The organism is Latilactobacillus fuchuensis, from assembly GCF_900258455.1.
GTDB lineage: Bacteria > Bacillota > Bacilli > Lactobacillales > Lactobacillaceae > Latilactobacillus > Latilactobacillus fuchuensis.
This window is the reverse complement of record NZ_LT984417.1, coordinates 1049087-1106757: the sequence shown is the minus strand read 5'-3', so window position 1 is coordinate 1106757 and position 57671 is coordinate 1049087. Positions and strand designations below refer to the sequence as shown.

The following is a 57671-nucleotide window of genomic DNA, read 5'->3' as shown; positions in this document are numbered from 1 at the left end:
TTGTCGACGATGAACAACGCGCAGCGATGGATAAAATGGAATGATTGAAATCGATTACTTGACATGAGTGCTGATTCAGGTATACTGAAAACGTTCTTAAAATTAAATATTAACCATCACAAAGGGGAGCCATTGGCTGAGAGTGATAATGATCAGACCCTTCGAACCTGTTTGTTAAGACAAGCGTAGGAATTGTGATGGAGTTGAATATAACAACTCCTTTTTTGTGTTGGTTGAACAGAAAAGGGGTTTTTCTATGCGTCATCAGCGTTTATTGATTCAAATTGAAGGAGCAATTCTAGCGGCCTTTGCGGTTGCTTTGGAATATATTCCGCACACAGTCGGGCCATCTGCGATTGAAGTTTCCTTCGGGATTATTCCCATCGTCATTTATAGTCTTCGGCGTGGCGCCGTACCAGGCATGATTGCTGCATTCATTTGGGGCACGTTAGATTTAATTTTGCGTGGTCTCAGTAGTGGTAGTGTTTTAAATGTCTGGCAAGGGCTTTTTGAATTTACGGTCGCCTTTATCGTGGTTGGCTTAGCTGGCTTATGCCAGCACCAAGTTCAAACCAGTATTCGACAACATCGAAAGGTTAAAACGTTAACTTTATTGTGGTCGGCGGCTTTAATTGCCAATTTTGCTAAATACTTCTGTCATTTTATTGCCGGTGTGGTTTACTGGGGCTCTTATGCACCCAAAGGAATGAATCCGTGGTATTATTCGCTCGTGATTAATGGTGGTAGTTTTATCGTGACCTTCATTCTGACCGGGATTGTCGCGTGCGTGTTATTCGCCATGTTACCGACGATTTATTTACCAAAAGATATGGCATTTGATCAACAAGCTGCTAAATCATAACATCAAAAAAACCGTCATCTAAAATCAGGTGACGGTTTTTATTTGCCTATTATTTGAGTAATGGCCGGTCTTTACGAGCCTTCAGTGAATATAAAATTGAAACTGTATCGACGACTTCTTGGAACATCGCCCCGATTAAGGCGGGCACAACCCCAGTACTGGCGATCAACATCAAGATCACACAGATGGCAATCCCAATTAAGACCGATTGCCGGGCAATACTCATTGTATCCCGAGCAATCTGAACGGCGCGACTAACTCGGTTTAAATCATCTTTTAATATGACGACATCGGCTGATTCACTCGCAGCGGTTGCACCGTGTGCGCCCATTGCAATCCCGACATCAGCAGTTGCCAATGATGGCGCATCGTTAACCCCGTCGCCAACCATCACAATCGGACGGTTATCTGGTGCAGTCTGCTCAAGCAAATGAATTTTATCAATTGGTAGACAACCAGCGTGAACATCCGTAATGCCAACTTGTTGGGCAATTTGATCCGCAGTTGCTTGTTGATCCCCCGTTAGCATGGTCAATTGCTGGAAGCCCAAGGTTTGTAATTCTTGAATCGTCTTGGGTGCTTCTGCCCGCAAGTGATCGATAAACGTGATATAACCCGCATATTGGTCGTTAACGGCTACGTGAACAGCGGTTTGCTTTAGTGTTGCTGTTGGTTGCTCTGGTGCGACAAAATTAAGTTTACCCACTTTAACCGTTTGTTGAGTCGCTGCAAAGGTTGCAATCACCCCTGCCCCGGTCACCTCTTGTAAATCAGTTAACGGCAATCTAGTAGCTGCGTCACTAGCGGCTACTAATGACCGCGCTAGAATGTGGCTGGATTCTTGTTCAGCACTAGCCGCTAATTGCAATAACGAAGCTTCAGTAAAGCCATTTTGGGGCACGACTTGATCGAGTGTTAATTGGCCGTTTGTAATGGTCCCCGTTTTATCGAAGGCAATTGCTTTAGCGCCGGCTAATTTTTCAATCGTGGTACCGTTTTTAATGATAATCCCGTTCCGGCTCGCCCGACTCATGCCTGAAATCAAAGCAATCGGTGCCGCTAAAATTAAGGGACACGGTGACGCTACAACGAGTACTTCAGCAAAACGCACCGGGTCTTTAGAAACCCACCAAGCAATCCCCGCAATAATGTAAGCGACTAATGTAAATGGCACGGCGTAGCGATCGGCCATCCGCACGAATTTCGCGGGTTGATTGGCCGAAGCTTCAACCAATTTAACAATCGCCTGGTATTGACTGTCCGCCGCTAACTGATCAACTTGCATCGTAATTGAGGTGTCGCCGTTGACTGAACCGGACATCAATTCATCTTGCGGTGCCTTTTCAACCGGCTGAGATTCACCCGTTAATGAGGATTCATCGAATAGCGACTGGCCATCCAGAATATGCCCATCAACTGGGACCAATTCGCCTGGTTTAATCAGGACTTGGTCATGAATCTGCAATTGATCGACAGAGACGTCTCTCAGACCAGCCGCTTCGATTAAATGGGCCGTCTGAGGCGAATTATCCAATAACGCTTTTAATTCCCGGCCGGCCTTATGTGCAGCGTAATCTTCAAGCGAATCTCCGCCCGTTAGCATGACCAACACCATCAGTGCCGCCCAGTATTCACCGACAGCTAAGGTTGCGATGATGGCGGTAATCGCTAATAAATCAATCCCGTATTTTCCGGATTTCAAGGTTTTAACCATTTCAATCATCATGCTTAACGCCACCAGGCTGCCGGCCATCGTAACGATGATTTGCGCCCATAATGGTTGTTTGAACAGAAATGCAGTAATCAGAGCCATGAACCCAATCAGTAGTGTGAGTGAGAATTTCAATGTATGTTTCATCAGTAATCAGACCTTTCATATCACTTGTTTGATTAACATCAGTATAGCATGTTTTCAACTAGATTAGAATGATTATTAATTAATAATATACGTAAAAAAATAAAACCTCCGCAGAGATTTTATTTAGCGTCAATTACGCCTTAAAAGCTTCAGTTAATTGTGGGACAACTTGTTTCTTACGTGAAACCACACCGTCTAATTGTGCGCGATGATTGTTTAAAGTAACGTTAAACGCCTTTTCAAAAGCGGCTACGGGTTCGCCGATGACCAATGCTTCTGAGTTACTATTTAAGATGTCAGTGATTAATAAAACGAATAAGTCGTAACCATTGGCTTGGTTATCAGCTTCGATTGCCGCTTCAAAGGCAGCTTGACGTGCAAAGACTGCGTCAATATCAACCGTATTCACTTGGTCAATCCGCACTTTTTTGCCAGCCATTTCAAATGTTTTAGCATCTGCTTCAATTAATTCAGCTTCGCTCTTATCAGCTAAGTTAGTCCCAGCTTTAAGCATTTCTAAGCCGTATGATTCAAAGTCAACGTCGGCGATTTCAGCAAGTGTCTTGATGGCAATCTTATCGTCATCAGTTGTGGTTGGTGATTTCATTAATAATGTATCAGAAATGATGGCACTCAACATGAGACCCGCTAATTGAGCTGGAATTTCAATTTTATATTCGTTGAATAATTTCAACATGATGGTGCTGGTACAACCGACTGGTTCAGAACGGTAGAATAACGGGCTAATCGTTTCGAAGTTCGCAATCCGATGATGATCAACGACGTGTGTGACGGTTAAATCTTTAATATCCGCTACACTTTGTTGAGCTTCATTATGATCAACTAACATCACGCTATCAACTTCATTTGCCGCCGTCTTGATAATCCGTGGTGTGCTAGCAGCAAAATGGCGTAATGCAAAGCTGGTTTCTTCGTTAGGTTCGCCTAACGCAACGGCTTCAACATCGTGCCCTAATTGTTGTTGTAGGTATGCAAAAGCCATTGCAGCAACGATTGCATCCGTATCGGGATTTTGGTGTCCAAAAACTAATTCTTTACTCATTAATATACAGACCCTTCTTTATCAAAATTACATCATCTATTATACCAGAAAAGATTAGATAATCTGGCGGTTTTGTTCTTTAATCCGAGTTAAATAATCTTTTTCAGCAAGATATTGATCGAATTCACGGAAGAAGTTATCAATTCTTGGAATCGCTTCTTTTTCTTTACGGAAAACAAAGGCCAATTCGAATTGAATAGCGGGATCAAACTGAACAGCGTGCGCCGTCACCCCAAGATTATGGGCTTCAAAGAAACTAGTTGGCAAAGCCGTACTTAAATCAGTCGCTTCGGCAAAACGTAATAATTCAAACGGTGACGTAAATTGGGCTGCACTAACCGGACGGTCAACCATTTGGTTTTTATAAGCTTCGTTGATGAACTGGTGTAAATAATATTCATCTGGATAAGTCACCCATTTTTGGTCTAACGTATCTTTAAAATGAATCTTCTTACGTTTCTTAAGACTTGGATTATGGCTTAAAAAGACTAAACTTTCTTCGGCAATCTTCTTAGATTTATACGGTTTCCAATTTTTAATACTGTCATCTGGTAAATACATAATCGCGAGATCGATTTTATTATTTTCAAGACGATCCCAGATTTCTTTCCGAGTTAACAGGTGTAAACTAACTTCAATATCCGTAAATTGTTGGTAATATTGAATTAAAAATTGTTCAATCACGCTAACTTCCATCGAGGCCAAAACGCCGATGTGGATTTTACCTTGTGTCGCACTGGTCGCACTTTGAATTTCATCAGTTGCGGTGTTTAATAAATCGTAAATTTGATGGGTGGCTTCTAACATCGTTCGGCCAGCATCTGAAATATGGAGTTTTTTACCCACAGAATAAAAGAGTGGTGCACCAACCGTCCGTTCTAATTTCTTAATTTGTTGGGTTAATGCGGGTTGCGTAATTCCCAGTAATTGTGCAGCTTGCGTGTAGTTCATCGTTTCTGCTAATTGCAAAAAATACGTTAAAGTCTTGGAGGAAAAAATATTTTCTTGCTTTGTTTTCATGTTCAATCCTCATTCCTAAGTTATTTTTAGAATCACTTATCATTATAATAATAAAAAAATAAAGAAAGAGCAACCTTTTTGCGCTCTTTCTTATTATTCGTTTAAATTTAGCTTATGTCGCCGCTTTATTTGTGGTAGTCAGCGGTGTGCAATAATTGTTCAGCATTGACGACGCGATCGTGCGTTGGGGGTTCGATGCCTTTAAGCGGATAATTAATTCCCATCTTTTCATACTTAACAATCCCCATCGTATGGTATGGCAAAACTTCAACCCGATCCACATAATGCAACGTTTGAATATAGTCGCCCAATTTCTTCAAATAGACATCGTAATCGGTCCGTTCTGGAATTAAGACGTGGCGAATCCACATATGGTGACCATGATTAGACATGTATTCAATCATTTCTAAAATGCGTTCGTTTGAAAAACCCGTTAATTTTTTGTGTTCAACGGGATCGATGTGTTTAATATCGACCATCGAAAGGTCAGTGTATTTCATGAGTTCTTTGAATTTACTGAAGAACGGTTCTTTATACGTGAACGGTTGGCCACAGGTATCCAAACAAGTATTAATCCCCTGTTCTTTACATTTCTTGAATAAATCAATTAAAAAATCGATTTGAATGAGTGATTCACCACCACTACAAGTGATGCCGCCCTCTTTACCCCAGAAGGCTCTATAGTCTAAAGCCTTGGCAATTAATTCATCGGCCGTGTATGGATCGCCAGTGCCGATATTCCAAGTATCGGGGTTATGACAGAATTCGCAACGCATCCGACAGCCTTGTAAGAACGCGACAAATCGAATCCCAGGCCCATCGACTGAACCGAATGTTTCGATTGAATGCACGTAGCCTACTGGGTCCTTAACTGGGACGACTTCCGTTGGTGTTGCTGTTTCAGTTGATAAGTTAGTTGTAAATTTAATATTCATCTCTTCCACCTCTTAAATAAAGCACACTTCCTAGTAAAACGGTCAATCGTAATTGGCCGCTTTACAAGAAAGGGGGATAAGCATGGCGCTTATCCCCCTGCCCGTATTAATCTTTACATTTCATCAAAGAAAGTTCTTGAAATGACATCGTCTTGTTGTTCCTTCGTTAAATCAGCGAAGTAGACACAGTAGCCAGAAACCCGAACCGTTAATGTTGGGTATTCTTCTGGATGTTTTTGAGCGTCCATCAATGTTTGTTTATTGAAGACGTTGATGTTCAAATGCATCCCTTGGTTCGTCATATAACCATCAACCATGTTGACCAAAGCATCTTTACGCGCGTTGTCATCATGACCTAATGTGTTAGGTGTCACACCGAATGTATTTGAAATCCCATCAGTTGCGTAACGATAAGGAATCTTGGCAGTTGATAATAATGATGCCAAAGCCCCGTTCTTTTCAGCACCGTATGCAGGGTTAGCACCAGGTGAGAATGGTTCGCCAGCTTGACGGCCATTAGGTGTTGTCCCGGTATTCTTACCATAGACAACGTTTGACGTAATTGTCAAGACAGAAGTTGATAATTTAGAACCACGATATAAATGATGTGTGTTCATCTTGTTGTAGAATGTCTTCACTAACCATTTAGCGATATCATCAGCACGATCATCATTGTTACCATAACGTGGGTAGTCAGGGTTTTGTGCTTCGAAATCAATCGCCATGCCATCTTCGTCACGAATGACTTTAACTTGACCATATTTAATTGCTGAGATTGAATCAACGGCGTGTGATAAGCCAGAAATCCCAGTCGCAAATGTGCGATCTAAACGACTATTCTTCAAAGCAAGTTGTGCTGATTCATAATAGTATTTGTCATGCATGTAGTGAATTGTATTTAAAGTATTGACATAGATATCAGCTAACCAATCTAACATCTTATCGTATTTACCCATGAATTCTTTGTAATCAATAATGTCACTTGAAATTGGTTCGTAAGCTGGGCCAACTTGTTTCTTAGCTAATTCATCAACCCCACCATTGATGGCGTATAGAATTGTTTTAGCCAAGTTAGCACGAGCGCCGAAGTATTGAACACCGGTTGCAATTGGTTGTGCAGAAACACAACAAGCAATCCCGTAATAATCAGTACCCCATTGGTTACGCATTAAGTCGTCATTTTCATATTGAATCGTTGAGCTCTTGATTGAGACTTCAGTGGCATAACGTTTGAAACCTTCTGGTAAGCGATCTGACCAAAGTAACGTGATGTTTGGTTCTGGTGCAGCGCCCATGTTTTCAAGGGTCTTCAAAACACGGAAAGCAGTCTTAGTGACGTGGTGACGACCATCCATCCCAATCCCACACATTGATAAGGTTGCCCAAATTGGATCACCTGAGAATAATGAATTGTAATCTTCAGTTCTGATAAAGCGAACCATCCGTAATTTCATAACGAAATGATCAACCATTTCTTGCGCTTGTTCTTCAGTAATCAAACCGCGATCTAAATCACGTTGGATGAAGATATCCATCGTCGTATCAATCCGGCCAACTGACATAGCAGCACCATTTTGAGTCTTGATAGCTGCTAAGTAACCAAAGTAAATCCATTGGATGGCTTCTTGTGCATTTTGCGCTGGTTTAGAAATATCAAAACCGTAGCTAGCAGCCATCTTCTTCATATCTTGTAACGCACGATATTGTTCATTGATTTCTTCACGTAATTGAATCACATCATCGGTCATTTCGCCGTCGCCAATATTATCAAAATCGCTGAATTTTTCAGCAGCTAAGCGATCAATCCCGTAAACAGCAATCCGTGGTAAATCAGGAATAATCCGGCCACGAGCATAAGCATCAGGAAGACCAGTGATAATTTTAAAATGACGTGCTTTACGCATATCAGGTGTGTAAGCATCGAAAACCCCTTGGTTATGAGTTTTACGGTATTCAGTAAAAATCTTGTGTTGTGTTGGATCAACTTTGTAGCCGTATGCTTCGAGCGCATCTTCGGCCATCCGAATCCCACCAAATGGCATGAACGCACGTTTAAGTGGTGCATCAGTTTGTAAACCAACAATCTTTTCAAGATCTTTGTTTAAATAACCAGGGCCATGTGAAATAACCGTTGCAGGAATGTCGTTGTCAGCATCTAAAACGCCACCAGCTTCACGTTCTTTTTTCTTCAAGTCCATTAATTGGTCATTCAATGTTGTTGTTGCATCAGTTGGACCCGCTAAGAAACTTTCGTCCCCTTCATATTGGGTATAGTTATGTTGGATAAAGTCGCGAATGTCGATTTCTTCTTGCCAGTCGCCTTTGTTAAATCCATCCCAAAATTCTTTTAAATTGATTTCTTCAGTTTTTGCCATTAGGATTGCCTCCGTTAATTGAATTCGTTTATAACAGTTTTTACAAATATAGTATAACACGTCACAAAGTTTTTGCAAGCCCTTTCTTTTATAAAATTTTATAGGCATCGTCTTCGGACTATAACACTAATGTATCAACCTTTTAGTGAAAGGACAATCGCGCTTGTCCTGAAATTAGATTGTGCAAAATATAGTTATCTGTTATGATACAGTTTCGATTTATACGGTATTTTTATATAACAGAAAAAAGCCACCCGACAAGGATGGCTTTTTTCAATCGTGCTTAATCTTGATCATTCGTTTCCGGCATAACCGTCAAAATAAATTCAGGTGTTCCGACTTCATCAATATCAAAAATAAAGCTCCCGTTAGAATAACGATCACCTGTGACATGCGTCTGCGGATTAATCGTGATTAACTGTTGATCAGTTTGAATTAACAATTCAGCTCCCGGTGTAACCAGACTCATCGCTACCACTCGGTGTGGATCGCGTTTCAATTCACGCAATATCAGCACGCCACGACGCGCGCGACTAGTTAAGGTAACTTCACTCAGCATCATCCGTTTGAAGGCACCACGTTGCGTTAAAATCGCAACTGAGGCTTGTTTACGGTCTGGATTGAATAACGTAAAGTTAGCAACGAAATCATCTGGTTTAAGATCCATCAGTTTAACACCGCTAGCTTTAGCTCCCGATACGGAGACTTCAGCCAATTCAAAGCTCAAGCCATAACCATGGTAGCTCGCACTAAAGACGGCCGTCTGAGACTCATCGTTGGCAGCCACCCAATAAACGTTCGTGACTTTAGCGTCCGCGTGTAACTTGATACAATCTTGGGCTTTAGAACGATACGTCCGACTCGGTAACAAATCAGCAAATTCGGTTTGTTTAATGTACCCATCGGTCGAGCCAATGACGAAATGACCCGCATGTTCGTTTTGGTCAAAAGCAAAGGCGGCAATAATCGCTTCATCAGCCGCTAAACCGATTGATTGCGAAATATGTTCACCCATGTCTTTCCATTTCAAGTCCGCAATTTCGTGAACGGGCCGTTGGATTAAATGACCATAGTTGGTAAAGAGCATCAATTGATCTAGGGTTTGGAGTGGCTTTTGTAAAATAGCAAAGTCGCCGTCTTTCAAACCACTATTCCCATCCGAAGCTTGATACGAGCGTAAACTACTCCGTTTAAGATAGCCATCATGACTGATTGAGACCATGACGGTTTCATCAATAACGGTGACGCTCGTATCAATTTCAAGCGTTTCAATTTCAGCTTCAATGGCTGTTAGTCGATCGTTACGATAGGCCTTAACCACTGAGCGCAATTCAGTCTTAACAACTCGAGCTAACGCCTTTGGATCACTTAAAATCGCGTGATAGGATTCAATGGCTGCAGTTAAATCAGCCGATTCGGCCTCAAGTGCCGTGACGTCGGTATTGGTTAATCGATACAGTTGTAAGGAAACAATCGCTTCGGCTTGGGCTTCAGAAAAATCAAACTGGGCCACCAAATGATCTTTGGCGTCTTTTTTATTTTTACTGCTCCGAATCGCCGCAATCACTTGATCCAAAATCGACAAAGCTTTGATTAAACCAGCAACGATGTGTTGCCGATCCAAGGCTTTTTGCAAACTATACTTCGTTCGGCGGGTAACGACGTCTTCTTGATGATCCAAATAGGCGTGTAGAATCTCCAATAACCCGACTTGCTTAGGTTGCATCTGTGAAATAGCGACCATGTTAAAGTTATATGTGATTTGTAAATCAGTATTCTTGAAGAGATAATTCAAAATCCCTTGGCTATCCGCTTGTTTCTTAAGTTCAATGACGACGGAAAGCCCCATTCGATCACTTTCATCCCGGACTTCAGAAATACCGTCGACTTTTTTAAGTACACGGAGTTCGTCAATCTTCTTAACCATTTGCGCTTTATTAACTTCATACGGAATTTCGCTAATGACGATTTGTTCCCGGTTACCGCGTAATTGTTGAATCGCGGTTTTAGAACGAACCGCAATCCGACCACGGCCGGTTTCGTAAGCCTTGCGAATCCCATCAACCCCTTGAATAATCCCGCCAGTGGGAAAATCAGGGCCCTTAACGAAGGTCATCATCTTGGTTAAGTCAGCGTTTGGATGATCGATTAAGTAAAGGAGTGCATCCGTGACTTCACCCAAGTTATGTGGTGGAATTTCCGTCGCATAACCGGCTGAAATCCCGGTCGCACCGTTAACCAATAAGTTCGGGAAACGGGCTGGTAAAACGGTTGGTTCTTCAGCGGTGTCATCAAAGTTTAAAACAAAATCGACAGTTTTTTTGTCGATATCCTTCAACATCTCACTCGCAATCTTGCTTAACCGCGCTTCGGTATACCGCATCGCTGCTGGTGGATCGCCATCCATTGAACCATTATTACCATGCATTTCAATCAATGGTTCGCGTAACTTCCAGTTTTGACTTAAGCGGACCATCGCTTCATAAATCGAGCTATCACCATGCGGATGAAAATTACCCATGACGTTCCCGACCGATTTAGCGGATTTTCTAAAGCCTTTGTCATACGTATTGCCGTCAATCGACATCGCGTATAAAATCCGGCGTTGAACGGGTTTTAAACCATCGCGAATATCGGGTAAAGCCCGTTCTTGAATGATGTATTTTGAATAACGGCCAAAACGGTCGCCCATTACTTCTTCAAGCGTTAATTCTTGAATTTTTTGTGTGTCATTAGCCAAATTATTCACTCACTTTTCTATTCGTCTAATTGTTCAAACAAATCAATATTAGTTGGTTCAGTTGGTGTCGCTGCTGGGGTGTTAGTATTCTCTAAAATACTACCATCTTCGGTTAATGTAAATTTGACGTTTTCTTCAATCCATTTCCGCCGTGGTTCAACCTTATCCCCCATCAACGTGGTCACTCGTCGTTCAGCTAAGGACGCATCATCAATCCGCACTCGAATTAACGTCCGAGTCGCCGGATCCATCGTTGTGTCCCATAACTGGTCGGCGTTCATTTCACCTAACCCTTTGAAACGTTGTAAACTATAACCTTTACCCATACCCTTGGTTAATTTATCAAGTTCTTCATCGGTCCAAGCATATTCAATCTTGGTTTTAGCACCGGCCCCTTTTTGTAACTTGTACAGAGGGGGGAGGGCAATGTAAACTTTACCGGCTTCAATTAAAGGCCGCATATAGCGATAGAAGAAGGTCAACAATAGAATTTGAATATGCGCACCATCGGTATCGGCATCGGTCATAATAATAATTTTATCGTAATTACTATCTTCAACTTTGAATTCAGCGCCAACACCGGCCCCAATCGTATAAATCATCGTATTGATTTCGGCGTTCTTGAGAATTTCTGGTAACTTCGCTTTTTGGGTATTTAAAACTTTCCCCCGTAACGGTAGGATTGCTTGAAACTTCCGATCCCGGCCTTGTTTGGCAGAACCACCGGCAGAATCCCCTTCGACTAAATAGAGTTCATTTTTAGCCGCGTTTTTAGATTGTGCTGGGGTTAACTTACCCGATAATAACCCATCGGAAGCTTTCTTCTTCTTACCGTTCCGACTTTGTTCACGCGCTTTACGAGCCGCTTCACGCGCTTCGCGGGCTTTTAACGATTTACGGACCAAGGCTTGCGCAAATTCGCCGTTTTCTAACAAGAAAAAGCTCATTTGTTCATAAATCAAGCTATCAACGGCCGTTCGTGCTTGTGGTGAGCCCAGTTTTCCTTTAGTTTGGCCTTCGAATTGTAATAATTCTTCCGGAATCCGGACGGACAGGATGGCACTCAACCCTTCACGAACGTCGGAACCTTCCATGTTCTTATCCCGTTCTTTCAGCAGATTAACTTTGCGCGCATAATCATTAAACGCTTTCGTTAAACCAGCCTTCATCCCGGCTTCATGGGTCCCACCATCACTAGTGCGGACGTTATTGACAAAGGACATGATGTTTTCAGAATAGCCGTCGTTATATTGACCGGCAAATTCAACTTCGATGTCTTCTTTAGTGCCTTCAAAGTATAGCTTATTGCCAATCGTATCTTTGTCTTCATTCAGATAATCGACGAATGATTGAATGCCTTCCGGATAATGGAAAATCTCTTCTTTGGCCGGATCAACCCGTAAATCAGTTAACGTGATTTTAACGTCTTTTAATAAAAAGGCTGATTCCCGTAATCGTTCCGCTAACGTATTATAATTATAGGTGATTGATTGGAAAATGGTAGCATCGGGTTTAAAACTAATTAACGTGCCATCGGTTTCTTTGGTTTTCCCGACCTTTTGCAAGGTACCCACTGGATGGCCACCCTGTTCAAAGCGTTCTTCATAAGCTTGACCATCGCGCACAACGCGGACGGTTAACCATTCAGATAAGGCGTTGACGACACTCGCACCAACCCCATGAAGCCCCCCAGAAGTTTTGTAACTATTCTGGGTGAATTTACCACCGGCATGCAATACAGTTAAGATGACTTCAATCGTGGGAATCCCAGATTGATGCATCCCTGTTGGCATCCCACGACCATGATCGCGGACACTGATACTGTTGTCAGCGCCAATTGTGACGTTGATTTCAGCACCGAACCCCGCTAAGGCTTCATCGACCGCGTTATCGACGATTTCGTAGACCAAATGGTGCAAGCCACGACCATCAGTTGACCCAATATACATACCAGGTCGTTTGCGAACTGCTTCGAGTCCTTCTAAGACTTGAATCGAACTATCGTTATAATCTTGTTTTTTTGGCATTCAAGAATGACTCCTTCGTTTAAAAATAAACAGATAAGTTATATTATCAACAACTTTTAGTGATTTGACAATCCCTAATTTCAAATTGATTAAACATCCAAATGTATGTTCGTAGCAATCTATTCTAACATACAATATTCACTTTCCTTTGTCAAAATGATAGAATGAATAAAACAAATCGGTTTATTAGGAGTTTTTTATATGAAATTAGGTCTTATCTTTATCTTAGCTTATTTAATCGGTGCCTTTCCATCCGGGGTGATTATTGGCCGGGTTTTCTGTCATAAAGATCCGCGCGATGCTGGCAGTCATAATATTGGGACCACCAATTCCTACCGGGTTTTAGGCCCAATCGCCGGGACAGTCGTCTTATGTTTAGATATTTTAAAGGGGACGTTGGCCGCTAGCTTGCCAATCATCTTTAATTTACACAGTCATTCGTTAATTCTGATTGTCGGGATGGCGGCGGTCTTCGGTCACGCCTACTCTATTTTTATTAAATTCAAGGGGGGCAAGGCGGTCGCAACAAGTGCCGGGATTCTACTCGCGTATAACCCACCCTTCTTCCTAATTGCGAGTGCCATTTTTGTGAGTTTGATTTTAATCACGAGTATGGTCAGTATCGCGAGTATGCTAGGCATTACCTTAGTGACCATCATTGCCTTTACGTATTATCAAGATCCGCTATTAGAAGTGATTACCGTGATTGTTTTACTCTTCTTCTTCTACCGACACCGTGAAAATATTCAACGGATTAGAAAAGGAACTGAAAATTTAGTCCCCTTTGGTCTCTATTATTGGTTCAAAAATAAAAGCAAAAAAGATTAGGCGTTGGCCTAATCTTTTTTATTTGTCGTCATATCAATCAATTGTTGTTGCTGATTGTAGAATGAATGGTAGGCTAAGTAACAAGCAATCACGGAACCTAAACTCGTCGCCGATAACAACATAAACGTCACTAAAATTTGGTACATAATTGCTTTGACTGGATCAATCCCCGCAAAAATCAAACCGGACATCATCCCCGGTAGACTGACCAATCCGACGGTTTTAGCCGAATCAATCGTCGGGGCCATCCCCGTTTTAATACTATTGCGGACAATCGCAATCGAAGCTTGCTTCAAAGTAGCCCCCAACGCTAACCGTTCTAAAACGGCTTGGCGTTGATCCTTGAAACTGGTCAACATACTCCGATAGCTGAGCCCAATCGCGACCATCGAATTCGAAGCAATCATCCCCGTAATTGGAATGATTTGCGCCGGCATAAACTTAATCGCCCCAGATAACACAAGTAGCCCCAACGTCACCCCAGTACTCGTCATAATGGCCATTAGCGAAATATAACCCGCATTGCGTAACCCAGCCGCTCTTTTACGCGCATTCAACGCGGCGTTGCCGATAATAATCAACATCATGATTAACGTCAGCCAAACATGATCGATGTGAAAAATAAATTTTAATAAGTAACCAACCACGAATAATTGAATCACGGCCCGAATGACACTGAAAACAAGGTCTTTTTCTAAACCAATCTTTTCATGAAAACTGATGATTAACGCGACAAAAACTAAGGAGATCGCAAAAGTTAACGATAACGGATTAACGGCTAGATTCATGAGTAGTTGCCCATTGGCCAGCAACCATGGTTAACTGGCGGCCCTTTCGTTGTAATTCTTGTTGATCATGGGTGACACTGATGACGGTCACCCCTTCAATTTCGTTATAATCAGTGATTAATTGATCAACAATCGCTTTATTAGCGGCGTCTAACCCAGTGGTGACTTCATCGAGTAACAAAACTTCCGGTTTGAATAATAAATTGCGAATTAAAGCCACGCGCTGTTTTTCACCGCCAGAAAGGGCGGTCACCTGCTTGGTTAAATAAAGGGCGGTCAAACCAACTTGCTGTAACCGTTCTAAAATTAAATCATGGTCAACTGGTAATTGGCGAATCTCGAACGGAAAATTCAGATTATCAGCCACCGTTTCCCCGAATAAAGTCGGCTGTTGAAAACAATAAGAAACCCGCTTGCGGTATTCGCTAGGTGCGATGGTCTCAATTTGAGAATCATCTAATTGAATCGTGCCACTCGTCGGTGTTAATAAACTGGCGATTAACTTTAATAAAGTGCTTTTACCACTACCGGACGGCCCCGTCAGCGTGACGTATTCGCCCGATGCTACCATTAAATCAAGCGACTTTAAAATCGGTTGCTGATTGACGGTATAACTGACGTCGTTAATGCATAGTTGTCCCATAACTTCCTCCAGATAATAATTATTATAATCTATATCGTTAGTATACCCGAAACTAGCATAATTAGGTTAAATAATGTTTGTGATTTAGCAATAAACGCTTATACTTTAAAGTATGTTCCTTAAGTCGTTAAAAAGAGAGAGGTCGCGCTAATGCTAAATGATTTTCCCCAAGTAATGACCATCGCTGGTTCCGATTCCGACGGGAGTGCCGGTGCTCAAGCCGATTTAAACACTTTTTTAGCTCGTCACGTTTATGGGATGAGTGTTTTAACCGCCTGTGTGGCTGGTAATTCATACGGGATTCACGCCAGTCATTCTTTACCGAATGCGTTTATCGATACTGAATTCCAAGCGATTGCGGATGATTTTAAAGTTCGGGCTTGTAAGACTGGGATGTTAGATGATGCCGCGATTATTGAGACGGTCGTCGCTAACTTAAAACAGTATGATTTCGGACCGTTAGTGCTAGATCCGGTGATTGTCACGAAACACGGTGCCCTATTACTCGAAGATGCTGCGTTTGAGACTTTAAAAGCCCAATTAATCCCGTTAGCGACCGTCATTACACCCAACTTCTATGAAGCTCAAAAATTAACCAATCTCACGATTGAAACCCCTTCCGACTACCAATTAGCCGCTGATCAATTGATGGCGATGGGCGCTAAAAACGTCATGATTAAAGGCCAACACACTGAAAACCAAACGATAATTAGTGATTACGTCCAATTAGCGGACGGTCAACAGTTCTGGTTAACCGAAGATTATATTCAAACGACCCATATTAACGGAACCGGTGATTCCCTTTCAGCTTGCATTTGTGCCGGAATCGCTAAAGGGGCTTCGGTGGAAGCCGCCATCCGAACCGCAAAAAAATTCGTTTATACGGCGATTGCTAATCCAATTGCCGTTGGTCACCGTTTCGGACCGATTAACCATCACGCCAATTTTTAAGCAGTCACACCAAAAAAGCTGATTATCCTGACAATTCGGGATAATCAGCTTTTTTTTAACTTGATAGGCAATTATAACGTGCTTAGTGACGTTCCATAAACAAGTCCATAAACCGGACTTATTCACGAAACTAGGCTAATGCTCAGAATCAAACCGTGGGTGTGGACACTTCTATTTTTAACGTGCTTTTGAGTTGCAACAACCTCCGCTTAACCTAAAATCACCAATTATCTTAAGTTCAAGATAACTGGTGATTTTTGTTAATGCTCAGTTGCTACCCGCAACTCAACACACTTACTCAATTTAGAATGTGCCACCGCCAGAACCGCCACCGAAGCCACCTGATGATCCGCCGGAGAACCCGCCGGACCCACCTGAGGCACTAGTAGCGTTAGCAACACTGAAAGCCGTACTAAAACTATGATCGAGGGCTTGATTGAACGACTGACCCATATTGACGCCATAGAAGCCACCATAATAATAACCAAGTGGCATGGTCGCAATGACTTCAGTACTGAATTGGACTTTTAACGCTTTAATCACACGATCAGCCACACCAAAAGCAGTCGCATAACTGAGATAACGATCCCACAAAATGACGTCCGTCACCGCCGCCATATCAAGACTCGTAATATCCTTGAGCATTTGCTTGAACCCTAACCATTCATAGCGCTTTTGATCGCCAATTGTCGACCAGAGCTTCAGATGTTTGAGTTGCCAAGCACAATAACCAACTAGTATAACGCTACTAAGGATAGTCCAAGGTAACAGCAAACCAATTAACGAACCACCAATGCTCGCCACTAATAAAACAACACTAACGACTAACCAGCCCGTGACATACGTCACTGTTGATTGCGCTTTGGCCAGTAGCCAACCTGTTTGGACCGCTTCTTCTTGGACAGCCGTTTGCCAAGCTTTGTACGCTTTCAAAAAGCGTTCTTGGTTATGTTTCTTAGGATAGGCCTCAACTTGTTCCAACGTGACTTGGCCTTGATCACCAATGATGTCAAATAACCAATGCACGAGTGACTGTTCTGATTGCGTTAGTTGTGTTTGATCAATCAACTGTATTTGATAGGTCACTTTATTTTTATGAAACAGACCCGTCGTTGCGGGAACTTCTTTAATCGCCAAGTGACGCCGCGCGACTAAATCTAAAATTGTCGCTGATAAACTATCGGTTTTGGTGTCTTTAGGTCCTGGATAATTCAATAAATATTGAACGACAGCGGGGCCGTTTTCATCCGGCAATTCATAAACATGCTCGGGATGATTGGTACTGTATGATTGTTTCGGTAACGACTTTTTGACGTGCCGCGCAATCAACCAGATGCCAATTGGGGCAATCACAACCAGTATCACCGAAAGAATCACAACCATTTTGCGTTGCATTTTGCGTTGTCGATTCGCTTTTTCGGCTAAGGCCTTTTCAGCTTTCAAAATCGCCGCCCGTTTATTTTGATCAATCCGATTCGGATTAGTCGCCGTAACACGCGTTGGGAAAATCAGATGACTTTCCAACATTTGATTGGCCGGGTTGCTATCTAGCATAATTTTAACCTGACCTTTAGCTGCATCAACAACTTGCTGGCCGGCTAAATCACCATGCGTCCATGATTTCAATTGATCTTTAGCCAACTTTTTAGGCAGTTGAATGGTGATTGCGACGTTGTCTAAATCGCTATCCCAACCAGTCCCAATCACCCGCCAATTCAGTTCGGCCGTATCGCGATAATTAATGATTAAATTGGTTAAACGGTATTTTAGAACCACGTTTAACGTATCGCCATCGGTCGCCGGTTGATAGAGTTTAAAACGATAAACCTGTTGATCATTGGTTAATTCGTATTGTCCCGCTTGATTGCCACCGGCCGTAAACGCTTGTTGATTGACGCTAATTTGCGGTTGTTCGAGCTGTTTTGTTTTGCCAGTTTTAGTGCTTAAATCCTGATTGATGTAAATCCCGTTAATATCGTCTTCAATCTTGAATCGAATCCGCTGTTCCACCTGCGCACTCCCATCCGATTGGACATTAACCTGGGTCTGGTATTGGTTAATCTTATAGGTATCAGCGGCTTGGACTGGTTTTATGCCGTTCGCGAGGAAGATAAATCCCAGTAAACTGAGCCAAGTAATCAATCGGCCGGTTTTCATAGCTGACCTTCATTAGCTTCGATTGTTGTCAATAAATCTGGATCGAATTGACCCGCTTTAAGCATCGCAATTTCATAAGCATAGGGTGCAAAATTATGTTTCTTATCCGCACCAACGTAGGGTGTTTCAAGAATCTTAGGCACGTTGGTTAATTGGGGATGGTGACAAATTGCATTTAAAGCGTCAAAGCCAATTTCACCAAAACCAATGTTAGCGTGCCGGTCTTTATGGGCACGCATTGGATTTTTAGAATCGTTTAGATGGACGACTTGTAAGCGGTCGAGACCGATAATCTGGTCAAATTGATTGAGCACCGTATCAAAATTATTTTTAACATCGTAGCCCGCATCATTGGTGTGACAAGTATCAAACGTCACCGATAGTTTTTCGTTATACGTGACACCGTCAATCATTTTGGCAATTTCGTCAAACGACCGCCCGACTTCGGTCCCCTTACCCGCCATCGTTTCTAACGCAATGTGCGCCGTCTGCTCTGGTCGGAGTACTTCGTTTAACCCTTTGATAATTTGTTGAATACCCGCGTCAGCACCTGCACCAACGTGAGCGCCCGGATGTAAGACGATTTGAGTTGCCCCAACGGCTTCAGCTCGCAAAACTTCTTGTTGCAAGAATTCAACGGCGAACTTAAAGTTCTCAGGTTTAATCGTGTTGCCTAAATTAATGATATAGGGCGCATGCACCACGATTGGGCCCAATTGGTGTTCAGTCATATACGCTTTCGCAGCGTCAATATTCAGTTCTTCAATCGGTTTCCGCCGGGTATTCTGAGGAGCGCCCGTATATATCATAAACGCATTAGCCCCAAATTGAGCGGCATCTTCGGCTGAACCGAGTAACATCGGTTTGCCTTTCATACTAACGTGACTTCCTAATAACATAATACAACCTCCATGAATTGCTTGATACTTTGATTGTCACAGATAGCGGTTTAAAATGCAAGATTTGACCTATAAAAAAGGGACTGATTTTAAAATAAAATCGGCCCCTTTTTGGATACTTTCCTATTAAATTACAAACCAATCAAGAGTTGTTGTTTCTTCTGCAGCACTTCATCTTGGGTAATCCCAATATAATGCAACGTAATTTCCTGTGAAGCGTGCCCAAAATCAATCATTAACGATCGCACGTCACCATATTTTTTGTAGAACCAATAACCATACGTTTTCCGCATTGTATGGGTCCCGATATCATGCCGACCTAATTGGTCCGCTGCGACGTTTAAAAAACGATAAACACCGTTACGCGTAATGTGATCATCACCGACGCGACTTGGAAATAACCAATCCGAATCAGCTAGTTCCGCTTGCTCCAGATAACTCATGATATAGGGCCGTAACGCCACCAAACTAATTTGCCGCCACTTACCCGTTTTCTTTTCACGAATTAACGGATTATCCTGTTTAACCGTTTCGACTTTAAGTTCAACAATGTCGGAACACCGTAAACCGGTATTGATGCCCACCAGAAATAATAACTGATTACGTGGGCCCATCGTCATGTGTCGTAAAATAACTTTCATATCTTCAATATCGTCATTTGTCCGTAAAGGTTGGACATTGATCGTATTGTGTTTTCGTCTTTTTTTAGCCATAATTCTCCTTGGTTTTAACGCACGCTTTTACTCATTATTATTATAAACCGTGCGGTGACTTTTTGCACGCCTTATAATCGTTGATTTAGCAGCTTTTTGAGCGCACGCTTTTATCCAAAAGCGTGCGCTCAGATTACTTAAATTCATTTCTGACAGAAGGTTGATGCACCGGCGTTGTTCAACACTGAATGCTGAGAGACGGATTTTAAGCCCGTTTCAGATTTAAATTTGATACCTTGTCAATTAACCCATCCATTCGTTAAATTAGTTAGCCCCACAAAACAGTGTCATTAAAAAAAGCCAACGCATCCGTTAAGATGAATTGACTGTTTAAATCGTTTATTTAATTTTAGCTTCGTAGAAATGACCCATAATTTTGACCGCCTCGGTAATACTGACGAAGGCGTGATCATCGGCCTTTTTCATGACGGCTTCTAAATCATGCATTTCAAACCGTGAGATGACCGTAAAGAGCATTGTTTTTTCTTCACGATTATACGCCCCTTCAACATCATGGACAATCGTAATCCCGCGACGCATTTCGTCTTGAATCATTTGAATCACGACTTTGGGATTATCGGTAATAATCATAACCTGCATCTTTTGTTGACGCGTATAAACCATGTCGATTACTTTACCATTAACAAAGATACTCAAGATACTGTAGAGGGCATGTTCCCACCCGAAGATGAAGCCAGCGGCGAAGACTAAAATCACATTAAAGATAATGTTTATCGTCCCCACCGAACGTCCGGTCTTCTTTCGCAGGACAATCCCAATAATATCGAGTCCACCGGTCGAAATATCATTTTTCAACGCCGTCCCAGTCCCGAAGCCGTTAATGACGCCCCCGAAAATCGCACAGATGATCGGATTAGTCGTTAATTGGGTCAATGGCATAATCTGAACCATAATACTGGAGAAGACGACGGCAATAAAAGTATAAATTGTAAAATGGTGCCCAATTTTAAACCACGCAATAATAAATAGTGGCACGTTTAGCAAGAAAATCATCAAAGACGTTGATAATGTAAACGGCATAAAACGCCCCGTTACCGTATGAATAAATTGCGCGAACCCGGTAATCCCCGAGGCGTAAACGCCACCTTCTTCCCAGAAAAAATTCAATGCAATTGAGACACAAATCCCGTATAAAATGGCCGCCGAAATCTTGGCCATATTTTGATGTTTCCGTGCTAGATCGTCCACTTAATAATCACCTATCATTCACTTTTGATGTCTACCATTCTAGCACATCATCAGTTAATACTAAAGGTTTTATTAGAATTAATCGGACCAATTCTCATGAATAAATTTTTTGCGTTGAATTTCACCTAATTCGGCTCTGAATGGGTTTTTCTGATAGAAATCTTGGTGATAGTCTTCCGCTGGATAAAACGGTTTGGCGGTTTCAATTTGAGTCACAATTGGCGCTTGAAAACGACCACTTTCGACTAAGGCTTTTCTAGACGCCGTCGCAATCGTTCGTTGGGCTTCTGAATTGACAAAGATGACCGGTCGATAGCTATCACCGCGATCTTGGAACTGACCCATCGCATCGGTAGGATCAGTCTGTCGCCAATAAATTTCGACTAAATCCGCATAAGTGATAACGGCCGAATCAAAAGTAATCTCAACGGCTTCAGTATGGCCCGTTTGGTGGGTACAGACTTGTTCATAGGTTGGATTGGGGACGTGGCCGCCAGTATAACCGGAAACGACTTTTAAAATCCCGGGTTGTTGGTCAAACGGCTGCACCATACACCAAAAACAACCTCCTGCGAAGATTGCGGTCTCGACTGCCATCATGCACGACCTCCTTCAAATAGCGATTGGTATTGGCCGAGACCAGCTTGTTCTAGCTCAGCCAACGGAACAAATTTTAAAGCGGCCGAATTAATGCAATAGCGTAACCCACCTTGTTCTTGGGGTCCATCGGTAAAAACATGGCCTAAATGGGACTTCGCTTGACGACTACGAACTTCAACGCGTTCCATGCCGAAGGATTGATCGCGTTTTTCAGCCAGCTTTTCAATCGGTTTCGTGAAAGACGGCCAACCACAGCCGGCATCGTATTTATCGAGTGAACTAAATAGCGGTTCATGGCTGACAACATCGACGTAGATGCCGGGTCGATCGAATTGATCATATTGCCCAGTAAACGGCGCTTCAGTCGCACCTTCTTGAGTGACTGCATATTGTTCTGGTGTTAATTGGTTTCTTAAGTCTTCTGGCATCACACAACACCCCTTTGTGTTCCTAATTATAACCATTCAGCGGTGAATTACGATTAATCTGCTCAAAAAAGGGCCAAGCTGTAACAGAAATTTCAGTAGCCTGATCTAAACGAACATTTCTCGTTAACACGCGTCTGAACTCATCAATTTCCGTTCAAATCAAAAAATCCGCTTATCCCTAAATTCAGGATAAGCGGATTTTTCAACTTGATAGGCAAGGATAACGTGTTTTTGAGTTGCAACAACCTCCGCTTAACCTAAAATTATCCAGTTATCTTAAAATCAAGATAACTAGATAATTTTCTGTTAATGCTCGATTGCTACCCGCAACTCAACACACTTACTTGTCTAATTCTGCTTTAACTTCAGGTTCGACTTCCAAACCTAATTCATCTAGTTGCGCATCAGCTACGCGACTAGGCGCACTCGTCATTGGTTCTGAGGCGTGTGAATTTTTAGGGAAAGCAATTACGTCGCGGATGTTATCACGATCAGATAATAACATGGCGAAGCGATCTAAACCAATCGCAAAGCCACCATGTGGTGGGAAACCATAATCCATGGCACTTAATAAATGACCAAATTGTTCTTCAGCCGTTTCAGGGGTAATATCTAACGCTTTAAACATCTTTTCTTGGACATCACGTTGATAGATACGGAGTGAACCGCCACCTAATTCGTAACCATTTAAAATAATATCGTATGATTGCGCGTGGGCTTTATGCGGATCAGTCTCTAATAAATCAATATCGGTATCGTTCGGACGCGTGAAGGGATGGTGAGCTGCAATCCAGCGACCAAAACCTTCGTCGTATTCGAATAATGGCCAGTCAACGACCCATAGATAAGCGAATTGTGATTCATCGACTAAGCCCATTTCATGGGCAAAGTGTTTCCGTAAATAACCTAAACTATCACAAACGACTTGGAATTTATCGGCAACGAACATGATTAAATCGCCATCTTTGGCCGATAACGTCGTTAATAATTCACTCGTTTGTTCCTTTAAGAACTTAGCGGTTGGACCGGTTAATTCACCATCGGCCACTTTAACCCAAGCGAGGCCTTTAGCACCGTAACGCTTGATGTAATCCGTTTGTTCATCCATTTTTTTACGAGAATACTTTTCAGCCCCACCAGGCACAACGATGGCGCGAACCAAGTTACCATTATTGACAGTCTCGCTAAAGACCTTGAATGAGCTGGTTTTCATCATGTTGGTTAAATCTTGAATTTCTAAATCAAAACGAATATCGGGCTTGTCTGAACCATAACGGTCCATCGCATCTTGCCAGTTCATGCGTTTGAATGGTGTTGGCACATCAATTCCCATAACATCTTGCATGACTTGTTTGATGATCCCTTCTGCTTGCGTTTGAATTTCTTCAGCGCTCATAAATGACGTTTCCACATCGATTTGTGTAAATTCAGGTTGACGGTCACCACGTAAATCTTCATCACGGAAACAACGGGCCATTTGATAATAACGATCAAAGCCAGCATCCATTAATAATTGTTTGAAAACTTGGGGAGATTGAGGTAGCGCATAAAAGCTGCCTGGATAAACCCGTGAAGGCACCAAATAATCCCGAGCGCCTTCTGGTGTTGAACGCGTTAAATTAGGCGTTTCAATGTTTAAAAAGCCGTTGTTATCCAAGTATTTATGGGCCGCTTGGGTAATCTTTGAACGACGGATGATGGCTTGTTGCATTTCGGGCCGCCGTAAGTCTAAATAACGGTATTTTAATTTTGTTTCTTCAGCCGTTGTAATGCCATCTTTAATTTCAAACGGTAAATTCTTGGCTTCATTTAAAATCGTTAATTCACTGACGATCACTTCGACTTTACCAGTCTTCATATCCGGATTAATCGCAGCTGCATCACGGGCTTGAACTAAACCAGTGACTTCAATCACGTATTCATTCCGCAACGTATTGGCCAAGGCTAATACTTCAGGTTGATCCTGATTGAAAACCAATTGAACGATGCCTTCGCGATCACGAAGATCAACGAAGATTAAATTGCCTAAACTCCGGCGTTTTTGAACCCAACCGTGTAAGGTCACTGTTTGACCGATAAAGCTGTCATTGACTAAACCATTGTAAGTTGTCCCTGTTTTCATTATGCATTCTCTCCTTGGGCAGCAATTTGTGCTTGGACTGCCTTAAAATCAGTTAGTAAGTCAGCCATGGCTACCGTAATTTCAACACCACTGACCATATTTTTAACGTGTGCGCTTTGTTCTTCTAATTCTGATTCACCAATCGTAATCACTAATTGAGCGTTAAGCTTATTAGCGGTTTTGAATTGGGCTTTAGGTTTGCGATCTAAATAATCACGATCCGCCGTAAAGCCAGCTTGGCGAATACTTTCAACAATTTGTAAAGTCGTTGGACTGGTTTCAATTCCAATCCCAACCACGTAAGCATCTAATGGCGCTTCAACCACTAGTTGGTCATTTTGGGCGTTCATTAGGAGTAATAAGCGTTCAACGCCTAAACCAAATCCACAACCGGCCATTGCAGGACCGCCAAGTTGTTCGACTAGCCCGTTGTAACGACCACCCGCTAGAATCGTCGTATAACCACGACCGAGCACCTTATTGTTGGTCATGATTTCAAAAATGGTATGGTTATAGTAATCTAGACCACGCACCATTTCAGTATCAATTTCATACGGAATCTTTAGCGTATCCAATAGTTGTTTAACCGTCGCGAAATGCGCCTTAGCGTCATCCGTCAAGTAATCCAAAATCACCGGTGCGTCTTTCACAATTTCTTGATCCTTGGCATCTTTACTATCTAAAACCCGTAATGGATTTTTGTACAATCGGACTTTAGAATCAGCACTTAATTCGTCAAAATGGGGTTCTAAATAGCTGACGAGCGCTTCATGATAAGCCGCGCGACTATCCGCATCACCCAACGTATTAATCGCGAGTTTCAAATCGGTAATTTGGTATTCGCGCAACAAGGTCATCGCCATGCTGATGACTTCGACATCTACTGCGGGACTATCAGCACCAAAGGCTTCGACCCCAATTTGATGAAATTGGCGTTGACGGCCTGATTGTGGCCGTTCATAACGAAACATCGGTCCCATGTAATAGACCTTGTAAGGTTTTTGATGTTCAGGACCGTAGAGTTTGTTTTCAACAAAGGCCCGGACAACGCCGGCAGTTCCTTCAGGACGGAGTGCGATGTGACGATCACCTTTATCCATAAAGTCATACATTTCTTTACTGACAATGTCCGATGTATCACCCGAACTCCGTGAGAAAACATCATAGCTTTCAAAAAGCGGTGTCCGAATTTCCTTAAATTGATAACGATTAAAAATATCACGTGCGGTTTTTTCGACAAGTTGCCATTGGCTCGATTCGCCAGGTAAGATGTCAGCAGTGCCTTTTGGCTTTTGATAGCCCATCTTTCATTCCTCCAAAATAGATACCAAACAAAAAAGCACCCCTGTTGTTGAACAAGGGTGCTTAATCTGCACGGTACCACCTTAATTTTTGCTTGATCATAACGTTGTTGCCAACGGTGTTTATTGCTAAACACGAACCTCAAAAGCTGTCAGGTGCCACGTGATTTCTTTCAGCATTGAAATCTCTCTGTTTGGGTGGTTTATTATTGCTCCATCAACGGTCATAAGTTATTCTGTTGCTATAAGATTAACGTTATTTACGCCAAAAGTCAATATTTCTTGAATTTTTTGTAATTTTTTTAGCTTATCCCTTTAGAATACGCGGATTTTTGCTATAATTAATAATATGAATTACCTACTAAAATAAAATTAACAAAGGTGTTGAAGAAATGCAAAAACCTTTGAATTGGCTGAAACGCTATCCAGCCGTCATATTGTTGTTAATCATCGTTGGTGTGGGCCTTTTTGCCACACATGTTCTAGCGACTTATCAACAAATTACAATCAAAGCAAACGTCGTCAATGTTCGTCAGGGTCCCGGATTATCGTATGATGTGATGGAACAAGCGAGTAAAGGCGAATCAATGAACGTCATTTCCCAGAAAAATAATTGGTATCAGGTCCGTTTAAGTGGTGATAAAATCGGTTGGGTCGCGAGTTGGTTAGTCGACAATACCGAAGTCAGTGCAACCTCTAACCGGGTGGCCAAGGTCACCTATACGTTTGCCAATGTCCGCAAGAGTAGCAATTCGACTAGTCAGTTATTGGGGAAGCTAAATAAAGGCGATCAAATTACCGTCTTGTATCAACAGAATGGTTGGAGTCAGATTAAATATAATAACGCCGTTGGTTGGGTCCAAAGTAGTTTAATCAGTGTCACCGATGATGCTCCAACGACGGTTCAAAAAACAACCACCACCGCTGATTCTAGTTCAACCACGCAAACATCGACCGATATTCAATCAGTCACGACGCAGTTGAATGATACGAAGTTACGCAGCGGTCCCGCCACGACTTACGACTATTCCAAAACCTATGCCGCCAATACCAAGCTAACCTATGTTAGTAAGAGTGGTTTATGGTATCAGGTTAAGGATGCTGACGGGAACACCGGTTATGTTGCCAGTTGGGTCGTGACCCCATCCGCTACCGATGAAGTCGTCAAAACAAGTGCCACTTCCCTTTCTGAAGCCACAATCGTCTTAGATGCCGGTCATGGTGGTAGCGATGTTGGTGCCCTTTCAACGGGTGATAAGTATGAAAAAACTTACACGCTTGAAACGGTTAACGCAATTGCGAAGAAATTACGGGCGGCTGGCGCAAACGTCGTCTTAACGCGATCATCTGATAAGTTTATCGATCTCGCCCCCCGACCGGTTGTCGCCAATAAAATTAAAGCGGATGCGTTCATTAGTATTCATTTTGATTCGAGTACTAATGCCAATGAAGCCAGTGGGACCACGACCTATTACTATTCAAGCAGCAAGGATAACACGCTGGCTAAAGCGATTAATGCGCAGACGAAAACCTTGCCGTTAACTAATCGTGGGATTGAATACGGCAATTACCAAGTGCTCCGTGATAATAAACGCCCTTCTGTCTTACTTGAATTAGGTTACATCAACAACGATACTGATTTTAATTACATTAGTAGCAGTAGTTACCAAGAACAAGTCGCAACAGCCGTTTATAACGGTTTAACGGATTACTTTAAATAATCAAAAACAGCGAACCGTCCAATCAATCTTGGATGGTTCGCTGTTTTTTGATTTATAAAATCGGTGCTAATAATCTAGCGAGGTCTTGTCTCATCCGTTGACCCGTCGTCTGTTGTGCCAAGCGCTGTTTAGTCAATGGCAAGCACAACTTGAGATCAATTTGAAAATCTTGTTCTAATTGGGTCGTTAAGGATGGATCGTATAAGAAACAGGTCGTTTCAAAATTCAACTTAAAACTGCGGATATCTAGGTTAGCCGTGCCGATTGCTGCTAGTTGACCATCAATCATCATTGCGCGCACGCGGAAGCCACTAGACTGGTATAAATAGACCTGTCCGCCGGCTCTCACAATTTGGCGTGCATAGTAGAGATTGGCCTGATGGACTAGTCGGTGTTTCGGATTTTCAGGAATCATAATCTTAACCGTGACCCCCGAATTAATCGCTAACACTAAGGCTGCCAATACCGAATCATCCGGAATAAAATACGGTGTTTGAATCCACAATCGTTTTTTAGCGGCCGCAATTGTTTTTAAGAAACCTAATTTAATTTCAGGCAGTTCTCGATCGGGTCCCCCAGAAACGAGTTGCATATTAGTCGTCCCGTGTTCAGCCGACGTTGGAAAATAGGCTGGGCTATAATAAACTTTGGATTGACGCGTTGCAGCATTCCAGTCCATAAAAAAACGGGCTTGAAAGGATAATACGCCATCACCGGTGATCTTTAAACGGGTATCCCGGGCTAATGAGCCACGGTAATAATTAAACTGGTTAAAATCGCCTAAAAACGCGGTATTACCGTCAATAATCGCAAATTGCCGGTGATTTCGAAAGTTAAACCGAAAATTAATGAACCGAAATTTAGAGCTAAAAAACGGTGTCACTTGTCCGCCCGCTTTCAGTAAGGGTTTAAAAAAATGCCGCGAAATTTTCTGAGAACCAAACGCATCGTAAATTACGCGGACCTTGACCCCCTGTTGGGCCTTATAAGCCAGTAAGTTGACCAGTTGCTTCCCATGAGCGGATTCAAAGAAGGCGTAGTATTCGAGATGAACATGGTCACGTGCACTGTTAATATCAATTAATAAGCGTTGATACGCCTCAGGTAGTTCCGTTAAGACCGACACCTGATTTTCGCGCGTTAAAACCGCCGTATTCGACACCAAGAAAAGGTTAATTAGACTTTGGATTTCAGGGGATAGCGTTGGTTCAGCTTGCGTTTTCAATTGGCGCATCCGCTCTTTTTGTTCAGTCACTCGTTGGTCAATTCCGAGCCGAGCTTGCGTTTTTAAATCATAAATTTTTTCTTCGGATATTTTTTGACCAAAAAAGAGGTACAAAATAAAACCAACAATTGGCAATAAAATTAAAACTAATAACCACGCCCAAGTCGCCGCAATATCCCGTTGTTGCCGGAATACCGTGATAATGGCCCCAAACGTATTCACCACAACAATGATGACGATGCCCCAAACAACGATGGCTGTCATGCTCACTTCACCCTACTTTTTAAACCATTTTGCTTGAATCTTTGCTAGTTGTCCGTTGGCTTTCAAGGTCGCGTAGCGCTGATTAATAAATTGGCGTAATTTTTTATCTTGAGGTCGCATGCCAACCGCAAATTGTTCGGCTGCAAACGGCGATTCAATCGCTTGAAAATCGGCCCCATTTTGACGCGCTTTAATTTCAAATTCAGCATAGACTTCATCGATTAACAACCCATCGATGCGCTTCGCTTGTAAATCAATAAACGCGTTATTATAAGTATCATATAAGATTGCTGTCTTTTGTGCAATCTTCTGCTTCAGAATTGTTGGTCGACTATCCAATTGTTCCATACCAGAAGAACCGGTTTGAACGCCTAATTTTTGGCCCGTTAAATCGGCAATCTGATTAATTGGTTGGCTTTTAAGTGAGACAATCATTTGGTGGTTGGTTAAATAGGATGTACTGAAGGCCACTCGTTTAGCCCGCTGCGCCGTTTTAGAATAGCCACTCCAAATCAAATCGATCGTTTGATTGTTGAGTTCAGTTTCCTTCATGTCCCAATCAATCGTTTGAAAATCAATTTTAATCCCACTGCCTTTAAAAATGGCGCGCGCTAACTCAATATCAAAACCGGTTAGTTGACCATTTTTAGCCCGATAAGTCATCGGGACAAAACTATCGTCGATCCCAATCACAATTTTTTGTTTCTTTTGAATACTGGCCCACTGATCTTGTTGGTGGTTTGGCCCACATCCGGCCAGCAACAAGACGCTGCCGAATAAGACGGTCAATAACGTTACTATTTTCTTCATATTGTTAAACCTCGTTTGGCTGTAATTCGAAGATTTGATCCGCAATCTTATGCGCAAATTGAATATCATGAGTGACGACAATTTGAGTCATTTCACGTTTTTTTAAATCCAGAATTAATTGCGCCACACTTTCAACTAGCGATGGATCTAGTGCACTGGTTGGCTCATCATAACAGAGAATCTCAGGTTGCATCGCAAGTGCTCGCGCAATCGCAACCCGTTGGCGTTGGCCACCTGATAATTGAAATGGATAAGCACTGCTCTGGTTCGCTAAGCCTAGTTGGGTCAATAGTTGTTGACCAGCTGTTTGTGCCGTTGCTTTCGCCATTTTTTTAACCATTTTAGGGGCTAATGTGACGTTTTCTAAAACTGACAAATGTGGAAATAATCGGAAATCTTGAAAAACAACGCCGATTCGGCCTTCTTTTTCAGCCGCACTCGGTTCGTAGGCTTCGCCATCAATGATGAATTGACCGCTGTCTGGTTGGTCTAACCCACTCATCAACCGTAATAACGTTGATTTACCCGCACCACTGGGCCCCACAATTGCCAAGATTTGGCCACTTTCGACCGTTAAATTTAAATCGGTTAAAATTCGCCGACCTTTAAAAGATTGATTAATATTGACTAATTGAAACATCTGAAACCCTCCTTAACGGTAATAGCGATAGTAGCGTTCTAATTGGCGCAACACACCGGTACAAATCGCAGTTAATAATAGATAAACAATCGCCACTAACACCAGTGGTAATAAATTGACATCGCTCGCACTGGCAACATTGCCGGCCCGTAGCAAATCGCCAATCCCAATCACGTACACTAGGGATGAATCCTTGATTAAGTTAATCACTTCATTGCCGACTGACGGTAACACAATTTTAACCGTCTGAGGCACGATGATTTTGCGAATTGTTTGCGGATAGGTTAAACCCAACACATGAGCGGCTTCAATTTGATTGCCATCGACGGCTTGAAACCCACCTCGAAAAATTTCGGCGAAATAGGCCGCATAATTTAGAATAAAGGCCAATAGCGCCGCGTCAAATCGGTTAAAGACAATCCCAACGACCGGTAGCCCGTAAAAAATAAAAATCAATTGCAATAGTAACGGCGTGCCCCGCATCAACCAAACATAGATATTCAATAAATAATTGAGCGGTTTAAACTTGGCTAATAACCCTAAGCTTAAAAACAGGCCCAACGGAATCGAACCTAAGACCGTTAAACTAAAAATGGCCAGTGTCATTTTGGCACCACTTAGCAAAGCTGGTAAAATGGATAAACTATATTGAATCATATTGTGCTCCTTTCAAGCGTTCAAATAAAAAAGCCCTCTTCGTGCCTAAACACAAAGAGGGCGACTGATCGCGGTTCCACCTCAAATACTTGTTGATCTTACAATCAACAACTCACGTAGTTCTAAATGCAACAAAAAAGTCCCCTCGGATTACTCCAAGAGGACGAATTTATCGCGGTTCCACCTCAGTTTAATAAACGACTCACATCGTCTAAACTTATGTAGTTTTAAAACTACAGCGATAACGGGCTAACGGATTATCTTACTATTGGTTCAGATAATCAACTCACGGATGTGCCATTAATTTTAACGGTCTGACTTCCACCAAACGTCAGCTCTCTGTTTCCCTTAAATTAATTTGGTCCGTTCACAGTTTCAAGTATTGTGATTATTCTAGTCGATATTTTCTGAAAAGTCAACCAGTTTAATTATTTACGACCGAAAAGGCGTGCCCAGAAGCCGACTTTCCGTTCCTTTAACGTCATCAATGGCACGGTTTCACCTAATAAACGGCGGGCAATGTTGCGGTAGCCTTGGCTCGCTGAATTTTTAGGATCTAAAACGATTGGTTCACCCGCATTGGACGTCTTAATGACCGCATCGTCATCAAAAACAATCCCCAATAACGGAATCGATAGATGCTTCGTAATTTCATCAACATCCATCGTTTCGCCTTCATTCATCATGTGGCGGCGAATTCGGTTGATCACTAAGCGGGGTGCAATTTGCATTTCATGTTCTTCTAACAAACCAACCACTCGATCAGCATCACTGACGGAAGAAATTTCCGGGGTCGCAATTACAATCGCCCCATCAGCACCAGCAATCGCATTTTTAAAGCCTGATTCAATTCCGGCTGGACAATCCAGAATCACGAAATCAAATTCTTCTTTAAGTTCATTGACAATCGCCGTCACTTCTTCGGGTTCAAGCGCTTCTTTATCCGCATTTTGAGCAGCGGGCAATAAATATAGTTTTTCATCAAAACGTTTGTCTTTGATTAAAGCTTGGTGTAACTTCGCGCGACCCTGTGCAACATCCACGATATCATAAATAATCCGGTTGCTGAGGCCCAAAACAACGTCTAAATTACGCAAACCAATGTCTAAATCAAGCAGACAAACTTTTTTATCTAAAAGGGCTAGTGCGGTCCCAATGTTCGCACTCGAAGTTGTTTTACCAACGCCACCTTTACCCGATGTAATCACTAAAGCAGTTCCCATAGTTATTGCTCCTTCATTTTACGATATAATTTTGGATTGATTTGTTTTAAATCAGTTATCGCTCCATAATCAATCACGTGTAAATCATTAATGTAACTCATACTTTGTGCAGTGAATTGATTTTTTTTATGATCAAGAATTTCCACCGCATCCGCAATTCGTAATTGCACCGCGTGTGATAAATCCCCAGCAATCACAGCTTCTGGATTATCAGGATAACCAGCATGAACAATTCCGGCGACTTCCCCGAGGACAAAAATACTGCCTGAGGCTTTAACGGTTGCACCTTGATGTAAATTGCCGACAAACAACACGTCGCCGTCGTAGTTCACTTCTTGACCACTCCGTAACACGTTTGGTTCAACGTGGAGCCGATCAGCTTCTCTTTGCGCCGTCGCTTCTTCAATCGTCATCACTAATGATTGAATCCGGTTGACTTGGAATTCTGGGAAGCGCGCTAACGTCGTTTGCAAGGCGGTTTCTTGTGCTTCGTTTAACAGCCGTAAGCCGGTCGTTAATTCCAATTCAATTTTATCGGAGCCCAATGTTGGTTGTTCCTGACGGATTTTGGTTAATAATTCGGCCAACGCCAACAAGGCCTGATCGAAATCAGCCCCTGCGTCAATATTTAACTCAAATCCTTCTTTGCGTCCTCTTAATGTGACTGCATCCATAAAAAAATCAAACCCCTTATCGTTCTGATTTTAATTTTAGCAATAAATACTTGATAGGCAAATATAAAAAGATAAAAAATACTAAATTCAAGGCAATCGTTGGCGCTAAAACGTTGCTGATAAAGTCAACTGGAATCGTCGTCACAATGCCGGCCATTCGATTGAATAGGTAAATGACGGTTTCTAACAACGTTAAACTAATCAGATAAACCAACGCGATAAAAAACGGTGAATCTGGTAAATACTGTTTTAAATACCGCACAACGTACATAATCAATGGTACGGCAAATGTGTACATCCCGAGCATCCCCGTATAATACAAATCATAAATTAAACCGATTCCGATTGCGTACCATGGTAGTCGCGTTTCTTCTGGCAGGATAAACGCCGCTAAAACGAGCACTAACATGAACAACCGACTAATAATCGTGTAATCGGGTGTGTAAAGCCAAATTTGGCCTAAGAGACTAATTGAACCATCGAGATAAAAGGCGATCATTATATAAATGGGTAATAAACAGCGATTTTTCAAATGGGTTGTCGCCATCTTACTCACCTTCAATCGTACGTTTAATCACGGTCACGACGGTTAAATTATTTAAATCAGCCGCGGGTGTGACGTAGACCGTTAAGGCTAGACCATAATCATCTTTTTTAACAGACGCAACTTTACCAATATACAACCCTTTAGGCGTTAAGCCACCTAAACCAGAGGTAATGACTTTATCGCCTTTGGCAATGTTGGTGTCGGTCTTAATTTGACCTAGTTTTAATTGTTTACGATCAGCATTGTAACCGGTCATGATACCGTTGACTTGTTTACCGTCTTTCGTATCAACAACGGCTGCAAAACCGTTACTTGAACCGCTGGTACTTGAAACTAATTCAACTTTCGAATTCGTTTTATTGACTTCAGTGATGCGACCAATAATTCCAGATTCAGACATGACGGGCATGTTCTTCTTCAAACCAGCCAAAGCGCCTTTATTAATCACCAAGGCGTTTTGCCAGTTGTCCGGATTACGCGATAAAACCGAGGCCGTCACCGTCGTATAATCGGTTAGCGTCCCTTTTAATTTTAATTCCTTTTTTAAACTAGCATTTTCTTCTTTTAACGTTTGCGTTTGCACCTTGGTTTGCGCTAAATCATCCAATTGTGCTTTTAAATCTTTATTTTCTTGATAAGTGTTCACTAGATCTGTTAAGGCGTCGACGCCGTGACCAATACCGTTCGCCGGAACGCTCACGACTTGGTTCGTAATACCGACGACATCGTTGCCGAATTGTCGCACAAAATTGGGGGCTTTTTTACTATTACGCAAGCCAACTGACATTGCGACCAGTCCCATGCAGACAATTAACGTAACTAATAAAACAATTAATTTTTTATTCGAGAAAAACTTTTGCATGGTTTCTTCGCCACCATCCATCTTTAATAGCCTAAATGTGGGACAAAAAACGATTAGGCGGTTTCTAAACTAGTCTCTTGATTCACAACCCGAATCAGTCTCTAATTTAGGTGTTCCACAAACTAACCACTTCTTGTCCCACTTTTAAGATTGTTTAATTTTTTTTCATAACATCGATGTTCTTAAGTGATTCACCAGTACCGACCGCAACACAATCCAATGGATCTTGTGCGATGAATACTGGAACCTTAGTGGCATCCGAAATAACTTCTGGTAAATGTTTCAATAAAGCACCACCACCCGTTAAAACAATCCCGTGATCAATGACGTCAGCGGCAATTTCAGGTGATGTTTCTTCAAGGGTTTCTTTGATGGCTTCGATAATCGCAGTCACGACTTCTTTAATCGCTTCAGCAATATCAACGGCTTGAATATCAACCGTCTTAGGTAAACCAGTCACTAAATCGCGACCGCGAATACTCATTGGTTCGATTTCTTTAGCGCGTTCAGGTGATGCTGAAGCAATTTGGAATTTGATTTGTTCAGCAGTCCGTTCACCAATTAATAAATTACTGTTTTGACGAATATATGAAATAATCGCATCATCTAATTTATCACCGGCCATCCGGATTGAACGACTTGAAACAATCCCACCTAATGAAATCGTCGCAACGTCAGTTGTCCCACCACCGATATCAACAACCATGCTACCCGTTGGATCCATCACTGGAAGACCGGCACCAATTGCTGCGGCAAATGGTTCTTCAATCACATAAGCATCGCGAGCGCCAGCGACTTTAGTTGCGTCGATAACGGCCCGTTTTTCTACTTCTGTGACACCACTAGGGACGCAGACGATTACAAATGGTTTGCCAGATGAACGACCTAATGATTTTTCGATGAAATATTTAAGCATCGCTGCAGTTGTATCATAATCAGCAATCACGCCATCTTTCATGGGGCGAATCGCAACAATATTGCCAGGTGTCCGGCCAATCATGTCACGTGCTTCAGAACCAACGGCAATGACGTCACCGGTCTGTGTATTTTTAGCGACAACAGAGGGTTCTCTTAAGACGATATCTTTACCGTCCATGTATACGAGCGTATTTGCGGTACCTAAGTCAATACCGATGTTTTTAGTCCCTAATCCGAACACTATTTTTCTCTCCTTCGATAACCAAACGTTTTTATAGTCATTGGCATTATATCATAATTTTTCATAATAAAAAACGCAATGTAACTACATGTTAACGGATTTTCATGATTATTTTCATCTCTATACCAAAATTAAAAGATTCTTAACCAAAATTTAAACGCCTTAATCGGTTAAATAGCCCTCTTCACGCAAACTTAAATAGTGCTGGCTACCGATAATCAGATGGTCCAAACAAGTAATCCCCATTAACTCACCGCAACCTGTCACCCGTTTCGTAAAGGCGATATCCTGAGTTGAAGGCGTTAATTGGCCACTCGGATGATTGTGCACCAAAATAAATTTGGCGGCCGAATACTGCACCGCTAATTTAAAAATTTCACGCGGATGGGCCACCGAACTATTTAAGGTCCCGATATAAATTTGTTTAATTTGAATCACCTGGTTTTTAACATCCAATAACACCACTAATAGCTGTTCTTGCGTTTCGCCCGCCAATAAATCAATCATTCGCTGACCGACCATCTGACTCGAAGCAATCACGCCAAAGCGAATCGTTCGTTGCATTTGCAATCGATGACTCAGTTCACAGATTGCTTGAAGTTCCATCGCCTTAACCGGACCAATCCCGGTCAAACGCACTAATTCTGTTAAACTGGCTTGTTCTAAATCGCGAAAATCAGGATATTGTTTTAACAGCGATTGCGCCACTTCTTGGACCGTTGCTTGTTGATTGCCAACGCGTAATATCACAGCGGCCAATTGTTCATCCGTTAGACTAGCAGCGCCGTGTTGCATGAGTTGTTCCCGTGGTTTAAACATCGTTACCTCCCCATCAAAAAAAGCAGTTCAGCTGAACTGCTTTTAGTCCTTCTCTCAATCATACGTGAGAAGTTGATTATTTTTTGAGGAACGGAATCACTTCTGCTAAGTTAGCCACCGTTGCGAGCGTTTGTTGGTTCGTGATTGCAGTTGGCGCCACCATATCCGGAATCATGATCACCGGAATATTCGCGCGGCTAGCCGCTAACACACCATTGGGTGAATCTTCTAAAACCAACGCTCTAGCGGCTGGCAAGGCCAATTGATCTAGCGCCTTCAAAAAGATTTCCGGGTTGGGTTTACTGTGGGTCACTTCATCCCCGGTCACAATCCGATCAAACCGGGTTCTTAGGCCGGTGCTTTGCATAAAATCATCGACCATGTTTCTGAAATTACTGGACGCAATAACCCGATCAATCCCTTGATCATCACAGTAGTCCAATAATTCAACCAACCCAGGTTTAATCGCAACACCGTCATTTTGGACGACTTCTTCGACCTTAGCGTAAGATAACGCAATAAACTGGGTCATCTTATCAGTTGAACCGAGTTTCGTTTCAAAATATTGACGCATGTACTGATCGGTTGTCCCCAAAATCGCGTGTTGATCATCGGCCGTTAATTCAAAACCCATCGTGTGGGCGGCCATTCGATTTGCTTGGTAGTACACTTTTTCAGAATCGACCAATAAGCCGTCCATATCAAAAATAATCCCGTTAGTCATCAATTGTCTCTCCTTTAAAATAGCTCCGAATGGCGCTGATTAAATACAGTGAACCGGTAATCACCAACACGTCATCGGTTGAAATATCGGCCAATATACGGGTTAGGGCGACCGGCCAATCTGGTTCAATCGCAATTTCTGAATCGACCTGCGCATACTGTTCTGGCGTTGCGGCGCGTGGATTGTCCGGCACCGTCGTCAATAACAAGGTGCTGGCCACTTTTTTAAGCGGTGGTAACATCTGTGCCAAGTTCTTATCGCCTAATGCGCCAAATAACAACCGAATATCACGGCCTTTAAATTGGTGGCGAATCGTCTTAACCAGTTCCGCAATTCCTTCCGGATTATGCGCCCCGTCCAGAATAATGAGCGGTTCATCATTGATTTTTTCAAAGCGACCGGGCCATGTCGCTTGCTTCAACCCCCGTTTAATCGTCAAAATGTCGACAGGCAGGTGCTGTTGTGCTAAATAAGTCAAATAGGTTTGTAACGCAACCGCCGCGTTTTGAATCTGATAATCACCCATTAAGGGGATTTGTAATTGTTGTAGTCGATTAGCTTGATTACTAAAGATTAATTGTTGACCCCAAGTTGGCAGGGTCTTCGTCAAGCGGGCTTCGAAATCGACCCCATTGATGGCTAGTGGACTCGCTAAACGTTTGGCGGTTTCCGTAATCACAGCTTGCGCTTCACTTGGTAAACGGCCAATGACAACGGGGTGGTGGCCTTTAATAATCCCCGCTTTATGGGTGGCAATCGCGCCTAAGGTTGGTCCCAATAAGTTTTGATGATCTAAGCCAACTGAGGTAATCACGGCAATCTGCGGCGTTAGGACGTTCGTTGAATCGTATAAGCCACCAATCCCAACTTCAATCACCGCGATATCAACGGCTTGTTGTTTGAAATAGTCAAACATGACGGCCGTAATCGTTTCAAATTCCGTCACCGCAAATTCCGGATCAGCCGCTTGTAACCGTGAGACTTGTTGTTCAATTTTTTGGACTTCAGCGACTAATTGCGCATCGGGAATCGGGGTTTGATTGATGGCAATTCGTTCGTTAAATCGGGTAATGAACGGCGATGTAAACCGGCCGACATTTAACCCCGTCGCTTCTAGCAAACAAGTGACCATCTTAACGACCGACCCTTTGCCGTTAGTCCCGGTTACGTGAATGAACTGTTGGCCTTCTTGCGGGCACCCCAATGCGTCTAATAAGGCCCCAATTCGGTTTAAATTAGCTTCTTTATGTAATCGTGGTCGGGAATGGATATACGCCAATGCCGACTGGTAATCCGTAACTGTCATGACTTGTTTCTCCTTTATTGCACTGCTTTCATTTTAGCATAGAACACGATTGACCCCCATTAAAAAGTTAGAATAACACAAAGAAGTCCCAAACCACGATTAAGGTTTGGGACTTCTTCGATTGTGCTTAGCGCGCTGCTTTTAATTCAGCTAAACGTTTTTCAGTTGATTGATATTGTTGTTCATAATCAGCTTGTTTGTCACGTTCTTCTTGGACCACTTTTTCAGGGGCCCGATCAGTAAAGCCTTTATTCGACAATTTACCTTGCGCACGTTTAATTTCACCTTGTAGTCGTTTCAATTCACCGCTCAGGCGCGTTATTTCTTCGTCTAAGTCGATTAATTCAGCCAATGGGACATAAACTTCCGCCCCACTGATAATCGCTGTCTTAGCCAAAGCGGGCGCTGTTAAACCAGCCGCAATTTCTAATGACTTCGGATGAATAAAACGTTCGATGAAATCTTGATTCGTTTTGAAAATCGCCGTCAATTTTGCATCTTGAATGTTGATTAAGACGTCAATTGGTTTTGATAATGGCGCGTTAGCTTCTGAACGAATATTACGAACACTGCGAATTAAATCAATAATCGCATTCATTTGTTCCGTGGCTTCAACGTCAACTAATTCGGCATGCACTTCTGGGTAAGTCGCGGTCATGATTGAATCACCATCATGCGGCATACTTTGCCAAATTTCTTCCGTCACAAATGGCATGACGGGGTGCAATAAACGTAACGTTTGGTCTAAGACGTAGGCCAAATTATAACGTTTGTTGGCAATCGCTGTTTGGTCTTCACCATAGAGCACTTCTTTGGCCATTTCGATATACCAGTCACAGAAATCGTTCCAGATAAAGTTGTACAAGGTCCGATCAGCTTCACCAAATTCGAAGTTGTCGTATAAACGAGTGACTTCAGCAACCGTTTGGTTCAATTGGTTTAAGATCCACTTGTCCGTTAAATCTAAATTAGCGGCTTCTGGAATGTGCGTTGGTGCCGGTGTGTCTTCTAGATTCATGATGACAAACCGACTCGCGTTCCAAATCTTATTGATAAAGTTCCAGGCCGCGTCCATCTTCGTATAACTGAAACGCGTATCTTGCCCAGGTGTTGAACCACTCGTCAAGAACCAACGAAGCGCATCCGCACCGTATTTTTCGATGACTTCCATCGGATCAATCCCGTTGCCCAATGATTTACTCATCTTACGACCTTGTTCATCCCGAATTAAACCGTGAATTAGGACGTGTTCAAATGGGCGTTGTTCCGTAAATTCCAGACTTTGGAAAATCATCCGTGAGACCCAGAAGAAAATGATATCGTAACCCGTAACCAACGTGTTGGTTGGGAAGTAACGCTTGAAATCAGGCGCTTCTGTATCGGGCCAGCCCATCGTTGAAAATGGCCACAGGGCACTACTAAACCAAGTATCTAACACATCAGAATCTTGGGTCCAGTTTTCAATATCCTTGGGTGCTTCTTCACCAACGTACATTTCACCCGTTTGTTTGTGATACCAAGCCGGAATTTGATGGCCCCACCATAGTTGCCGTGAAATGACCCAGTCATGCACGTTCTCCATCCATTGGGTAAAGGTGCCTTCAAAACGTTCAGGGACAAAGTTAACCTTTTGATCGGTTGCTTGGTTCTTCAACGCCATTTCAGCTAACGGTTGCATCTTAACAAACCATTGCGTTGATAAGCGGGCTTCGACTTGGACACCCGTTCTTTCAGAATGACCGACACTATGGGTCATTGGATCAACCTTCAATAAATAGCCGGCCGCGTCTAAATCAGCAACAATTGCTTTACGGGCTTCGAAACGGTCCATCCCGTTATATTTACCAGCATTTTCATTCATACTAGCGTCTTCGTTCATGATGTTAATCCGTGGTAAATCATGACGATTACCAACTTCAAAATCGTTAGGGTCGTGAGCCGGTGTGATTTTAACCGCACCCGTTCCGAAATCTTGCGTGACATAGTGGTCCGCAATAATTGGAATTTCTCGATCCATCAAAGGTAAAATCGCTGTTTTACCGATTAAATCCTTGTAACGCGGATCATCGGGATGAACGGCAATCGCTGTATCACCTGGTAACGTTTCCGGACGAGTGGTGGCAATTTCGATATCGCCAGAACCATCAGATAGTGGGTAACGAACGTGATAGAACGCCCCTTCGTCATCTTGATGCAAGACTTCGATATCTGACAAGGCCGTCCGCGCTTTCGGATCCCAGTTGATGATGTATTCGCCACGGTAAATGAGCCCTTTATTGTAGAGCTTCACAAAAACCTTCCGAACGGCATCTGATAAACCGTCATCTAACGTAAAACGTTCCCGTGAATAGTCTAATGATAAGCCTAACTTAGCCCATTGATCATGAATCGTTGCGGCATATTCATCTTTCCATTCCCAAACTTGGTCGATAAATTTTTCACGACCTAAATCATAACGTGAAATGCCTTCTTCAGCTAATTTCGCTTCGACTTTCGCTTGAGTGGCGATCCCCGCATGATCCATCCCTGGTAACCATAAAACATCGTAGCCTTGCATCCGTTTTTGACGGATTAACATATCCTGTAAAGTGGTATCCCAGGCGTGGCCTAAATGTAGTTTCCCCGTCACATTGGGTGGGGGAATAACGATTGAATAGGGTTTGGCATCCGGATTAGCATTGGGTTTAAAGGCATCTGCCTTTAGCCATTCTTGGTAACGGCCGGCTTCGACCCGATTAGGATCGTATTTAGTCGACATCTCTTTTTGATTTGTCATCAGCTTGAACTCCTTTGATATAATTGCGTTTTATGACAACAAAAAAGCATTCATCACAATAGGACGAATGCTTTTCGCGGTACCACCTAAATTGAGACACTAAGGCCTCCAACTCATGACTTGTTAACGGACGGTTTGTCCGGTCATCCCTACTAAGATTCAAGATGACAGCTCACAAGCTACCGCTTAGTAGTGCCTCGGAAGAAGTTGCAGCAAACCTTCTTCTCTCTGGACGAGTTCCTACTAATCGCTCTTGTTCAACGCGTTGTTAATAGTTTAGCTGAGAATCCATGAAAGGTCAACTCTCATTCTTCAAATAATAACAACGTTTGTAATTCAGCCGTTAAATCTAAATAACGGACATTGATGTGGTGTGGCAATTGCAAGCGTGCTGGGGCAAAATTCAGAATGGACGTCACACCAGCTGCCACCAATGTCTCCGCGACTTGCTGGGCGACCTCACTCGGCACCGTCAAAATCGCCGTCGTGATTTGGCGGGTTTGAACTTGCATTGCTAACTCTTGACTCGCATAAACGGGGACCGTGTTCAGCGTTTGCCCGATTAAGGCCGGTTGTTGATCAAACGCACAACTAATCACTAAATTGGGATTACGTTTAAAATTATGTTCGATTAAGGCCCGCCCTAAATTACCGACCCCGACGACCGCGATTTTAGTCGTGATATCCGTCTTTAAGACTTCTGAGAAAATCTTGATGAGATAACTCACCTCATAACCGTAGCCACTGCGACCGAGATCCCCCAAATAGGAAAAGTCCCGCCGAATCGTGGCCGACGGAATCGAAACCAGTTTGGCTAGTTGTTCAGATTTAATCCGTTCAATCCCATCCGTATCCAGTAATTTAAAGTACCGATAATAAATTGGAATTCTGCGTGCAACCGCTTCTGGTAAATTTAACCGTGGCGTCTTCATGGGGTTAACCTCACTTTGCTAATTGATTTACTTAATCATAGCATAAGCGCTTACATTTTTGTGAATTATTTCATTAATTCTTACTTTTCTTCAGTCGCGACTGGTTCTTGAAGCGTCCGTTGTTTAACCAACATCACATTGGTCGTTGCGTGACGACTCACATACTGAGCAACCGAACCCACTAATAGTCGTTGGATAACACCCTTGCCCGTAATCCCCAGCATAATCAGATCAATATGGTAATCGACTGGTAGTGTTTCGGCCAACGCTCGACGGGGATCAGCCACTCGGACAATCGGCACCACTTTAGTCACACCGTGTTCTTCCGCATAACGGGTCGCTTCGTGCACCCGTTTTTCAGCTTCCGCAGTTTCTGCATCAATCATTTGCATCGATGCCCCGACAGCCACCGAAGCGTATTCATTATCCGGCACGATGCTCGCAATAAACAGCGCTGCCCGGTTCCGTTTAGCCACGGCCACGGCTTCCTCAAACGCTTGTTGGGCAATCGTTGAACCATCCAATCCGACCAATATTCGTTGATAATTATCTGCCATCTTAATCGCCTCCTAATTGATTTAAGTTAAGCGTAGCATATTGCCTAAATATAGGGCTATTTTATTGCCCCGATAAATTAATTTTTTTAGTTATTCTGTGTTATACTGAATAAATCATTGAATTCTTTCTAAAATTGAGATTTCTAAAACTAACTAAAACATCATAATTGTCAAACTGATAATATTTAGCTTAAGGAAAGAACGGTTAGACTGTTCGCTCAATGCGATGGTATCAAGTTGGGTTATTAATTAAAGCGTCAAACAGCCGTTGCTGTTTGACGCTTTTTTGTATCTTCTGTAAAAACTAAACGCTGCTTGCATAGCCACCGCCCTCTATAATAACCTCTCCAAATAAAAAAAGCCCAATCAACAGGCTTTTAATATGGGGACTATAGTAATTCCGAAATAATTTCTTCGTCTTGGTTTAAGAATTGGTCGCCGGCTTTAATTTCCGTGACCTTGATGCCAGCTAATGAGCGTTCTAGTAACGCTTCAACGTCGATATTCTTTTCGTAGAAACGCGTTTTATCTAAACGTGGACGCGTCTTTGGTGCGGGTGGTGCAAAAATTGTACAGCAATCTTCAAATGGCATGATTGATAATTCGTACGTGTCGATATCCTTCGCAACAGCAATGATTTCATTTTTATCCATCGTTGCGACTGGCCGGATAATCGGTGTCGTTGAGACGTCATTAATTGCTAGCATACTTTCTAGCGTTTGCGAAGCGACTTGGCCAACTGATTCGCCATTAAAAATCGCAAGACCGTTACGCATTTCGCGAACCCGATCCGTTAAGCGCAACATCATCCGGCGCTGAATGGTCATTAAATACCCTTCTGGTACAGAATGCTTGATTTCTTCTTGGATTTCAGTAAATGGCACTTCGATAAACTTGATACTGCCCACGTAAGGAACCAGTTTAGCGGATAGTTCTTTGGCTTTATTTAAAGCATTATCACTTGTATAAGGCGGGCTGAAGAAATGGACCATTTCGATATCAACGCCCCGTTTCAAGGCTAAATAACCGGCAACTGGTGAATCAATCCCACCAGAAAGCATCAACATCCCTTTACCAGCTGTCCCGACAGGTAAACCACCGGCCCCTTGAATCACTTGGCTCGTCAAATAAATCGCATCTTGGCGCACTTCAACGCGGAACGTGATGTCTGGTTTTTTCATTTGAACTTCTAATTCAGGCAATTCATCTGATAAATAACCACCTAATTCACGGTTCATTTCATTCGTATCTAAAAAGAATTTGTGGTCTGATCGACGTGTGTTGACTTTAAAGGACATTCCAGGTTGACTAATTTCTTGCATCATCGCCAAAGCGGTCGCTTTAACCGCGTCCATGTCTCGTTCAACTTGAATACTAGGTGAGAAATTTTGAATCCCGAAAACGTGGCGTAACCGTTCAATCACGCCATCCGCATCGTCGCCATTCAAGACGATGTGCATCCGGTCACGTTTCGGATGAATACGGAGGTTGGTGTACTCATGTAACGCCTTAGTCACATTCCCGTTTAAACGACCGATAAAGTCGTTGCGGTTCTTACCCTTAGTTGATAATTCGCCGTAGCGAACCATAATTTCAGTATATTGCATGTTGGTCTCCCTTAATCTTGTGGTTTATGAATTAATTTTTCTAAAACGGTCATTGATTCGGTCAAACGATTGAATAAAAGCGTCGGCTTCAGCCAACGTGTTATGTTCGTCCAATGAAATGCGGACTGCGCTGGTCGCAATTTTTTCATTGATATTCATCGCTTTAAGCGTACTAGATTCCGTGCCCTTTTTAGAGGAACAAGCGCTGGTCGTTGAAATGTAAATAGCATCTTCTTCAAAAGCGTGAACGATGGTTTCACCGCGCACCCCTTTAATCGCAAAACACAGTACGTGGGGGGCAAACTCTGGCGTCATTTGTGAAAACATCACGGTTTGATTGGCTTGACTGATATGGTCGTACAACCGTTGCCGAATGGCGTTTTGTTGTTGAACCTTGTTTGCTTCATCGGTTAACAATAACCGCAAGGCTTTGGCCATCGCCGCAATCGCTGGGACATTTTCGGTACCAGAACGCAAATCATGTTCTTGTCCGCCACCGGTTAAGAGTGGCGCGATGTGCCGGCCGCGTTTCTTATACAAGATACCAATCCCGCGGGGGGCGTGGAACTTGTGCCCGGATAACGTCACAAAATCAACGCGTTCGTTAAAAATCGACGATTGCATCCCTTTGCCAATCCCTTGAACGGCATCGACGTGAAAATGAATGTTAGGATAATCCGCTAGAATCGTCGCAACTTCATCTAATGGTTGGCGACTGCCAATTTCATTATTGACCGCCATGATGGACACCAAAATCGTATCCTTGCGAATCGCGACTTTCAAATCAGCCGGGTTAATCCGGCCCATTTTATCAACGGGCAAATAAGTGACTTCAAAGCCCAGTTTTTCCAGTTGTTGCATCGATTTAATGATGGCCGGATGTTCAACCCTAGTCGTAATCAAATGTTTACCGAAAGCCTGCTTCTCAATCGCAGTCCCTTTGAGCACCCAGTTGTCGCCTTCAGTCCCACCGCTAGTGAAAAAAATCTCGTCTGATTGAACCCCTAATAAAGTGGCAATCTGTTGACGTGATTGTTCCAGTATATGGAAGGCTTTCTCACCAATCGCGTGTAAACTCGATGGATTGCCGTAAAATTGCTGACTAACCGCTTGGTAAGTCTCTAACGCGCCTGGTGCAATCTGTGTCGTGGCACTATTGTCAAAATAAATCATATCGATCCTTCTTACTAAAAATTAGTATTTTTGTTTTTCATTATAACAAAGTGAATTTGAAACGCTAGTTATTAATCTTAACAGCTTCATACAAAAAAGACTAGAAATAATTCTAGTCTTTAACCTAAATTGGCTACACTTCTTTTTGTTGGAAATAAGTTTTTTCGATTTTAGTATAAGCCCCTGGATCCACTTTTTCTAACGCGGTCGCTAAAGTATCTAACGCCCGTTGATAATCATAGTCATCATTAAAAATAGCTTGGGTTTCAACGCAAGCGACTTGAATTTCAGGGAAATCAAGGCGATAACGGTTCGCGTATTGCAAGAGTTGTTCCGTCATGAGCGCGCTGTCGACCAAATCGTTGGTCTTTTGTTTCAATTCATCTAAGTCCTCTTGTACTAAAATCAATTGTTTCGCGATTTCATCTAAATTAATTTTGATCTGGTTCAAACTGTTATCTAAAGCTTTAATTTCATCTGACACGACAAAGAAAAAGTCTAAATAGCTTTGTCTCAAACCAGGTAAATTTAATTTTTCAACAGACCGTTTGGTATTCCGCAATTCCAATTCAAATTGACGTAAATTATCGTTGGCGACTTTTTCACCATCGTGTAAGTCGGCCACTTGATCATGAATGGTTTGTTGTTGTTCTTCAATCTTAGTCAAACGGGTCTCAATCGCCACTAATTCTTCGGCAATGGCTGAATAGACGGCTTCATGCGCCCCAATCTGCTTTTGAAAACCGGTCAATAGCGCGGTTTGTTCGCTAATTTGATTGCTTAAATCCTTGGTCGTCGTTAACTCATCGTGGGTCAGGGCGTAACTTTGGTTTAAATGATCCAGTTCTAATAATAATTCGCGATTTTGTTCCTTAGCATGTTCGGCAAACGTTAAAACCGTTGGCATCTGTTGATCGACGGTTTTCTTAGCCATCATTTCAGCTTCTAATTGGTCATATAGTTGATCGATACCGTGGGCAATCTCAGCGTTATTGGCTTCAACCGCTTCAATGTCTAACTGACTCATCAATGATAAGCTCTTATCGGATTGATCTTCCAGTTGTTGTTGTTTAATCGTAATTTGTTCATCAACAAAATTATAATGCTCCGTACGCATTCTTTGATCAATCTCAGCGATTTCGGCCAATTGTTCTGGGAATTCATTAGCTAATTCATTGTAGCGTTTCGGGATGCGTTCCATCCGATTCTCTAATTGATCCGTTTCGGTAATCAATTGTTGTAAAATCGCTTTGGCGCCTAAATGATCACCGGCCGTCGTCAATTCATTGGCGCGATCAAAATCAACTTCTAATCGACCAAGCGTTGCTTCTAGTTGATCGAGCGCAGGCCCAAATGAGAAGCTCTTGGTCAACAAGCGTTTACGCAATTGTTGGTACTTCTCACGTAACCGTTGAATCTGTTGCCGTGTGTCGGCCTCATTCGCCAATAAATTTTCAAGCGCATCTTGAACGTCCACTAAATCTTGATCCGTTTCCGTTAAGTACGCCCGTAATTGTTTTAAAACACGATTAACCTGTAAGAATTGATATTTCGTGTTGGCCGTTTCCGCATCAAATAGATACCCTTCGACCGTCGCAAAATTATGATTCGTTAATTCATTATATTGTTTCTCCCACCGTTTAAAAGTGTCTAAACTTTCACCGGTTAAGTGTAATGACCGCAATTTCGTCAACCGTTCTGGAATCGGCAACGCCATTAAATCGCCCTTACGTTCTTCTAATTGTTTAATTTGTGTCACAAAGTGTCGCTGGTATAAAATAACGCTCATATATAAGATAAGCGCAATAACTACGATTCCAATCAGAATGAAAAACATCCAAAGACCCACCCTTTTGCGATTTAACTGAATTTTAAAATATAGTCGATACTATTAAGCTATTCTTGATTATAGCATGAATACGGTGCCGGTTCAGCATAAATTGCCGATAAGTTCATAAAAAACAAGCGTTCTCGTCCGTAAAAAGCTTGACGAGTTTCCAATTGATACGTTATACTAGCCATTGTGTAAAATAATGCAGCAGTAAACGGTAAAGCCGTCAACAGTTTGTTTGCCCATATTTTTTGGTTCAATTGCGTAACCTTGCGGCTGCAAAGGCGAAGATTGTTAAACAAACTGAACGATTACTAAGTTTACATCGGATTATTTTACTCCAAAACATTTATTGGAGGATTTATTTATGTCACGTTACACAGGCCCCAAATGGAAACTTTCTCGTCGTTTAGGTATCTCACTTTCAGGTACAGGTAAAGAACTTGCTCGTCGTCCTTACGCCCCTGGCCAACACGGTAATGACCGTCGCGGTAAAGTATCTGAATACGGTATGCAATTACGCGAAAAACAAAAGCTACGTATGATGTACGGTTTAAACGAACGTCAATTCCAAAACTTATTCGTTCGCGCTGGTAAAATTCGCGAAGGTAAGCATGGTGTTAACTTGATGGTCTTACTTGAACAACGTTTGGATAACTTGGTTTACCGTTTAGGTTTAGCAAGCACACGTGCTCAATCACGTCAATTAGTTAACCATGGTCACGTTACCGTTGATGGCAAACGTGTTGATATTCCTTCATACGAAGTTAAACCTGGTCAAGAAATTTCAATTCGTGAAAAATCTAAAGACCTTGTGATCATCAAAGCCGCTATCGAAGGCACTGTTGGTCGTCCTTCATTCGTTAGCTTCGATGCTGATACTTTGAAAGGTTCATTAACTCGTTTACCAGAACGTTCAGAATTAGAACCTGAAATCGACGAAGCACTTATCGTTGAATTCTACAACAAGAAACTTTAATCCGTTTCATTGGTTGTCTAAAAAAGCATCTCCTTTACGGGAGATGCTTTTTTTGTGAGCTTATTTAACCAGCTTGTATAGATCAGCCATTTTTAAGAGTCGTGTTTGAATATCAGCCATCAATTTTTCAGGCGTGGCAAACAACGGATCATCTTGATAATAGACTTTCCCCAGTAACCACTCCCCTTTTTTGGTCGTGGCAAACTTAGTATTGATCAATGCCAAATTATCGGTCGACATCGGGAATTGTTGTTTAGTCATGTGATCGTAACTTAAATCAAAATCGGTAAATTCAGTTAACAACTGATCCGTTTCTTGCGCTAAGATCGGCGCATAATCCGTTTTGTTCGGCATCTCGGCCATCAGTGCAAACCAAACAAAAATCCGATCATCCCAAAAACCGACTTCAAAATGCGGTAACATCTTGTAACCTCGTGAGCTTTCACTAAGCGCCATCCACGTATTCATCGGCGGATTCTTAAACCGGCGTAAATGCTTGGCAATGTGCAGACTAAAGTCTAAATCGGTTTGCGCTTTAAATGCGGTTTGCAATTGCGCCCCAAACGTCTCGAACTTTGGATCCAATTGCGTATATATTTTATCTAAACGCCCCTTGAGCGTTTCGTCGTTAAAAATCGTAAAATCAGTTTGAGTAAACATCTTATTCCTCCTCATGCTATACTGATAGTTATAATATAGCATAATTTACAAATGAGGTGACCTTTTTGACAGACAACGATCAACTTCAACAACATTTAGAAAGTGCCATGCATGGGACGCCCCAAACCAATCCCGATGAACGCCGACGCTACCTCGGTTCATTACGGGAACGCGTTTTCCTCAGCATGACCAATCAACAACTGGCCCAAGCTGACTATCAAAAATTATTTGAAAGCCATTTGACCGAGTTTAAAGACTATCAAGTATTGTTAAACGGTAAAAATTCAGCGGCGACAGGTTATTTAGCCGCCCTCTCCGCTAAAAGCATCCCCTTTACTCTCGTCAATAACGAAACGGCCCACACTGATCCGACCGCCTTTGGTCTGTTGGTCGTCGCTGCCGATGCGATTAATTGTGACCCGATTGCGATCGAGCTTAAATATCCAACAACCACCACGAATAAACCAGTCGAAAAACCTGAAAAAGATAGTTTCTTTAAAAGATTATTCGACTAATCAAAAAACGTGCCAATTTCATTGAGAAATTGGCACGTTTTTTAATTACATTTCTGGAAATAGCAATTCCAAAACTTTCTTAGTCACGCGCCGACGCTTGCCCATCATCGGGAACAAATGAATCAACATCGCTGGATTGTAATTAGCTTCCAGTACCACCGCCATTTCCGGATGTTCCGGATTATACGCTTGGTATAAATTAGGCATAATAATATCGATTCCGGCAATGTTCAGATTCAGAACCTTGGCGGCTTGTTCCGCAATCGCAAAGTAACTTGGATCAACCTCATCCGTCACATCAACTGAATCACCACCGTTAGAAATATTTGAATTTTGCAATAAGAAGATTTGACTACCACGGGCCGGAATGTCAGTCACTTGATAACCCTGCTGTTTCAAAATTAATTGTTCCCGTTCGCCTAAGCGAATATTCTGGAGTGGTGTCAAGTGTTCCTCGCCGCGCAACGGATTATCATTTTTCTTGGCGACTAACTGTTCAATCGTTAACCGACCATCAGCGACAACATTGGCCGGCACGCGCTCGAGGACGGCTTGGACTTTTTGATTCATCACCAAGAAACGGTATTCCGAACCGGCAATATATTCTTCGACCAATACGCGTGAATCGTAAGCTTGCGCTAATTGGAACGCTTGTTTGAAATCAGCCTCGGTTGGTCGGGTGACAAAAGTCGTAATCCCAGCCCCCATATTGCTCGATTTCGGTTTAACCACTAACGCCCGTTGACCAAACGCCACTTGATAATCCGCAACGGCCGTTTCAACATCGGTATACTCAGCCCCCGCGGGCACCCGCATCCCGTGATTCGCTAACAGAATTTTAGTGACCACCTTATTATCCACTAACGGTAAACTGACTAATTGATCCAAGCTCGTCATATTGCCATTTTTAACCAATTCGTGGTGTTTTTGATAGGTTAACTCAACAAACTGATCCGCACGATCTAAGACGGCCACGTGCAACCCTTTTTGAAACGCATCAAACATCAACATCTGCGTTGATAATTCCATATCTGTATAACCCTGCAATTGATAGGGCTTAGCCAATAGTGCCTGTTTCATCGACTGCGCTTGCTTGAGACCAAACGCCGTTAATGAATGATCTTGAATCGCTTGCGCCAATTGATAACTGGTCGTTAACTGATAATCAAGCACTTGCTGATTCATCACGTCCCAGGCCGCTAAGAATCGCGGTTCGAAATGATAATCCAAAATAAACTGATGCAAATCAGCCATAATTTGAACGAGAATCGTCTGTTGACTCGACGGTTGGTTCGGATTTTCCAACGCAATTTGTTCGTTGACCGCTTGCCCTTGTTGTAATCGTTCACCGAGCGTACCCGCTTGCTTAGGTAGCGCCAATAAATAGGTGAAAAATAAATGGAGAAAATCAAGTTGTTTTTGGGTCATACCGGTAATGGCGTACGGATTTAAATCAAAACCTCTAAATTCGAGATAATCAATCCCGTTAGTCGCCAACGAGGCCAACGAATGGCTCCGCAACCGGACGCTACCGTAAAATTCACGTTCAGAAATCAACTGTCCCGCTTGAATCGCGGTTTGCATCGACGTGACATATGCCGATACGGATTCAAAATCAATCTTGGCCGTATGATTGGTGTACCCAAACAGTTGGCTCGCTCGCAAACTACGAACCGGATGATCCGGTGCCGATTGACCGGCCTTCAAAAAGCCGGCTTCTGCAATCGGGCTCGCCCCAAATAAGTAAGTCAGGACAAACCGGTATTGTTGATAATTTTGAGCGAGTTGCAAATAAAGTGCATCGCTAAAATCACTCAACTGCGCATATTGATCATGATAATATTCACCATACAAGCGTGCTAATAACGTTGAATCTAAACTAAAATTATAGTGAATTCCGGAGACCATTTGTAAGCGGCGACCGTAACGTTTGGCGAGGTATTCCCGATAATCCTGGACGTCTTTTGTAAAATGAGCCAGTGGAATCTGGGTTTCATCAGCAGGAAGCACTGGTGGCATACTCAACGGCCACAAATAATCGCAGTCCGGTAATGACGCTTGTAACACTTGCTCTAATGCGGACAGTTGCTGTTCAACCTCAATCGTATTATCAAACTGATCACTGACGATTTCCGTCTGCGTTTCGGCAAAATCAGTGCCGATATAGGGATGAAATTGACGGTCGCCCAAAATATCAGGATGGGCCAAGGCACTCAAATGACCCTGACCATCAATTCGTTGACCTTCTTTTTCGATTCCAAAAACACCACGATTCAATAGTGGTGCTAGATTAAGTTGTTGAATAGTTTCAAAAAGTTGATTCGACATGACACTGACCTCTTTTTACTCGGAGTTGTACCATCATTATACACATGCTTCACCATTTTTTAAACGATAGTTCACTATCATGTTATACTAGTATTAAAATAACCTAAGGAGGACCATCATGCAACAACCCCTTGCTTACCGCATGCGACCGACTAATATTGATGAAATTGTCGGACAAACTCATTTAGTTGGTCCCCAAAAAATTATTCGGCGCATGGTCAACGCCAAACTACTCTCTTCAATGATTCTATACGGACCGCCTGGTACGGGTAAAACCAGTATTGCCAGCGCGATTGCCGGCAGTACCCAATACGCTTTTCGGATGTTAAACGCCGCGACTGATAGTAAAAAAGACCTGCAAATTGTCGCCGAAGAAGCCAAGATGAGCGGCACTGTCATCTTGTTACTCGATGAAATTCATCGGCTCGATAAAACCAAACAAGATTTTCTACTGCCGCATCTTGAAAGTGGTCGCATTATTTTGATTGGCGCTACCACCGAGAACCCCTACATCAGTATCAATCCCGCTATTCGGAGCCGTGCGCAAATCTTCGAGGTTAAACCCTTAGCTGAAGCCGACATCCACGTCGCACTCCAACGAGCACTAACGGATAAAGAAAAAGGTCTAGGTGATGAGCCAGTCGCACTCAGCGAAGTCGCTGAACAGTACTTAGCACGCGTCACCAATGGCGATTTACGCAGTGCACTCAACGCTTTAGAATTGGCGGTGCGTTCAACCCCTAAAGATGCTGATGGCGTGATTCAAATCGATATCGACGTGATTGAAGAATGCGTCCAACAAAAAGCGTTAACCCACGATAAAGATGGCGACGCACATTACGACGTGATCTCCGCCTTCCAAAAGTCGGTCCGCGGGAGCGATGTCGATGCGGCCTTGCATTATATGGGCCGGTTAATTGAAGCCGGCGATTTACCGTCCATTAGTCGCCGTTTAATGACGATGGCCTACGAAGATGTTGGTCTCGCTAATCCGCAAGCCTGCGCTCGGACGGTTGAAGCGATTGCCGCTGCCAAACAACTCGGTTTTCCGGAAGCTCGAATTCCTTTAGCAGTCGCCGTGATTGATTTATGTCTATCGCCGAAATCGAATTCAGCGATTTCGGCAATCGATAACGCTTTAGCCGATATTCGCGCTGGCAAAGCCGGCGAAGTCCCCGCGCACCTTAAAGACGCGCATTACGTTGGGGCTGACAAACTCGGGCGCGGCGTTGACTATAAATTTCCGCACGATTATCCCAACGATTGGGTCGCCCAAGATTACTTACCCACTAAACTGGCCAACGCGCATTATTACGAGGCTAAAGAAACTGGTAAATATGAACAAGTCTTAAAACAACAATTAATCCGGTTACGCCAAGCCAAGCGTTCTTAAGACACCGGTTACAAATCGTTTGCATCACATTCCTAATCATGCTACTATGAATATAAGATTTCTAGGGTGTTCGCGTCTTCCCACCTTAGGTTGACCGATCAAGTAATTCGTTAATGGGACGGATGAGTTATTAACTAGTGTATACTTCTTCACGAAGGAACCAGTGTTAATAATAATCTGACCCACCTGCACCTTTCGCGGGCTCAACTATCGGGAAGCATTTACGGCACTATTAGATTTCTCAAAGTCCAACGACTTTGTTAGGGTCAACGTTTTCGTTGGCCCTTTTTGTTGGATTAAATTTAGGAGGATTGACCTTTGATTCAAACTGTTATCGTTATTTTTCTCATCATTATCGCCCTACTCGGATTGGTACTCTATCGTTATCATAATCAGCAATTCATGATTTTTGATTTAACCGAAAATACGCGACTCGGCCACGTACTCTTGATTGCCGGTATTTTATTGATCATTACGGCCGTCTGTGGTCTGTTAATTTTACTGTTGCTACCAGTAATTTGGACCTTGATTACCGTGATTATCGCTAGTCTAATCGCTGGTTTTGTCGGTATTTGCTTCGCCACTAGCCTATAAAAGCCTTTTCTTTTTACATTTACCCGCTGGATAGCGTACAATAAGGTTGTAAAACTAAATGAGGTGATGAATATGTTACAACAATACAAACACATTCTAGTGGCAATTGATGGTTCTTATGAAGCTGAACTCGCTTTTCGTAAAGCGGTCGAAGTTGCGCTTAGAAATGAAGGCCATTTGCATTTGATTCATGTCATTGACACCCGGGCTTTCCAAAATATCTCGAGTTTTGATTCTGCAATGGTTGAACAAGTCACCGAAACTGCGAAGAAAACAATGAATGAATACATCGTCACTGCCAATGATTTAGGCTTAAAAGACGTTGATTTCAGCATTGAATATGGTGCACCTAAGAGCTTAATTGCCAAAGAAATTCCAGAAAAGAAAAAGATTGATTTAATCATGATTGGTGCGACCGGTTTAAACGCCGTTGAACGGCTATTGATTGGTTCAGTCACTGAATACGTGACTCGGACTGCCGTTTGCGACGTACTAGTCGTTAGAACTGATTTGGCCAACAAACCAGCTCTTGCTAAGAAAAAGAGCACCATCGGTCAGGACTAATCACTAATCGGCTTAAAAATAACGACAATAAAACGAGCGCTTATCCCTACTACTGCGGATAAGCGCTCGTTTTATTTTATTTAATAACCATTAACCGATACTACTATGCAACTGATTTTTAACTTGTTCTAAAATACCCGTATGTTGTCGAACGGTCGCTAGCGTTTGGGCAGTTGCTAAATCTGCTAGGGCTTGTTGTTGATTGTCGACGCGTTCTGCCTGGCCTAAAATCAAATAAAGATAGTCTAATAAGTACAAACTTTTTTGGCCAACCGCGCGGTCAATTGCTTGGTGCGCGTATTTAGCAGCGGTTTTTTCTTCATGTAATTCGTGATAAATAGCGGCCAAACTGCCATAAATGGTTAATTCTAACTGTAAGTCCACCGCAACCGTCAGCTCAATACCCGTCAGACTTTCAACAGCCTGTTGGACGTACAGCCGCGCACGATCAGGTGCATTCTTCAATAAATACGAACGACTGATACCAATTGTACATAACACCCCATAAACATCCGTGGGCGAGATAATATATTGATTGAACGCACGATTAAAGAAAAATAGCGCGTCATCTGGTTTTTGATCAGCCAACAGTTTTAATTGGCCTTGGTAATAATAATACCGTTTATAATCGTCCGCTGATACTAATTCGTGAATTGAAATCGCCTGAATCACGATTTCGCCCTGTTTAAAATCACCATCAAATAGCAGTCCTTGTACTTTGTCGAGTAATTCATGCACCTCATCAGTTTCATTTGCAATCACCATCGTCATAGGAACGCCTAAGCGCTGACAAATGCTGAGCAATATTTTGGTACTCGGGACTTGGCCCTTTTTTTCAATCAAACTAATCGTTGCTTGCGTACAAATACCCGCTGCTAATTCTGCTTGGGATAGGCCGTTAGCTTTACGAATTTCTTTTAATTTTGTCCCTAATATTTTCATCTCTAAAAACTCCATCATATCCGTATTTAGATAATTACTTTTGAGTATCACCTATTTACATTCATAGTTATTATACCCGATGAACTAATTATAATGCATCAATTATTTATCGATTTAGCCCATCTTTATATTGTATGGCCAACAATTATCCCGTTGACATTTCCGCCTCATTATTAATTTATTGCTAAAAAATAATGACCCATTTCATAAAATAAACAATAAAAGAGCACTGCTAAAGCCCCTTAGGTCGGGCTCAGCAATGCTCCTTTGATGTTTTAAATCATTAATTGGGCAAGTAACGTTGGGACCTCTAACAGCGAACCAATCCGATAGTCAGCCGCACTTTGATCAATTTCGTAATTAGGATCTAATGGTTGTAGCGCAATTACGGTCATCCCTGCGGCTTTCCCAGCAGCAATGCCTAATGTTGAATCTTCAATCGCGACCGCTTCATTTGGCGCGATTTTTAAGGCAGCCAGCGCTGCGAGATAAACATCGGGCGCCGGTTTATTGTGGGCCGTTTCAGCACCACTAATGATTGTTTCAAAATACGGCGTTAACGCAGTTTCGGCTAACATCCGGTTGATACCAACACGTTCACCCGCCGAAGCTAAACCAATCTGGCAATCCGTGCAAATCTGTTGTAATAAAAGTGGTGCGTCCGTATTCAGCATCGGTTTAAATTGCATCGGATGCGCCGCTTTGAAGGCGGAATAACCCGCTTTAATCTCGTTGCGCTTAGCAAGTGATTTTTGTGGGAAAATCTGGGCTAGCACCGCGTTCATGTTCGAGCCAATGAAGCGCCGATTCGCTTCAAGTGATAACGTTACGCCAATTGAGTTTAAATAAGCTAAACGTTGTTCAAAATAATAAGGTTCACTGTTGACCAAAACCCCATCAACATCAAAAACAATTCCTTTAACTGCCATTCAATCTTCAATCCTATCTCTCTTAATTAAAATAAATCCGATATTTTACGTAAATAATCGTCAATTTCAGTGGGTAGTTCTGGTTGGAGCATCAGTGATTGTAAAAAGCGATTCCGATTGTACCAACGATTCCAAAAAGCGATGGAATCTTCTGGAACGATGTTTAACAAACTCTTTTGCCAATCTTGTAGTACGGCTAAGAAATAATCGGTATATAACTGGTTCTTTTTAAGCAACACCATTAAAACATTCGCTAAATGGCTGTCTTCGCCATATGCCAAAGCGTTATCTGAAAAACGATAGGCCTGGATTAGAACCGCCATCATCAATAATTTGTCGGCTCGTTGTAATTCTTGCGTCTCATTCAATTCCGACCAGACGTTGATAATGTGGGTTAATGCATGCGCCCAACCTTTGTCCGCAACATAGCCCCGAGAATCTAGTTCAATGATTGCGTACGCCATCACCCGCAGTTCAATCGCCACTAACTCAGCTTCGGTTAAGACGTGATAGTGCGTCCGATTGGCATACAATATGCCCGCTAGAAACATGACGCTAAAGGAGCGTAAAAAGATGCCATCATTCTCAGGTTCTAAGATGTGCGCGAATAAGTAGTCATCACTAATCAAGCGATCCTTAACCCACACGACTTGTTCCGCCGTTAGCACGTATTTACGCAATAGGCGGTTAAACAAATTAAAAATGCCTTTGTCTCTAATTTTCGTATTCGGACTAACGATGTGTTGTAACAGTTGATCTAATTCGAGATCAGTCACCGTTGCTTTCTTGTCATCCTGATTCAAGCGCTGATTAATTGTTTCGAGTAACGTCATGATTTGAGATTCATCATCTGGAACAATCACGTGGGTCCGGCGACTTTTATAAGCGACGTTGTCCATAATCGTCAATATTTTTTCTGGCACAGATTGATAGATCGTGCCTTGTCGAAGCGCCATTCTGACGTCGATTAATTGTGTCACGACTGTTTGAACTTCTTTCAAAAGATACTCACCCACTTTTCAATGTCTCTTCTATCAAACCATTATAAAGGATTATTCACTGAACATAAACCGCTAGTTATGAAACAACCTTACAAAGTTGTTCGACCGCCTACGATTTTTTACAACTTCAGACCGACTCAATCCAGTGTTCACGCCTGCTAAACTAAATCTATTCAAATGAAAAGGCGGTTAAAAGTAATGAAAAAAGCAATACTGTTAGTTGCAACATTTATTCTATTTATCGGAGGTCTTCCCGTTGTCGGCTCCGCGTTAACACCGAGTACCAGCAATGGTGGGTTAGCTCAACAGTGGGATCGTTTTAATTTATTAATTCCGAAAGAAGCGGTTTATCTAAAAACAGCTGATCGTTATGGTCAAATTCAAAGTCATGGCGATTATCTTTACACGCAAGAAGCTTACCGAGCAAACGGCACTCATTATCAAATTACTTTTCAAGCCCCACAAAAGCTTAAAACTAATCATTATTTAAAATTAGAGGCAAAAGGCCGTTTCATTAGTGGCTGGGCTGCGGTTAATCAAGCAGATTTACCGCATAAAGTAAACTCAATTATTGAATAGTTGTAAAATACAAAAGACAAAAATAGCGTTATTGTAAATTACAATAACGCTATTTTTGTGTCCATTCACTGGCTGTTCCACCTACGTTAGCGCACTCTTAACAATCGAATCCCAAGTAATCCTCGATTAAATTTTAAAATTTAACACAAAAGACTTTGCTT

The 57671-nt window shown here is 42.5% G+C and carries 51 protein-coding genes, 1 riboswitch and 2 other annotated features (1 of these 54 cut by a window edge); of the genes, 11 read left to right on the top strand and 40 right to left on the bottom strand.

The window, feature by feature from the left end:
• Positions 1-44, top strand: the 3' portion of a protein-coding gene (gene xerS / locus LFUMFP_RS05215) for a tyrosine recombinase XerS (RefSeq protein WP_025082599.1). Its footprint begins 1018 nt before the window's first position; 44 of the gene's 1062 nt are visible here — the last part of the coding sequence; the start codon falls outside the window, past its left edge; it ends in the stop codon at positions 42-44.
• Between the two features lie 68 nt (positions 45-112).
• Positions 113-209: riboswitch (TPP riboswitch) on the top strand.
• Between the two features lie 47 nt (positions 210-256).
• The gene (gene thiT, locus LFUMFP_RS05210; RefSeq protein ID WP_025082600.1) at positions 257-862 is read left to right on the top strand and encodes an energy-coupled thiamine transporter ThiT; all 606 of its coding nucleotides are present in this window, start codon (positions 257-259) and stop codon (positions 860-862) included.
• 49 nt (positions 863-911) lie between these two features.
• Here thiT and LFUMFP_RS05205 read toward each other — a convergent pair whose 3' ends face one another.
• The 7 genes from LFUMFP_RS05205 to parE form a co-directional block, all read right to left on the bottom strand.
• Entirely contained in the window at positions 912-2720 is a 1809-nt protein-coding gene (locus LFUMFP_RS05205; RefSeq protein ID WP_025082601.1) for a heavy metal translocating P-type ATPase, read from the bottom strand.
• A gap of 133 nt (positions 2721-2853) precedes the next feature.
• Entirely contained in the window at positions 2854-3783 is a 930-nt protein-coding gene (locus tag LFUMFP_RS05200; protein ID WP_025082602.1) for a manganese-dependent inorganic pyrophosphatase, read from the bottom strand.
• A gap of 54 nt (positions 3784-3837) precedes the next feature.
• Entirely contained in the window at positions 3838-4803 is a 966-nt protein-coding gene (locus LFUMFP_RS05195; protein ID WP_056949979.1) for a LysR family transcriptional regulator, read from the bottom strand.
• A gap of 125 nt (positions 4804-4928) precedes the next feature.
• Entirely contained in the window at positions 4929-5738 is an 810-nt protein-coding gene (pflA, locus tag LFUMFP_RS05190; protein ID WP_025082603.1) for a pyruvate formate-lyase-activating protein, read from the bottom strand.
• A gap of 113 nt (positions 5739-5851) precedes the next feature.
• Positions 5852-8113: a formate C-acetyltransferase gene (pflB, locus tag LFUMFP_RS05185; RefSeq protein ID WP_025082604.1), complete on the bottom strand. Its 2262-nt coding sequence runs from the start codon at positions 8111-8113 to the stop codon at positions 5852-5854.
• Positions 8114-8396: 283 nt separating this feature from the next.
• Positions 8397-10853: a DNA topoisomerase IV subunit A gene (gene parC, locus LFUMFP_RS05180; protein WP_025082605.1), complete on the bottom strand. Its 2457-nt coding sequence runs from the start codon at positions 10851-10853 to the stop codon at positions 8397-8399.
• A gap of 17 nt (positions 10854-10870) precedes the next feature.
• Entirely contained in the window at positions 10871-12880 is a 2010-nt protein-coding gene (parE, locus tag LFUMFP_RS05175) for a DNA topoisomerase IV subunit B (RefSeq protein ID WP_025082606.1), read from the bottom strand.
• 201 nt (positions 12881-13081) lie between these two features.
• Here parE and plsY point away from each other — a divergent pair, with 201 nt between their 5' ends.
• Entirely contained in the window at positions 13082-13708 is a 627-nt protein-coding gene (gene plsY / locus LFUMFP_RS05170) for a glycerol-3-phosphate 1-O-acyltransferase PlsY (RefSeq protein WP_025082607.1), read from the top strand.
• An 8-nt stretch (positions 13709-13716) separates the two neighbouring features.
• Here plsY and LFUMFP_RS05165 read toward each other — a convergent pair whose 3' ends face one another.
• Together LFUMFP_RS05165 and LFUMFP_RS05160 are read right to left on the bottom strand one after the other, a co-directional pair.
• Positions 13717-14496 (bottom strand): ABC transporter permease, encoded by a 780-nt coding sequence (locus tag LFUMFP_RS05165; RefSeq protein ID WP_106483201.1) that lies wholly within the window; start codon positions 14494-14496, stop codon positions 13717-13719.
• The gene (locus LFUMFP_RS05160; RefSeq protein ID WP_106483200.1) at positions 14480-15139 is read right to left on the bottom strand and encodes an ABC transporter ATP-binding protein; all 660 of its coding nucleotides are present in this window, start codon (positions 15137-15139) and stop codon (positions 14480-14482) included. The genes LFUMFP_RS05165 and LFUMFP_RS05160 overlap by 17 nt, the downstream gene beginning before the upstream one ends.
• A gap of 150 nt (positions 15140-15289) precedes the next feature.
• On the opposite strand from LFUMFP_RS05160, the gene thiD reads away from it, so the two are divergent.
• Positions 15290-16090, top strand: coding sequence for a bifunctional hydroxymethylpyrimidine kinase/phosphomethylpyrimidine kinase (gene thiD, locus LFUMFP_RS05155; protein ID WP_106483199.1), 801 nt, complete (start codon positions 15290-15292; stop codon positions 16088-16090).
• 303 nt (positions 16091-16393) lie between these two features.
• Here thiD and LFUMFP_RS05150 read toward each other — a convergent pair whose 3' ends face one another.
• From LFUMFP_RS05150 to hisS, 8 genes are all read right to left on the bottom strand, one after another.
• The gene (locus tag LFUMFP_RS05150; RefSeq protein WP_106483198.1) at positions 16394-18247 is read right to left on the bottom strand and encodes a DUF2207 domain-containing protein; all 1854 of its coding nucleotides are present in this window, start codon (positions 18245-18247) and stop codon (positions 16394-16396) included.
• Complete coding sequence (locus LFUMFP_RS05145; RefSeq protein WP_106483197.1) at positions 18244-19146, bottom strand: deoxyribonuclease IV; 903 nt, start codon at positions 19144-19146, stop codon at positions 18244-18246. Before LFUMFP_RS05145 ends, LFUMFP_RS05150 begins: the two co-directional genes overlap by 4 nt.
• A 131-nt stretch (positions 19147-19277) precedes the next feature.
• Entirely contained in the window at positions 19278-19859 is a 582-nt protein-coding gene (locus LFUMFP_RS05140) for a tyrosine-type recombinase/integrase (protein ID WP_106483196.1), read from the bottom strand.
• A gap of 339 nt (positions 19860-20198) precedes the next feature.
• Complete coding sequence (locus LFUMFP_RS05135; RefSeq protein ID WP_199190598.1) at positions 20199-21038, bottom strand: YitT family protein; 840 nt, start codon at positions 21036-21038, stop codon at positions 20199-20201.
• A 108-nt stretch (positions 21039-21146) separates the two neighbouring features.
• Positions 21147-21665 (bottom strand): peptide-methionine (S)-S-oxide reductase MsrA, encoded by a 519-nt coding sequence (gene msrA / locus LFUMFP_RS05130; RefSeq protein ID WP_106483593.1) that lies wholly within the window; start codon positions 21663-21665, stop codon positions 21147-21149.
• Complete coding sequence (msrB, locus tag LFUMFP_RS05125; protein ID WP_106483194.1) at positions 21665-22096, bottom strand: peptide-methionine (R)-S-oxide reductase MsrB; 432 nt, start codon at positions 22094-22096, stop codon at positions 21665-21667. Before msrB ends, msrA begins: the two co-directional genes overlap by 1 nt.
• Before the next feature lie 340 nt (positions 22097-22436).
• Entirely contained in the window at positions 22437-24218 is a 1782-nt protein-coding gene (gene aspS, locus LFUMFP_RS05120) for an aspartate--tRNA ligase (RefSeq protein WP_056950030.1), read from the bottom strand.
• Positions 24218-25522 carry a histidine--tRNA ligase gene (gene hisS / locus LFUMFP_RS05115; protein ID WP_025083632.1) on the bottom strand — a complete coding sequence of 435 codons (1305 nt, stop codon included), beginning with the start codon at positions 25520-25522 and terminating at the stop codon, positions 24218-24220. Before hisS ends, aspS begins: the two co-directional genes overlap by 1 nt.
• A 389-nt stretch (positions 25523-25911) precedes the next feature.
• Between hisS and LFUMFP_RS05110 the strand changes: the two genes are divergently transcribed.
• Positions 25912-27240 carry an N-acetylmuramoyl-L-alanine amidase family protein gene (locus LFUMFP_RS05110; RefSeq protein ID WP_025083633.1) on the top strand — a complete coding sequence of 443 codons (1329 nt, stop codon included), beginning with the start codon at positions 25912-25914 and terminating at the stop codon, positions 27238-27240.
• Positions 27241-27292: 52 nt separating this feature from the next.
• Here the strand turns inward: LFUMFP_RS05110 and cls are convergent, their stop codons facing one another.
• The 18 genes from cls to ezrA form a co-directional block, all read right to left on the bottom strand.
• Positions 27293-28729 (bottom strand): cardiolipin synthase, encoded by a 1437-nt coding sequence (cls, locus tag LFUMFP_RS05105; RefSeq protein WP_025083634.1) that lies wholly within the window; start codon positions 28727-28729, stop codon positions 27293-27295.
• Positions 28730-28741: 12 nt separating this feature from the next.
• Positions 28742-29539, bottom strand: coding sequence for an amino acid ABC transporter substrate-binding protein (locus LFUMFP_RS05100; RefSeq protein ID WP_056950028.1), 798 nt, complete (start codon positions 29537-29539; stop codon positions 28742-28744).
• A gap of 4 nt (positions 29540-29543) precedes the next feature.
• A complete protein-coding gene (locus LFUMFP_RS05095; protein ID WP_025083635.1) occupies positions 29544-30179 on the bottom strand; it encodes an amino acid ABC transporter ATP-binding protein in 636 nt (211 codons plus the stop codon).
• A gap of 12 nt (positions 30180-30191) precedes the next feature.
• Positions 30192-30836 (bottom strand): amino acid ABC transporter permease, encoded by a 645-nt coding sequence (locus LFUMFP_RS05090; RefSeq protein ID WP_106483193.1) that lies wholly within the window; start codon positions 30834-30836, stop codon positions 30192-30194.
• A gap of 156 nt (positions 30837-30992) precedes the next feature.
• Positions 30993-31216, bottom strand: a binding site (T-box leader).
• Between the two features lie 48 nt (positions 31217-31264).
• Entirely contained in the window at positions 31265-32059 is a 795-nt protein-coding gene (gene minD, locus LFUMFP_RS05085) for a septum site-determining protein MinD (protein ID WP_056950026.1), read from the bottom strand.
• A gap of 2 nt (positions 32060-32061) precedes the next feature.
• Complete coding sequence (locus tag LFUMFP_RS05080; RefSeq protein ID WP_025083637.1) at positions 32062-32733, bottom strand: septum site-determining protein MinC; 672 nt, start codon at positions 32731-32733, stop codon at positions 32062-32064.
• A 16-nt stretch (positions 32734-32749) separates the two neighbouring features.
• Positions 32750-33280, bottom strand: coding sequence for a rod shape-determining protein MreD (mreD, locus tag LFUMFP_RS05075; protein ID WP_106483192.1), 531 nt, complete (start codon positions 33278-33280; stop codon positions 32750-32752).
• A gap of 1 nt (position 33281) precedes the next feature.
• Positions 33282-34142, bottom strand: coding sequence for a rod shape-determining protein MreC (gene mreC, locus LFUMFP_RS05070; protein ID WP_056950034.1), 861 nt, complete (start codon positions 34140-34142; stop codon positions 33282-33284).
• 154 nt (positions 34143-34296) lie between these two features.
• The gene (locus tag LFUMFP_RS05065) at positions 34297-35301 is read right to left on the bottom strand and encodes a rod shape-determining protein (protein ID WP_106483191.1); all 1005 of its coding nucleotides are present in this window, start codon (positions 35299-35301) and stop codon (positions 34297-34299) included.
• Positions 35302-35463: 162 nt separating this feature from the next.
• A complete protein-coding gene (gene radC / locus LFUMFP_RS05060) occupies positions 35464-36120 on the bottom strand; it encodes a RadC family protein (RefSeq protein WP_106483190.1) in 657 nt (218 codons plus the stop codon).
• 76 nt (positions 36121-36196) lie between these two features.
• The gene (locus LFUMFP_RS05055; protein ID WP_106483189.1) at positions 36197-36844 is read right to left on the bottom strand and encodes an HAD family hydrolase; all 648 of its coding nucleotides are present in this window, start codon (positions 36842-36844) and stop codon (positions 36197-36199) included.
• Positions 36837-38150: a bifunctional folylpolyglutamate synthase/dihydrofolate synthase gene (locus LFUMFP_RS05050; protein WP_106483188.1), complete on the bottom strand. Its 1314-nt coding sequence runs from the start codon at positions 38148-38150 to the stop codon at positions 36837-36839. Before LFUMFP_RS05050 ends, LFUMFP_RS05055 begins: the two co-directional genes overlap by 8 nt.
• Before the next feature lie 127 nt (positions 38151-38277).
• Positions 38278-40926, bottom strand: a complete 2649-nt coding sequence (locus LFUMFP_RS05045) for a valine--tRNA ligase (protein ID WP_106483187.1) — start codon at positions 40924-40926, stop codon at positions 38278-38280.
• Between the two features lie 56 nt (positions 40927-40982).
• Positions 40983-41196, bottom strand: a binding site (T-box leader).
• Between the two features lie 35 nt (positions 41197-41231).
• Complete coding sequence (locus LFUMFP_RS05040) at positions 41232-41858, bottom strand: redox-sensing transcriptional repressor Rex (protein ID WP_025083642.1); 627 nt, start codon at positions 41856-41858, stop codon at positions 41232-41234.
• Between the two features lie 80 nt (positions 41859-41938).
• Positions 41939-42415: a universal stress protein gene (locus LFUMFP_RS05035; protein WP_025083643.1), complete on the bottom strand. Its 477-nt coding sequence runs from the start codon at positions 42413-42415 to the stop codon at positions 41939-41941.
• 389 nt (positions 42416-42804) lie between these two features.
• Positions 42805-44022 (bottom strand): tRNA uracil 4-sulfurtransferase ThiI, encoded by a 1218-nt coding sequence (gene thiI / locus LFUMFP_RS05030; protein WP_025083644.1) that lies wholly within the window; start codon positions 44020-44022, stop codon positions 42805-42807.
• Between the two features lie 24 nt (positions 44023-44046).
• Positions 44047-45195: a cysteine desulfurase family protein gene (locus LFUMFP_RS05025; protein WP_025083645.1), complete on the bottom strand. Its 1149-nt coding sequence runs from the start codon at positions 45193-45195 to the stop codon at positions 44047-44049.
• 133 nt (positions 45196-45328) lie between these two features.
• Positions 45329-47032 carry a septation ring formation regulator EzrA gene (gene ezrA / locus LFUMFP_RS05020; protein ID WP_025083646.1) on the bottom strand — a complete coding sequence of 568 codons (1704 nt, stop codon included), beginning with the start codon at positions 47030-47032 and terminating at the stop codon, positions 45329-45331.
• A gap of 361 nt (positions 47033-47393) precedes the next feature.
• Between ezrA and rpsD the strand changes: the two genes are divergently transcribed.
• Entirely contained in the window at positions 47394-48005 is a 612-nt protein-coding gene (gene rpsD, locus LFUMFP_RS05015) for a 30S ribosomal protein S4 (protein WP_056950019.1), read from the top strand.
• Between the two features lie 60 nt (positions 48006-48065).
• On the opposite strand, the gene LFUMFP_RS05010 is transcribed toward rpsD, so the two are convergent.
• Positions 48066-48665, bottom strand: coding sequence for a DUF1054 family protein (locus LFUMFP_RS05010; protein WP_025083648.1), 600 nt, complete (start codon positions 48663-48665; stop codon positions 48066-48068).
• Positions 48666-48730: 65 nt separating this feature from the next.
• Here LFUMFP_RS05010 and LFUMFP_RS05005 point away from each other — a divergent pair, with 65 nt between their 5' ends.
• The gene (locus tag LFUMFP_RS05005) at positions 48731-49180 is read left to right on the top strand and encodes a YueI family protein (protein ID WP_025083649.1); all 450 of its coding nucleotides are present in this window, start codon (positions 48731-48733) and stop codon (positions 49178-49180) included.
• Between the two features lie 45 nt (positions 49181-49225).
• Here LFUMFP_RS05005 and gshAB read toward each other — a convergent pair whose 3' ends face one another.
• On the bottom strand, positions 49226-51508 hold the full coding sequence (gshAB, locus tag LFUMFP_RS05000; protein ID WP_106483186.1) for a bifunctional glutamate--cysteine ligase GshA/glutathione synthetase GshB: 2283 nt from the start codon (positions 51506-51508) through the stop codon (positions 49226-49228).
• A 118-nt stretch (positions 51509-51626) separates the two neighbouring features.
• Here gshAB and LFUMFP_RS04995 point away from each other — a divergent pair, with 118 nt between their 5' ends.
• The 3 genes from LFUMFP_RS04995 (at position 51627) to LFUMFP_RS04985 (ending at position 54059) form a co-directional block, all read left to right on the top strand.
• Complete coding sequence (locus LFUMFP_RS04995; protein WP_106483185.1) at positions 51627-52901, top strand: replication-associated recombination protein A; 1275 nt, start codon at positions 51627-51629, stop codon at positions 52899-52901.
• 318 nt (positions 52902-53219) lie between these two features.
• Positions 53220-53495 carry a hypothetical protein gene (locus LFUMFP_RS04990; RefSeq protein WP_106483184.1) on the top strand — a complete coding sequence of 92 codons (276 nt, stop codon included), beginning with the start codon at positions 53220-53222 and terminating at the stop codon, positions 53493-53495.
• A gap of 72 nt (positions 53496-53567) precedes the next feature.
• Positions 53568-54059 (top strand): universal stress protein, encoded by a 492-nt coding sequence (locus LFUMFP_RS04985; RefSeq protein WP_025083652.1) that lies wholly within the window; start codon positions 53568-53570, stop codon positions 54057-54059.
• A 90-nt stretch (positions 54060-54149) separates the two neighbouring features.
• Here the strand turns inward: LFUMFP_RS04985 and LFUMFP_RS04980 are convergent, their stop codons facing one another.
• The 3 genes from LFUMFP_RS04980 to LFUMFP_RS04970 all read right to left on the bottom strand — a co-directional run bounded on the left by LFUMFP_RS04980 (position 54150) and on the right by LFUMFP_RS04970 (position 56931).
• A complete protein-coding gene (locus LFUMFP_RS04980; RefSeq protein ID WP_025083653.1) occupies positions 54150-55001 on the bottom strand; it encodes a helix-turn-helix domain-containing protein in 852 nt (283 codons plus the stop codon).
• A 275-nt stretch (positions 55002-55276) separates the two neighbouring features.
• Positions 55277-55930, bottom strand: coding sequence for an HAD family hydrolase (locus tag LFUMFP_RS04975; RefSeq protein WP_025083654.1), 654 nt, complete (start codon positions 55928-55930; stop codon positions 55277-55279).
• Between the two features lie 26 nt (positions 55931-55956).
• Positions 55957-56931, bottom strand: coding sequence for a DUF2785 domain-containing protein (locus LFUMFP_RS04970; protein ID WP_025083772.1), 975 nt, complete (start codon positions 56929-56931; stop codon positions 55957-55959).
• A 198-nt stretch (positions 56932-57129) separates the two neighbouring features.
• Here LFUMFP_RS04970 and LFUMFP_RS04965 point away from each other — a divergent pair, with 198 nt between their 5' ends.
• The gene (locus LFUMFP_RS04965; RefSeq protein WP_035439183.1) at positions 57130-57510 is read left to right on the top strand and encodes a YxeA family protein; all 381 of its coding nucleotides are present in this window, start codon (positions 57130-57132) and stop codon (positions 57508-57510) included.
• Positions 57511-57671: the final 161 nt, after the last annotated feature.

What these genes read in the sequence shown, in the direction of transcription:
- thiT (WP_025082600.1), top strand. Translation starts at nt 257, where the DNA reads ATGCGTCATCAGCGTTTATTGATTCAAATTGAAGGAGCAATTCTAGCG.
- LFUMFP_RS05205 (WP_025082601.1), bottom strand. Translation starts at nt 2,720, where the DNA reads ATGAAACATACATTGAAATTCTCACTCACACTACTGATTGGGTTCATG.
- LFUMFP_RS05200 (WP_025082602.1), bottom strand. Translation starts at nt 3,783, where the DNA reads ATGAGTAAAGAATTAGTTTTTGGACACCAAAATCCCGATACGGATGCA.
- LFUMFP_RS05195 (WP_056949979.1), bottom strand. Translation starts at nt 4,803, where the DNA reads ATGAAAACAAAGCAAGAAAATATTTTTTCCTCCAAGACTTTAACGTAT.
- pflA (WP_025082603.1), bottom strand. Translation starts at nt 5,738, where the DNA reads ATGAATATTAAATTTACAACTAACTTATCAACTGAAACAGCAACACCA.
- pflB (WP_025082604.1), bottom strand. Translation starts at nt 8,113, where the DNA reads ATGGCAAAAACTGAAGAAATCAATTTAAAAGAATTTTGGGATGGATTT.
- parE (WP_025082606.1), bottom strand. Translation starts at nt 12,880, where the DNA reads ATGCCAAAAAAACAAGATTATAACGATAGTTCGATTCAAGTCTTAGAA.
- plsY (WP_025082607.1), top strand. Translation starts at nt 13,082, where the DNA reads ATGAAATTAGGTCTTATCTTTATCTTAGCTTATTTAATCGGTGCCTTT.
- LFUMFP_RS05165 (WP_106483201.1), bottom strand. Translation starts at nt 14,496, where the DNA reads ATGAATCTAGCCGTTAATCCGTTATCGTTAACTTTTGCGATCTCCTTA.
- LFUMFP_RS05160 (WP_106483200.1), bottom strand. Translation starts at nt 15,139, where the DNA reads ATGGGACAACTATGCATTAACGACGTCAGTTATACCGTCAATCAGCAA.
- thiD (WP_106483199.1), top strand. Translation starts at nt 15,290, where the DNA reads ATGCTAAATGATTTTCCCCAAGTAATGACCATCGCTGGTTCCGATTCC.
- LFUMFP_RS05150 (WP_106483198.1), bottom strand. Translation starts at nt 18,247, where the DNA reads ATGAAAACCGGCCGATTGATTACTTGGCTCAGTTTACTGGGATTTATC.
- LFUMFP_RS05145 (WP_106483197.1), bottom strand. Translation starts at nt 19,146, where the DNA reads ATGTTATTAGGAAGTCACGTTAGTATGAAAGGCAAACCGATGTTACTC.
- LFUMFP_RS05140 (WP_106483196.1), bottom strand. Translation starts at nt 19,859, where the DNA reads ATGGCTAAAAAAAGACGAAAACACAATACGATCAATGTCCAACCTTTA.
- LFUMFP_RS05135 (WP_199190598.1), bottom strand. Translation starts at nt 21,038, where the DNA reads ATGGCCAAGATTTCGGCGGCCATTTTATACGGGATTTGTGTCTCAATT.
- msrA (WP_106483593.1), bottom strand. Translation starts at nt 21,665, where the DNA reads ATGGCAGTCGAGACCGCAATCTTCGCAGGAGGTTGTTTTTGGTGTATG.
- msrB (WP_106483194.1), bottom strand. Translation starts at nt 22,096, where the DNA reads ATGCCAGAAGACTTAAGAAACCAATTAACACCAGAACAATATGCAGTC.
- aspS (WP_056950030.1), bottom strand. Translation starts at nt 24,218, where the DNA reads ATGAAAACAGGGACAACTTACAATGGTTTAGTCAATGACAGCTTTATC.
- hisS (WP_025083632.1), bottom strand. Translation starts at nt 25,522, where the DNA reads ATGGGCTATCAAAAGCCAAAAGGCACTGCTGACATCTTACCTGGCGAA.
- LFUMFP_RS05110 (WP_025083633.1), top strand. Translation starts at nt 25,912, where the DNA reads ATGCAAAAACCTTTGAATTGGCTGAAACGCTATCCAGCCGTCATATTG.
- cls (WP_025083634.1), bottom strand. Translation starts at nt 28,729, where the DNA reads ATGACAGCCATCGTTGTTTGGGGCATCGTCATCATTGTTGTGGTGAAT.
- LFUMFP_RS05100 (WP_056950028.1), bottom strand. Translation starts at nt 29,539, where the DNA reads ATGAAGAAAATAGTAACGTTATTGACCGTCTTATTCGGCAGCGTCTTG.
- LFUMFP_RS05095 (WP_025083635.1), bottom strand. Translation starts at nt 30,179, where the DNA reads ATGTTTCAATTAGTCAATATTAATCAATCTTTTAAAGGTCGGCGAATT.
- LFUMFP_RS05090 (WP_106483193.1), bottom strand. Translation starts at nt 30,836, where the DNA reads ATGATTCAATATAGTTTATCCATTTTACCAGCTTTGCTAAGTGGTGCC.
- minD (WP_056950026.1), bottom strand. Translation starts at nt 32,059, where the DNA reads ATGGGAACTGCTTTAGTGATTACATCGGGTAAAGGTGGCGTTGGTAAA.
- LFUMFP_RS05080 (WP_025083637.1), bottom strand. Translation starts at nt 32,733, where the DNA reads ATGGATGCAGTCACATTAAGAGGACGCAAAGAAGGATTTGAGTTAAAT.
- mreD (WP_106483192.1), bottom strand. Translation starts at nt 33,280, where the DNA reads ATGGCGACAACCCATTTGAAAAATCGCTGTTTATTACCCATTTATATA.
- mreC (WP_056950034.1), bottom strand. Translation starts at nt 34,142, where the DNA reads ATGCAAAAGTTTTTCTCGAATAAAAAATTAATTGTTTTATTAGTTACG.
- radC (WP_106483190.1), bottom strand. Translation starts at nt 36,120, where the DNA reads ATGTTTAAACCACGGGAACAACTCATGCAACACGGCGCTGCTAGTCTA.
- LFUMFP_RS05055 (WP_106483189.1), bottom strand. Translation starts at nt 36,844, where the DNA reads ATGACTAACGGGATTATTTTTGATATGGACGGCTTATTGGTCGATTCT.
- LFUMFP_RS05050 (WP_106483188.1), bottom strand. Translation starts at nt 38,150, where the DNA reads ATGACAGTTACGGATTACCAGTCGGCATTGGCGTATATCCATTCCCGA.
- LFUMFP_RS05045 (WP_106483187.1), bottom strand. Translation starts at nt 40,926, where the DNA reads ATGACAAATCAAAAAGAGATGTCGACTAAATACGATCCTAATCGGGTC.
- LFUMFP_RS05040 (WP_025083642.1), bottom strand. Translation starts at nt 41,858, where the DNA reads ATGAAGACGCCACGGTTAAATTTACCAGAAGCGGTTGCACGCAGAATT.
- LFUMFP_RS05035 (WP_025083643.1), bottom strand. Translation starts at nt 42,415, where the DNA reads ATGGCAGATAATTATCAACGAATATTGGTCGGATTGGATGGTTCAACG.
- thiI (WP_025083644.1), bottom strand. Translation starts at nt 44,022, where the DNA reads ATGCAATATACTGAAATTATGGTTCGCTACGGCGAATTATCAACTAAG.
- LFUMFP_RS05025 (WP_025083645.1), bottom strand. Translation starts at nt 45,195, where the DNA reads ATGATTTATTTTGACAATAGTGCCACGACACAGATTGCACCAGGCGCG.
- ezrA (WP_025083646.1), bottom strand. Translation starts at nt 47,032, where the DNA reads ATGTTTTTCATTCTGATTGGAATCGTAGTTATTGCGCTTATCTTATAT.
- rpsD (WP_056950019.1), top strand. Translation starts at nt 47,394, where the DNA reads ATGTCACGTTACACAGGCCCCAAATGGAAACTTTCTCGTCGTTTAGGT.
- LFUMFP_RS05010 (WP_025083648.1), bottom strand. Translation starts at nt 48,665, where the DNA reads ATGTTTACTCAAACTGATTTTACGATTTTTAACGACGAAACGCTCAAG.
- gshAB (WP_106483186.1), bottom strand. Translation starts at nt 51,508, where the DNA reads ATGTCGAATCAACTTTTTGAAACTATTCAACAACTTAATCTAGCACCA.
- LFUMFP_RS04995 (WP_106483185.1), top strand. Translation starts at nt 51,627, where the DNA reads ATGCAACAACCCCTTGCTTACCGCATGCGACCGACTAATATTGATGAA.
- LFUMFP_RS04985 (WP_025083652.1), top strand. Translation starts at nt 53,568, where the DNA reads ATGTTACAACAATACAAACACATTCTAGTGGCAATTGATGGTTCTTAT.
- LFUMFP_RS04980 (WP_025083653.1), bottom strand. Translation starts at nt 55,001, where the DNA reads ATGAAAATATTAGGGACAAAATTAAAAGAAATTCGTAAAGCTAACGGC.
- LFUMFP_RS04975 (WP_025083654.1), bottom strand. Translation starts at nt 55,930, where the DNA reads ATGGCAGTTAAAGGAATTGTTTTTGATGTTGATGGGGTTTTGGTCAAC.
- LFUMFP_RS04965 (WP_035439183.1), top strand. Translation starts at nt 57,130, where the DNA reads ATGAAAAAAGCAATACTGTTAGTTGCAACATTTATTCTATTTATCGGA.